The sequence below is a fragment of the Campylobacter massiliensis genome (assembly GCF_014253065.1).
Classification (GTDB): domain Bacteria; phylum Campylobacterota; class Campylobacteria; order Campylobacterales; family Campylobacteraceae; genus Campylobacter_A; species Campylobacter_A massiliensis.
The window spans coordinates 460,492-518,162 of the sequence record NZ_JACLZK010000001.1 but is presented as its reverse complement, the minus strand read 5'-3'; the positions used below and the strand labels follow the sequence as shown (position 1 = coordinate 518,162).

Genomic DNA, 57,671 nt, shown 5'->3' with positions numbered 1-57,671 from the left:
TAAAATTTGCGCATCTTTAAAATTTGCCCTCTCGCACCAGTTTAAAAGCGCGCTAATAGTCGGCACAAAGTAGATATTTGGTATCTTTGAGTATGTATTTTTAGGGCTCAAGGCAAAATCGCCCTGCATATCAAGATACATCGTGTCCAAAAATAGCTCGCCGCCCGCATTTAGCGCGCCTTTTAGCTCTTTTAGCGTACGCACCGGATCGCTTCTGTGATAGAGTACGCCAAGACAAAAGAGCACGTCAAATTTGACGCCGTAGTGCGGCAGATGCTCGACGCCTAGTAGCTCGTACTCTATGCCCGAGCGCGCAAACGCGTCGATAAATTTAAACTGCAAAAAACTCATCACGCCGGGATCAAAACCGATCAGCTTTTTTGGACGCTGCGGCAACATGCGGAAGAGATAGTAGCCGTTGTTGCAGCCGATATCGCCCACGACCTTGTCTGCTAGATCCATGTGCGGCTCGAGCAGGTTAAATTTGACAAAACTCCTCCACTCGCTGTCTATCAAGATATCGTCTATCTTAAACGGCCCCTTGCGCCACGAGCGTAAATTTAGCGCTGTTTGCAGCGTCTCTTCGCGCTGGGCGGGGTTTAAATTTGCATTTATCTCGACTATATCGTCAAATTTAAGCTCAAATTCGCGCCCCTTAAATTTAGCCGCTAGCTCCTCTACCTCGCGTATCAAAGGCGCGTAGGTTTTGCCCGCCAGCTCCCTAGCCTTCGCTGCTCTAGCCGCTTCTAAGCTCATCACTCCGTCCAGTCGATGATGTTTTTAGGGCACTCTTTGTGATAGACACCCGTCGCGTCGTAGTACTCCTTGCACTCGTTGTAGTACTTCGTCGTCACGCCGCGGTCGTTTAAAAACACGCAACCGCCCAGCATCGCCACCAGAGCCGATAAAAGTAAAATTTGCGCTAGAGTTTTCATTTGAAAAATTTAGCGTGATTTTTCTTCATGTATTCGACGACTTCGAGCACCTCGTCCACGCCCTCGGCATCCGAGTTTTCTAGCGCGTCATCGATGCACTCGATATAGGTCTCGGCGGCGTCCTCGAGCTTATCTTTTTTCACGCCGGCATAATACAGCATCGCCTCTAGCATCATCGAAAGCTCGTAGCTTAGCTCATCTACGGTAGGTTCTATTTCTTTCATTTTTCTATCCTTGTAAAATCGTTTTTTTGGTTATTAGGTCGGTTATCTGCGCTTTTACGTTTTCATAGCTAAAGCTATCCTTAAAGCCCGCAAAAAGCCCGCCGCTAGCGTTCACGTGCCCACCGCCGCCGACTAAATTTTTAGCCATCTGGCTGACGTCTACTTTGCCGTTAGCGCGAAAGCTCAGCGTCTTTTTGCTCGTAACGTCGATGAAAAAATCAATATCGGGATTCGCGACTAAAAAATCATTACCGATAACCGAGGTGTTACCGATATTGTAGGTCAAAATGCCGTTAAGGTCGTTATATTTTATGCTAAATTTCTCTTTTTCCTCGCTTAGTTTTTTTACGACGAATGCTGAGATCAGATTGCTTAGCGTATCGTTTTTATCCTCTTTGAAAAAATCCTTTTTAAATCCGAAAATCGCCTCGTCAAGCCCGACGTAGTCGTCTCCCGCGTCAAAAAACTCCCGCGCTCGTTTGATTAGATAAAAAAGATAGCGCGAATTTTCAGCCTCAAACATCGTTTTGTTTATCTCTTTTGCGTTTGCGACGAGTCCGAGTCCGACCTTGCCCATTTCAAAATTTACATCGTCTTTTAGCCAGATATCGACCGCATTTACGACGTCGCTAAAGTGATTTAGGCTCGCATCGACACCGTAAATTTTAGAGAAAAAATCATGCGTAATCTTAGTCGCGCACCTTGAGCTATCTAAAAAATACCAGCTAAATTTGCTCGCGCACTCGGCTCCGCTTTGGTGGTGATCAAGGAGCAAAATTTTAGCGTTTTTATTTGCGAGCGCCTTTTCGTAGGCTTCGCACTGCTCCACGGTCAAATTTAGATCCGTTATCAGGATGAGCGCTTTTTCGTCATTTTTAGCCGCTTCGCCCTCGCCGCGATTTTCGGGCACGTTTTGCGAGTTAACATTTTGCTCGCCGCTTAAATTTGACTGCGTCTGGACTGCGTTTTTATCAGAAATTTGAGCCAAAATTTGATCAAATTTCTCGTCGATCTCCTTGCCGTAGTTTGAGTTATAAAATTTAACGTTTTTAAAATAGTGATTCGTTATTACCTGCGCGCCGTATCCGTCCAGATCGGTGTGCGAAAGGTGGTGGATGGTCATTTTATTCCTTACAAATTTGATATTTCTATCGTGCCTAGCGTCTCAAACGGCGTATTTGCCACGACTTCGGCAAAGCTAAGCACCGTGATATCTATGGCGAAATTTGTACAGATATCAGCGATAAATTTACGCAAGCTAGGCTCCACGCAAAGTATCATCGAGCCGTACTCCGAGATCGGCCGCTTCGCCCTCGCCTCGCGCAGAGCCTGCACGATCGCCGACGTCTGCGAGACGTTTATCATTAGGTGATACGCGCCGTCTTTATACTGCACGGCGTCGATCAGCTTTTGCTGCGCGGCGGGCTCCATCACGTAGAAATTTAAGCGCCCGCCCTCATCGACGTAAAGCGAAGTGATAGCGCGAGCAAGCGCGGTGCGGACGTGTTCGACGATCATATCGAGGTTCTTACTAACCTCGGCGATGTCGCTTAGCGCCTCTAGGATGCTTAGCATATCTTTTATCGGGATGTGGTCTTTTAGCAGCGCTTTTAGCACCTTTTGGATCACTCCGATAGGCGCGATACGCAGCGTATCCTCGACGATGACGGGGTATTCAGATTTTAGCTTGTCGAGCAAATTTTGCGTCTCTTGGCGAGTTAGGAGCTCGGCGGCGTTTTGCTTTATCAGCTCGCTCATGTGCGTGGAGATGACGCTTGCGGGATCTACGATCGTGTAGCCGCTTAGTATCGCGTCCTCCTTCACGCTCGCATCGATCCATAGCGCGTCTAGGCCAAACGCCGGCTCTTTAGTCGGGATGCCTTCGATGTTGTCGCTAACTAGCCCGCTATCCATCGCGAGGAATTTATCCGCGTAAATTTCCCCCTGCCCGATCACGACGCCTTTTAGCTTGAAGCGGTATTCGTTGGGCGGTAGTTGGAGATTATCACGGATACGGATCTTTGGCATCAAAAAACCAAGCTGTGCGGCGATATTTCGGCGCATAGCTCGTATGCGCTCGATGAGATCGGTCTCGGCGATCTTTAGCAGGCCGTAACCTAGATCGAGTTCTAAAATTTCAAGCTTTAAGATGTCGTTTATCTTAGCTTCCTCTTCGCGGGCGATTTCTTCTTCGCTTTTTTTAGGGGGTTTTGGTGCAGTCTGCCCTTCTTCTTCGCCTTGGATAGAGCTTGCGCTTTGGACCTTGGCGGTCAAATTTATCTTGCCCTCTTTTACCTCTTTCATTATAAAGCCCATACTTAAAAACAGAAGCGAGATAAATCCGAGAGATAGCGTCGGAAGCCCTGGAACTAGAGCAAAGATAAATAGTATGAAGCCGACTATTAAAAGCGTTTTATATTCGCCTAGCAGCTGCGTTAGCGAGCCCTCGGCGAAATTTTCATCGTCCTTGCTAGCTCGAGTGATGATGATCGCCGTAGCCGTCGACGTGATGAGGCCCGGGATCTGGCTCACTAGACCGTCGCCGATCGTTAGGATCGTGTAGTTTTGCGCCGAGGTAGCCATATCTAGGCCGTACTGAAACGAACCGATGAGAAAGCCGCCGACGATGTTTATGATCGTGATGATGATGCCCGCGACCGCATCGCCTTTTATAAATTTAGACGAACCATCCATCGCTCCGTAGAAATTCGCCTCGCCGATGATGGCTTCGCGGCGCTCTCTGGCGGTCTTTTCGTCGATTAGACCGGCGTTTAGGTCGGCGTCTATCGCCATTTGTTTACCCGGCATCGCATCGAGCGTAAATCTCGCCTGCACCTCGCTCACGCGCGTCGAGCCTTTGGTAACGACCATGAAATTTATAAGCACTAGGATCGTAAAGACGATCACGCCGATGACGTAGTTGCCGCCTACGACGAACTGCCCGAAGCTTGAGATTATCTCGCTCACGGCATCGGGACCGTTGTGCCCTTCGCTCAAAATCATGCGCGTGGTGGCTATGTTTAGCGAGAGTCTAAAAAGCGTGATGATGAGAATAAGCGTCGGAAACGTGCTAAGGTCGGTAGGCTTTGGCACGTAAACGGCGATAAGGATGATGAGCACCGAGATAGAGATGGAAAGCGCAAGAAAAAAGTCCAAAACCGCGCTAGGAAGCGGCACGATGATGATCGCTAGGATGGCGATTATGACGCCGACGATCGTGAGCCCCTTAAACCTTATGATAGGCTCTAAAAACGGTGCGACCAGGGTTAGGATATTGCGCTTTTGTTTTGCCAAAATTTACTTCTTGATTATATTTGCTAGCGTAATCGTATCTAAAAAATCGTCGATTTTAGACTGAAGCGCGCTAAACATCGGCCAAATTTGACACATTCCGCCCTTGCTGGAAGCACAGCTATCAGCCGAGATCGAGCACTCAAATACCGCCATTTTACGCTTTTCGGCGCTTTCGATTATTCTTTTTATACTGATTTCTTCAGGCTTTTGCGCGAGCATGAATCCGCCGTTTGCGCCCTTAAACGAAACCAAAATGCCCTCTCTGGCCAAATTTTGCAAAATTTTAGCCAAAAAGCTTTTTGATATCTCAAGCTCGCCCGACATCGTATCGACGTCCGAGGGAGCGTCTTTTTGCGCTATGTAAATCAGTGAAAGCAGCGCGTATTCGCTCGCTTTTGTCAAAAGCATAAATTCCCCTTAAATTTTTTGCGGATATTTTATTAAATTTTATCTGCAAATTTGATTAAATCAATATTTTTTAAAACAGGCGCCGCATTTTTTGATTTTTATGATATAATCGCCTTTTTTAATCTCACCAATCAGGAGGTCATTATGGCTTTGGATTCGGCTAAAAAAGCAGAAATTGTTGCGAAATTCGCTAGAAAAGAGAAAGATACGGGCTCTCCGGAAGTTCAGATCGCATTGCTAACCGCAAGAGTCGAGGAGCTAACCGAGCACCTAAAAATCTACAAAAAAGATCACTCGTCTCGCCTCGGACTACTTAAAATAGTCGGCCGCAGAAAACGCTTGATGAAATATCTAAAAGCTAAAGATTACGCAGCTTACACAAAAGTTATCGCTGAGCTAAATCTCAGAGATAAATAATCCTAAGCCCCGAATTTGGGGCTTTTCTTTCAAATTTTACTTCTTATTATTTTTCAAAATTTAACACATCAAATTTTATATTCATAAAATTTCTAGCGATAAAACTAAATTTATTCTACTTTTACATTAAATTTATTCAAATTTCCCAGCACGCAGCCAATCATGCCCAGAATTTACCCTTATAACCTTGAGCTAACTACACTAAAGTTATCTAAATAAATTTTTTTAACTCTACCCCTTGACAATTATCCGCTCAATGTTGTATAATGCGCCTAGCAATTTAAAGGAGAGAGTGCTAATATGATAAAGATGAGTAAGCGAGATCTGATACTTGATTCTATTATTCAAGCTTATCTTAGCGACAACGCTCCGATCGGCTCTAGCGAGCTTGGTTCGCGCATGGCGATGTCGATCCCGGCCTCTACGATAAGAGTTTATTTTAAAAAGCTCTCCGACGAGGGCGCAATCACGCAGTTTCACGTTAGCGGCGGCAGGATACCGACGGCTGCGACGATGAGAGATTATTGGCGAGCTAGGTTAAATTTTAATGAGACGCTAGATATCGCAAATCCTAGCCTATTAAAGTTGCTAAGCGATAAATTTGAAATTTACGCGATGGTTTTTGAAAGCAAAACCCAAACGCTAAACGAGGTCTTAAATTTAAACAATAGATTTTTGATTTTGAGCTTTAGCGAGGACGAGATCGCACTCAAATTTAACTCGAAGGTAGAGAAATTTTTGAGCAATCTCATCGGCATAGACCTCGATAGACTCGAGCTTACCTGTATGCAAGTGGGCCTAAACGAGCTAAGAAACAAGATAGCCGAGCTAAAGCGCACTAAAATTCGCTTTTTAGAAAACGAAAGGGTTGCGCTTGAAATTTTCGGAGAGAGTTTTAAAAACGCGCTAAGCCCTAGCTTTGAAATGGTTTTTGACTCAAATTTAGTCTTTTTCGGCGAGAACTACCTAGGTATGAAGCTGGGCGTAAATTTTGAGGGCAAAGAGGCTAAAATGCTTTGCGCGGGCAGTATTTATAATGATTACGAAAGATTTTTAAACAACCTAAAGGAGGCGGCATGAACGAGAATGAAAACGTGGAACTTGAGCAGCAAATCCCGTCAAATTTCGACGAGAGTATCAGCTTTGAGGGCCTAGACGCGAAGTACGTAGAGCTTCAAAAGCAGCTTGAGGAGCTAACGGACAAGTATTATAGAGCCAACGCGGACTTTGAAAACATCAAAAAGCGTTTCGAAAAGGAAAAAGCGGACATCGCGACGTATGCGAACGAGAAATTCGCGCGAGATCTGCTTCCTGTGATAGACGCGCTTGAGATGGCGGTAAATTTTGAAACCGAAGGCGACGAATATGCGACGAAAATCAAAGAAGGAATTTATATAACGATAGATCAGTTTAAAAAGTGTTTCGAAAAAAACGGTATCACGCCGATCGAAACCGAGGGCGAATTTGATCCGAATTTCCACAATGCCGTACTGCAAATCGATAGCGAGGACGTGGAAAAAGGAAAAATCGTGCAAGTGATACAAAAAGGCTATCTAATCAACGGCAGAGTTTTACGACCTGCGATGGTATCGATAGCAAAGTAAAATTTAAAATAAAAATTTAGTAAAAAGGATCAACAATGGCAAAAGTAATAGGCATAGACCTAGGAACGACGAATTCATGCGTGAGCGTGTATGAGAGAGGCGAAAGCAAGGTAATCCCAAACAAAGAAGGCAAAAACACGACTCCTTCGGTCGTAGCGTTTACCGATAAGGGCGAAATTTTAGTAGGCGATAGCGCAAAACGCCAAGCAGTAACCAACCCTGAAAAAACCATCTACTCTATCAAAAGAATAATGGGTCTAATGAGCAACGAGAAAAACGCACAGGAAGCTAAAGCTAGGTTGCCGTACCACGTCGTGGATAGAAACGGCGCGTGCGCTATAGAGATCGCGGGCAAGGTCTACACTCCGCAAGAAATCTCGGCCAAAGTGCTAATGAAGCTAAAAGAGGATGCGGAAAGCTACCTGGGCGAAACGGTCGTAGATGCCGTCATCACGGTGCCTGCGTACTTTAACGACAGCCAAAGAAAAGCGACTAAAGAAGCGGGAACGATCGCGGGACTAAACGTGCTTCGTATCATAAACGAGCCTACAGCGGCGGCTCTAGCCTACGGCCTAGATAAAAAAGAGTCCGAAAAGATCATGGTTTACGACCTAGGCGGCGGTACGTTTGACGTTACGGTACTAGAAACCGGCGATAATGTGGTCGAGGTTCTAGCTACCGGCGGTAATGCGTTTCTAGGCGGCGATGATTTCGATAACCGCCTAATCGACTGGCTAACGAGCGAATTTAAAAGCGACGCAGGCATCGATCTAAAAACCGATGTAATGGCTATGCAGCGCCTAAAAGAGGCGGCCGAAACGGCTAAAAAAGAGCTAAGCTCGGCTCAAGAAACGACGATAAATTTACCGTTTATCACAGCTGACGCTACGGGTCCTAAACACCTCACAAAGACGCTAACTAGGGCTAAATTTGAGGGCATGATCGAGGATCTGGTCGCTCAAACGATCACCAAGATAAACGAGGTCGTAAAAGATGCCGGACTTGACAAAAAAGATATAAAAGAAATCGTCATGGTGGGCGGCTCGACGCGCGTGCCTTTAGTTCAAGAAGAGGTCAAAAAGGCGTTTGGCAAAGAGCTAAATAAAAGCGTAAATCCGGACGAGGTCGTAGCTATCGGCGCGGCGATCCAAGGCGCCGTCATCAAAGGCGACGTGAAGGACGTATTGCTCCTAGACGTCACTCCACTAAGCCTAGGTATCGAGACTTTAGGCGGCGTGATGACGAAAATCATCGAAAAAGGCACGACTATCCCGGTTAAGAAAAATCAGGTATTTTCAACTGCCGAGGATAACCAAAGCGCCGTCACGATCCACGTACTACAAGGCGAGCGCGAATTTGCCCGCGACAACAAGTCTTTGGGTCAATTTAACCTAGAGGGCATCCCTGCCGCTCCTCGCGGAGTGCCGCAGATCGAGGTCGAGTTTGACATCGACGCCAACGGTATCCTAACGGTCTCTGCTAAAGACAAGGCTACCGACAAAGCCCAAAATATCACGATCTCAGGCTCAAGCGGTCTAAGCGAGGACGAGATCAACAACATGGTAAAAGACGCCGAGCTACACAAAGAGGACGACAAAAAGCGCAAAGACACAGTCGAGGCTCGCAACCAAGCCGACGCACTCGCGCACCAGACGCAAAAGAGCCTTGACGAGCTAGGCGAAAAGATCCCGGCCGAGGACAGAGAGCGCATCCAAAAGGCGCTGGACGAGCTAAAAGAGACTCTAAAAGACGAAAACGCGAGCAAAGAGCAGATCGACGCGAAGGTCAAAACTCTAAGCGAAGCCAGCCATAAGCTAGCTGAAGCGATGTATAAAAAAGACGGCGCTGCGGGCGAGCAAGCAAACGGCGGCAAGAAAAAAGACGACGACGTCATAGACGCCGAAGTCGAGTAAAAATTAGCCCTTGTTTCGGCGAGGGCTTTAAACATAAATTTAAGTTTAGCGTTGTCGCGCCCTTAAATTTGCCCCGCCCGTTAAATTTGACGGGCGGTTTTTTATAAATCTCTAAATTCATTAACTCAATTTTACCCAATCCAAATTTGACTTCATGTAGTTTTTGAACCGCTTGTTTTTGCAAATTTACCGCTTCGCCCGTAGATTAAATTTGACTCTCTTTCGACAATCCTTAATCAAAATCATCCATTTGGACGACTGATTTAAATATAATCAAACAAAAAAGGTCCTAAATGTATCTATTTTTCCTAATCATTCATATTTTGAGCGCCATCGCCTTCGTCGGCTACGTATTTTTCGACGTTTGTATATTTCCGTTTGCCAAAAAACACGTAGACGAGAGTACGCTCGCTCGCGTCAAAAAAGCCTACACCAAAGGCAGCGCGAAGGTGTTTGGCACGGCATTTTTACTCCTGATCATCAGTGGCATTTATATGGCAAAGGATTATTTTGGCGGCGAGAACGGATGGCTCGGTAGCTCGTTTCAAATTTTACTTGCGACCAAGATCGGCGTGCTAGGGCTAATGTGCCTAATCACGGCAATATCGCTCTTTTACGTCTATAAGCTTAAAAAGCCCGACCCCTTTGGCAAATACTCGCACGTTATCGCCCTTGTTTTGTGTGTCATAATGATAATCCTTGCGAAGGTAATGTGGAGGGTTTAGATAAATTTGACCGATTGATTTAAGGCGCGATTAGATCGCAAAAGTCGGAGTAAAAACAAAAGCATTTTAGCCGCCAAGGAGCGTAGCGGCTAAAAGATAAAAGCAGTTAAATTTAGCCCAAAAGCCTGTTAAACTGGCTTTGCAGGCTTGCGGTATTGTGCGCTTGAGCTAGGATTGCGGCGTTTGCTTGTAGGTCGTTTTGTTTAAAAGCGCTTAGATTTTTAGCGATGTCGTTATTTTGTAGCTGCGACTCGCTTTGTCTCAGCGCGACGTTTTTAGTTAGGCTTGCGTTGATGCCCGAGATGATGCCGTTTTGCGCCGCGCCGATCTCGCCTCGCAGAGCGTTTACGCTACCGATAAATTTACTCACGCTATCGCCGTTACTCACGTCTATACCGCTAAAATCGGGCGCGCTTAAATTTACGCTCGCCGTGCCGTTGCCGGTTAGGAAGCTCATCTGCCCGCCAAATACGTTCTTACCGTTAAAGCTCGCTTGCTGCGTGCTCTCTCTCATCGCGCCCACGAGCGCGTCCGCCTCGCTTTTTATCATCTTTTGCTGATCGGCGTTTAGGATGCCGCCGTTATACCTCACCGAGAGTTCGCCGATGCGGTCGGCGCTTTGCGTGATATTTGCTAGCGTAGAGTCGGCGATCTGTAGGATGCCGATAGCGTCGTTTGCGTTTGCGACGCCCTGCTCTAGCGCGGAGCTTTGGGAGCGAAGCGAGTCTGCGATAGCTAGATTTGCGCTGTCTATGCCGCTTAGAGCGCGCTGTGCGGAGATGTTATTTAGGGCTTTTGCGCTGTTATTTTGAGCTTGTTCTAGGTATTGATTGCTTAGGCTTGAGTTTGCGGAAAAATTTCCTAGTTTCATTTGCACTCCTTTTAAATTTGACCCGATTTTAGCGAAAATTTGATTAAAATTTGCTAGCGGCGAGCAAAACGTCAAATTTAAGCATTTAAAAATTCTAGCCGTAAATTTACCGTCTAAATTTTACCTTGCCGCGAGGTTTTGTCGCAGCTTCGTTTTTTACCGCTTTCGCGCGATTTCTATACTCGTAGGCTTTGCCTGCGATCGCCGCAAAGATAGCCACCGCTAAAAATATCCAAAGAACATACCTCTCTTCACCGTCATAGCTAGTAACCGCTTCAAAAACGAGCTCGCCTTGCGCCGGCACGAGCCGCCCCTCTTTTATCATCTTGCGGATCTCCGCGCCGCTTATGTTTTGTCCGCGCGGATCATACGGCCGCGTCAAGATCTCTATGGCGGTAGTGTCCGCGATCTCGTAAACGCTAGCGTCAATCATCTGCCCCGTCCCCATCGCGTCAAAGTAGTAAATTTTGTCGCCGTTTGCATAAACCGCGCCGTATACGCCGTTGCGCACAAGGCCTATTTTTCGCCACTGCTCGCTAGTTTCAAGCCTAAAAAGCTCCGTATGGCGCGAGCCTAACCGCCTGCCGCTTTTATTTCTATGCCACACTTCGCGGCTCTGCACGAAATAAGTCTGTCCGCCGCTGATAAAAACGCTACCCGCAAGCGGCAAAATTTCACCCGCAAACGGATCAGCCGCCGCGCGTTTTAGCTCGCCGCTTTCGCGCTCCCAAAAGTAAATCCCGCCCTTGCCGCGAAAAAGCAGATGATAGGCGTGCGCGCCGGAGACGCCAAACGGTAGCGAATAAGGCGCAAATTCGGGCGCAAACTCATGCTCATCCGCGTAAACTACGCCGCTAGCGGGCTCTAAAAGATAGTGCACGCTGCCAAAATACGCCACCTCGTGCAGTTCAGGGGTAAATTTTACCGCGAGCCGTGAGCCTTTAAAATAGACGTTTCGCCCGTCCGTGACGTAAAAATCGCTAGTTCGTCCGCGCGCGTCTTTTACGTATCTTAGCGCCCTAGCGTATGCGCCTTCTAGCTGCTTGCCCTCAAAATATACCATGGCGTTTCCGCCGCCATTAGCTGCATCTTCCGCCGCAAAGCCGAAATCCAAAACCCTAGTCAAATTTACGCTTGAAACGCGCTTTGTTTTATAAATATAGCTTTGCGGTTTATCAGCGCCCAGTATCGCGTACGCCGCGGTTTGAACCGCCTCGGCAAAAGCTCCTAGCTCGTAGTTTCTCTCGCCTGCGTCGCTGCAAAAATAACTAACCCGGCCGTCCGTTAAATATCCGTTTCCAATCGCCCTAACGCGCGTGGGATCAAGCCCGCTCATGGCTAGATTGCCGCAGTAGACGGCGCTTTCATCGGCGCCGACGTTTCGCCCGCGATAACCGCCTGACGCAAGAACCCTAAATTTATCCGCCCGCACGCCTTTTAGCTCAAATTTGCCTCCGCTTGGGATTAGCGCGTAAATTTTGCCCTGCTGCGTCGCGTAAAATTCGCTGCCGCCTATCTGGGTAAATTCGTTCTCCTCCTCGTAACTAGCGACGTAAACCATGAAAAATACCGTAAAAAGCACGCTAAAAAGCGCAAATAAGCAAAGTAGTATAGGTTTTTTATCTTTCAAAGTGCCGCCTATTTTTAGAAGCTCTGATTTTTAACGCCTCAAGGCAAATTTGAGCTCAAAATTTATACAAATTGTCTCAAAATTTTAAATTTTCCTATCGCATGGTACGCTAGCGACCAAACAAGGAAGCAAATACAAATAAGCCGAACAATATCGGTAAAATCGCGAATCTCAAATCTGCCCGTAATCAAAGAAAAAATCACTCCGCCCGCGATACAAAGAGCAAGAAGCGTCAGCGAGATAAAAACCGTAATGTTCATGATTTTTGCCGTCATGCTCTTTTTTTCGCTATTTTTAGCCAGGGTTTCAAGCAGGGTTATTCTATTTATAAAGCCGTCTCTTTCGTACTTTACGCGCACGAGGTCGCCCTGTTCCAGACTAAAATCCGTAGAAAAAACGCCGCTAAATTTAACCCCGTCCAGCTCAAAACTAGCGCCGATAAGCTCGTCTCGCTTAATCGTGCGTAAATTTAGAGCACTAACCCTGCCCGCTTTAGTTAATTTTTTCAAATTTGCTCCAAATTTTCGGCGATTTCTAAGACTTCAAAGTATTCGTTCTCTAACGTCTCTAGCTCGCTTTTTGCTGCTTCTAGGTCGTTATAAAGCGCGGTTAGGCCGATTTGCTGATAGATTTTAGGATCGCTAAGGCCCGCGTTTAGCTCTTTTATCTTGGCTTCTAGCGCGGCGATTTTCTCTGGGTGCGAGGATAAAATTTGCGTCTGCTTGTAGCTTAGTTTCGCGCTTGTTTTGCTCTTTTGCTTTTGCGCTTGCTCAGCCTCGCTTGCTAGGCTTTCTTCAAATTTACCAAGCTCGGCTAATTCGTCTTCTAGCTCAAGATAGACGCTGTACTCTTGATGCAGCACCTCTATTTGAGTGCCCTCAAAGGCCCAGAGCTTGTGCGCGATCTTATCGACAAAGTATCGGTCGTGGCTCACGATGATTATGGCGCCTTCAAAGCTTTGCAGATAGTCCTCAAGGATGTTAATAGTGGCGATATCAAGGTCGTTTGTGGGCTCATCTAGCACGAGCACATCGTACTCCTTGCTAAAAAGTAGCGCGAGCGCCACGCGGTTTTTCTCGCCGCCGCTTAGCACGCCCACGGGTTTATCGAGAAATTCTTTAGGAAATAGGAAATTTTTAAGGTAGCCGTAGACGTGCATATTTCGCCCGCGCACCATGACGTGATCGCCGCCGTTTGGGCAAAAGGTCTCGATGAGGCTCTTGTCGTCGTCTAGCGCGCTTCGCGACTGATCAAAGTATCCTACGCGCACCTCGCCGCGCCTAACTTCGCCGCTGCTAGGCTTTTCAAACCCGAGTAAAATTTTAATAAGAGTGCTTTTGCCGCTGCCGTTTCGTCCGACTATCGCGATACGCTCGCCTTGCAAAACGCGCGCGTTAAAATCCCTAAAAAGCTGCTTGCCGCCGATATTTTTGCTTAATTGCTTGATCTCAAAGAGCATCTTTTTGCGGTTTACGCTTTGAGTTTGATTAAAATTTTTACTCGCGCGCTCAAGCTCGAGCCTAACGCGGCGTATAACGCCCGGGTTTTTCTTTGCCTCTTCGCGCATGGCTAGCACTCGCTCTTTGCGCCCTTCGTTGCGTTTTAGACGCGCTTTGACGCCTCTGCGCAGCCACTCCTCCTCGGCTTTTAGCTGTTTTAGCAAAGTTTCGTGAGATTTGGCCAGGCTGGCTAGGATTTCCTCTTTTTTAGCTAGATAGTTCGCGTAACCGCCGTCAAACGACGCCAGCGCGCCATCCTCGATCTCGACGCTTCTAGTCGCTAGCGCGTCGATGAAATAGCGATCGTGCGAGATAAAAACTATCGTCTGACGTGAGCCTTTTAGCATATCTTCAAGAAATCTAACCATATAAACGTCAAGGTGGTTCGTAGGCTCGTCAAGTAGCAAAACATCGGGCTTTTTAAGTATCAGTGCGCCCAGAGCCACGCGGCGTATCTCGCCTCCGCTGAGGCTTGCGACAGCTCGGTTTTCGTACTCTTTTAGCTTAAACTCCTCCAGCACGCGCTCGATCTTGCGCTCGATCTGCCAGCCGTCTTTTGCCTCGATAAATTTGATTAGTTCATCTTGCCTCGCGTTTAGTTCTTTGTCGTGCGCATCGCGGCCGAGCGCTTCCAGTACCGCCGCATACTCGTCACGCGCATCAAAAATTTCTTTTAGCTCCAAATTTAGCGCGTCTTTTACGGTGGCCGCATCGTCAAATTTGGGATTTTGTGCGAGCATTTCTACTTTCACGCCGCCTTGCACGATACGCCTGCCGCTATCTGGCTCTAGAGAGCCCGCGACTAGCTTCATCAGCGTACTTTTGCCGCTGCCGTTTTTGCCGATGATAGCGATACGCTCGCGCTCGTTTACGCTAAGGCTTACTTTGTTTAAAATTTCATTGGGGCCGAATTTTTTACTAACGTCGATAAGGTCGATTAGAGCCACGCGCGCCCTTTAAAACGAGATATGCATGCTAAGTGCGATGATACAAAGCGTAAGCGCCATCGGCACGTATATATATCTGCCCGTAAAATACCAAAACGCGCCTTGCTTTTTTGCCGCGCCAGTGTTGATCTCGTCCATGATCTCTTCTTTTTTGATAACCCAAAACCACGACACCGCGCCGATCACCGCGCCGATAGGGATGATATAGATCGACACGAAATCCATCCACGGCCCCCAGCTAGTTATGGCCTCCATATTTACGCCGATACCAAAGCATATTATGCAAAGCGCGATTAGTACGACGCCGCGCTTTAGCTTAGGAAATTTGTGCATTATTGACTCGGCGACTGCTTCGAACATATTTTGCAGAGAGGTCACGCCGCCAAAAATCACCGCCGTAAATAAAATAATCGCGAAAATTTGACCGCCAGGCATGTCTTGTAAAATTTTAGGCAGCGTTACGAAAAGTAACCCAGGCCCCGCCGCAGGATCCATGCCGTAAGCAAATACCGCAGGCAGCATAACAAGCGCCGCCGTCATCGCCGCGATCGTATCAAAGATCGCCGTCTTTTGCGCGCTGTCGACGACGTCTTCGTCCTTTGAAAGATACGCACCGTAGACGATCATACCAGAGCCCGTGATAGATAGCGAGAAAAAGGCCTGTCCCATCGCCGTTACCCACACCATAGGATCGGCTAGCTTGCCCCAGTCGCTGTGAAAGACGAATTTATACCCGCCAAACGCTCCGTCTAAAAACGCCACCCTGATAGCTAGGATAAAAAATAGCACGAAAAAAAGCGGCATCATGATTTTGTTTGTCTTTTCGATACTGTGTGCGCCGAAAAATAGCGTAAATAGCGTGCCCGCAACGACGATAAAGTGAAACGGCACGACCGAATAGGACGAAAGCGCAAAGGACTCGAACCAAGTGTTCGTATCCACCGTCATCAGCGAGCCCGTGATCGCCTGAAATAGCGCCTTTAAAACGTACGCGATGATGACTGCGTAGCCGATAGCGATACACATCGAGCCAGCCAGCGGTATCCAGCCTAAAATTTTACCGAAAGTGCCCCAGTTTCGGCTCTTCCACGCGTATTCGTATGAGCCTAGCGTACCGGTTTTGGCGCGTCTGCCGATAGCGTACTCAGCAGAAAGTCCGACATAGGAAAATATCGCGACAAAAAACAGATAAACGAGCAAAAACGCGCCGCCGCCGTTCGTACCGACCTTATAAGGAAATCCCCAGACGTTGGCCATACCGATAGCCGAACCCACGCAAGCGATGATAAACGCCCAGCGTGACGTGAAATTTGTTTTGTGCATTTGATATCCGTTTAGATTAAATTTTCTCAATTATACTTGATTAAGCTAATAAAAAGATTATGCCCGCTCGCCCGCAAAGCACGCCGCTCCGCCTTAAAACGCTTTAAATTTATATTTGGATATAATCGCGAGTTATCTAAAATCCACGTTACAAAAGAGAATTTATGAATTTATCGCTCAAAAAGCTCACTATCCCGATATTTTTAGATATGTTTTTGCACTTCGTTACGCTCATCATAAACACCTACATGGTGACGAAAGTCAGCGTCCATCTAGTCGGCGCCATGGGTGCTGGCAACCAGATAATGGATCTTTTTATGACCATTTTTAGCTTCCTTAGCGTGGGCTGTTCGGTCGTGGTCGCGCAGGCTCTAGGCGCGCGAAATCACAACCTAGCCAAACGCGTCGTACACGCCAGCATCACGTTTAACACGATCATCGGGCTTGGCAGCGCGGTTTTTATTTACTTTTTCGGATTTGAAATTTTAGAGCTTTTAAACGTCCCGCAGCAACTTAGACAGGAGAGTTTTGGCTACCTGCACATGCTAGGCGTAGCGCTTGCTTTTGACGGTATCGGCATGGTGCTAGCAGCCGTGCTTCGCGTCTACAACTTCGCCACCGCCGTTATGCTAGTTTCCCTACTCATGAACGTCATCACCCTTTGCGGCAACGCCATCGCGCTTTTTGGCTGGCTAGGACTGCCAAACTACGGCCTCTACGGCGTCGCGGTTTCGACCGTCGTGGGGCGTCTAGTGGGCGTTATCGTACTATTTTTGATACTGACTCGCTACGCCAAAGTCAAAATTTTCTTTAAACGTCTATTTAGCCTGCCGTTTGCGATCTTGCGTAAAATTTTATCCGTCGGGCTTCCGAGCGCTGGCGAAAATTTGCTCTGGATGGCGCAGTATATGGTGGCTTTCGGCTTTGTAGCGAGCATGGGCGAGGCTAGCCTAAACGTGCAGACCATTTACTTTCAGATCACGCTTTTAATCCTACTTTGCGGAGCCAGCATCAGCGTGGCAAACGAAGTCATCGTCGGTCACCTAGTCGGCGCGATGAGATTTGACGAGGCCTACTCGCGCACTTTCCGCGCGCTTCGTATCGGCTTTATCGCGACTCTAGCGGTGGTTTTGGCGGCGTATTTTGCCAAATTTGAGATCATGGAGCGGTTAAATTTGACCGAGGAGCTAAAGGCTGTCATGCTGCCGCTTTTTACCCTTTCTATCGCGCTTGAGACAGGACGAACGTTTAACATCGTCATCGTAAACGCCCTGCGCGCGAGTGGGGATGCTAAATTTCCGCTGATGACTGGCGCGGTGTTTATGTGGGGCGTGAGCCTGCCGCTAGGATACTATCTAGGCATCGTGCAGGGCATGGGTATCATCGGCGTTTGGATCGGATTTACCGCCGATGAGTGGCTGCGCGGTCTTGTTAATACGTGGCGCTGGAGAAGCAGAAAATGGCAGTCAAAACGCCTCGTGTAAAAACCGTTAGCGTAAAATGCGGCGAATTTGACGTCGCGCTAAATTTTAAAAAAGACGTAAAAACAACTCGCCTAAAGGTCGCCAAATCAGGCGAAATCTCGGTCTCGCTGCCCTTTTACGCTGAGCAAAAATATGCGCTAGAGTTCGTGCAAAAACACTACGAATGGCTAAAATCGGCTCACAAGAAGACGCTAGCAAATTTGCCGCGCGAGGACGAGTTTAAGCTACTAGGCGAGGTTTACCGCATAAAATTCGAACCGAATTTAAAAGGCGTAAATTTGATACGTTTTACAAGCGACTCAGGAGTTTTTGACGGCTTAAATTTGAGCTCAGAGGGGCTAGACCCGCACCTTTACGGCGCTAAATTTGACGGCAAATTTGACGGGATTAAATTTAACGCGCAGCCTAGCGAGGTTAAATTTGCTAGCGCGGACGGACGTAAATTTGACGGCGAAATTTACGCCGCGAGTTTAGCTGCGCTAGAAAACTACAAAAAAGCTTTTGCGAGGCGTATTTACGGGCATTTTATAGCTAAATTCGCTCCTACCGTAAACCGAAAAATAAACCGCGTCGTCGTGCGCAAAATGACCACTCGCTGGGGTAGCTGCAACTCGCGCAAAGGCTATATAAATTTAAGCCTAAATTTGATCAAAAAAGCCCCCGAGCTAGTCGAATACGTCGTGCTTCACGAGCTTACCCACCTGATCTACCCCCACCATCAAAAAAGCTTTTATGACTTCATCGTAAAGCTCATGCCTGATTTCAAAACGCGGGAACAACGGCTAAACAAAAAATAATTTTAAATATGCTAAAATAGAATATTTTTAATTTAAAGGGAGATAATGAAAAAACTTCTAATGCTAGTCGCCGCGGTTTTTGCTCTGGGCGGCGATTTTGAGGACGGCGTCAAAGCCTATGAGAGCTCTCAATTCGTAACGGCTCGCGAAAAATTTGCGGCCGCCTGCGACGCTAACAATGGCCTAGCCTGCGCAAAACTAGGCGCGCTTTATCAGCTGGGCAAGGACATTTTGCCGGACGGTCAAAAAGCGCTTGAGCTATATGAAAAAGGCTGCGAGCTTGGCTCAAAAGAGGCCTGCTCGGGCGCCGGCGGGATATACGTGTCTAGCGACAAAGAAAAAGCGCGCGCGCTGCTAAATAAAGGCTGCGAGCTTGGCGACGGCTTTTCGTGCGCGACTGCGGGATCGTATCTGCTAGAGGAGAAAAAATTTAAAGAGGCCTACGCTCTTTTTGAAAAAGCGTGCAAGATAGGCGATAGCCTCGGATGCCAATTCGCAAGCGATCTAAAACGCTCAAAAAGACTTTAATTTTCCTTACTCGGGTTAAATTTAGCAATCAAATTTGACCCGATTTTATCTTTCTTTCCCACTACAACGCCAACTTAAATTTACAAAATGCAAAACAAAAAAACTAGGCTAAATTTTAAGAGATAGTAACGGTCGCAGAATAAAAAAGCGCAGGCTTTAAGCGCCTACGCCGACTCTCTTTTCCGCTTTATTTTGTATCCACTGAAACGCAAATAACGCCGCGTAAAGCGACACGCCGATCGCGTAAGAAACGTATTCGTTTGGGATAAACGGGATGTACTTGGCGCACATATTAGGCACCAAAGTTAGCGGCACTACGCACAAAAGTAGCGCGCGCTCGAGCATGCTTACGCGTTTAACGAAATACCCTTGAAGCGCCGAAGAAAAGGCAAACATACCCACTAGCGCCGTACCGAAAATCAGCGCCATCTCGAGCGGATTTGTTATCCACACTATGCCTTTGGCATCGTTCGGGTTGGCCGAGTTTACACTCTCTATCAAAAGCAGCTTGTTGTTAAACACGAACGAAAACGGCAAAATCGTCGTGCGCAGGTCGTAGAAAAAGCCCTGCACGCCCACGGTTACCGGGTTTGCTTTGGCGATACCGGCCGCAGCGTATGCCGCGATGCCGACCGGAGGCGTATCGTCGGCTAGAATACCGAAGTAAAAGACGAAAAGATGCACCGCGATGGCCGGTATGAGAAAGCCGTTTTTGTGCGCCAAAAACAAAATCACCGGCGCGACTAGCGAGCTAACGACGATATAGTTTGCCGTCGTCGGCAAGCCCATGCCTAGTATCAGTGACATTATCGCCGTGAGAAATAAGATCAGCACGATGTTGTTTCCGGCTAAATTTTCCACGACTTCAGATAGCACTTGACCGACGCCCGTTAGCGAGATCGAGCCAACGATGATGCCGGCTAGACCCGTAGCTATCGCGATCGTAGTCATGCTTTTAGCCGCCGTCACCATCGCCCAAAATATATCCGCAAAGCCTATAATAAAGTCCTCTTTGCCGATGTCCTCGCCGTGAGCTATCTTTCTGACCGGCTCTTGGAAAAGGATGATCAAAAATAGCACGCAAATAGCGTTAAAAGCCGCCGAAATCGGCGATTCGTTTGCGATTAACAAGGTATAGAGCAAAACCAAAATCGGGATAAGATAGTGCAGACCGCTCACGAAAATTTTAAGCTTAGATATACCGGCGCCCTGCTCCATGCCTTTTAGCCCGAGCTTACAGCTCTCAAGGTGCACGATGAAAAACAACGACAAATAGCACACGAATGCCGGAATCACGGCCGCGATCATGACGTTTGTGTAGCTAAGCCCCAAAAACTCGGCGATGATAAATGCCGCCGCGCCCATGATAGGCGGCATCAGCTGTCCGTTTACGCCTGCGGCCACCTCGATCGCGCCTGCTTTGGTGCTAGTTAGACCCGCCTTTTTCATCAGCGGGATCGTAAATGTTCCAACCGTTACGACGTTTGCCGTGGAGCTGCCGCTCACCATGCCAGTTAGTCCTGACGCGATAACCGAAGCTTTCGCCGGTCCGCCGCGAAATTTACCAAGCAAAGCAAAGGCTAAATTTATAAAGTACTGCCCCGCTCCCGCGCGCTCCAAAAGCGAACCGAACAAGACGAAAAGATAGATAAAACTCACGCTAACGCCAAGCGGCACGCCAAAAACGCCCTCGGTCGTAAGATACATGTGGCCGGCGAGTTTGTTTAGGCTAGCGCCCTGGTGCGCGATGATGTCCGGCATGTATTGACCGAAATAATCATACGCCAAAAATATCGCTGCGATGATAGGAAGTGCCGGGCCGATGATCCTGCGACCCGCCTCAAACAGCACGACCACGGCGACGCAGGATACGGCTATATCAAAGCTCGTGTAGTCTCCGGGACGCTGCGCTAGAGCGTAAAACTCTATGAGCGGGTAGAGTGCGGCTAGCGTACCCAAAACGCAAAGCGCGATGTCGTAAAACGGCAGGCTGGAGTGGGCTTTTTTGTGAATTTTAAGCGGATAGAGCAAAAACAGCAAACAGATAGCAAAAGCAAGGTGCGCCGAGCGCGACATCGTCGTGTTCATCGGAAAATACGCGATATAAAGCTGAAAAACCGACCACGCAAAGCAGATGATGCTCGTAAAATAAATATAAAAGCTCGAGTTTATCTCGCGCGTCTTTACCTCGACGAATTCCTCCTTTTCCTGCGCCGGCTCAGTGTTTGTTCGTGTATCGTTTAAATTTTTATCCATATTTGCTCTTTTCTTGACCTTCTTAAATTTTCTAAAATTCGGCGATATTACCCGCGTAAACCGGGGCTTTGATTTTTCAAATTTGACCTACTTTTCCAGCGCCTCAAAATTTGCTTACAAATTTAACCTCACGCCGTAAAGATACGGGTTTTGCAAACGGCAAAAAAATCAGCCGAAAATTCGCGCATGAGCCAAATCTAAAATTTGACGCTTGATACGGCTAAAGTAAACTCACTGCCCAAAAACAAGCTAGCAAAGCGTCAAATTTTAAATCCTCAAAAACTAAAAACAAGCCTTTAAATTTAAAAAGCAAGCCGCGCAGGTCAAATTTAACCCACGCGGCTAAGCTGGTTTATTTTATTATGCCGGCTTTTTTAAACTCAGCCTCAGCAGCCGGGTGCAAAGGTGCAGAAAGCCCCTCTACTAGGCTCTCTTTGGTAACCGATGCGAGTGCGGGGTGCAGGCTCTTATACTCGTCGAAGTTATCCAAGATAGCCTTTACGACCGCGGCCACCGCAGTGTCGCTCATGCCCTTGTCGGTTACTAGTACGGCTTTAACGCCGATACTTTTTACGTCGTGATCCACGCCCTCATAGGTGCCTTTTGGTATCGTGCCTTTGGCAAAATACGGCATCGCAGCTATCATCTTATCGACCTGCTCGCCCTCGATGTTCACGATGTCGATAGGTAGCGAGTTTGCCGCGTCGGTGATGTTGGCCGTCGGGTGGCCGACCATGTAGAAGTAGCCGTCGATTTTCTTATCTTTTAGCGCGTGCGGGCATTCGCCAGCAGTTAAAACGCCGTGATGTTTTAGCTTTTTCTCGTCAAAGCCAAATGCCTTAAACACGCCAAGCGCGGTCATTTCATTGCCGCTGCCAGGGTTACCGACGTTGATCGCTTTGCCCTCAAGGTCGTTTATCGAGCCGATGCCGCTTGATTTTGAGACGACGAATGCGAGAAGTTCAGGGTAGATCGAGACGACCGCGCGCAGATTTTGATCGCCGTTTCCGTCAAATTTGCCTACGCCGTTAAATTTATCATAAACCACGTCACTTTGGACGAAGCCGAAATTTAGCTCTTTTTTTAGCACGTTATTTACGTTGTAGACGGAGCCGCCGGTTGATTGCACCGAGCATTTCATTTGCGGGTCTTTATTTACGAGGCGACATATTGCTCCGCCGACCGGATAATACGTGCCAGTCATCGCTCCCGTACCGATAGATACGAACTCCTTTGCGCCCAGCGCAGACGCGAAAAGCAACCCGGCTAATGCCAAAGATGTAGTTTTCATTTAACTTCCTTTCAAAGAATTTTTCTGATTTTACTCTCAAAATCCGCATTTTGCGTATAAATTTCACTCTTTTTGCGAGCTTTTTCAAAAATTTGCGACTATTTTACACACTTTAGCCTTAGAAAAATATTTCTTAAGGTAAAATTTATATATTTTTTACAAGCGAAGTGAAAATCGTATTTTTTATGTGGTTTTATTTTTAAATTTTACCGACCGAGACTTGCGCCTTTACGATGCTAAATTTGGGTTGCAAGTTGGATTTATTTGTGTGGAGTTTTAAATGTTAGCATTTTCAAGGTGAGGGTCTCGGTGACTCAAATTTGTAAATTTGACTACAAGAAGTCAAGGCGAAGTGTCGTGAGATGATTTTTGGGGTTGTGCGGTAAAATTTTGGCGAAGATAGAACGCGTAGTTCATCGAGCCAAAATTTTACAAACTCCGCAAAAAGCGCTCGCGAGACGAGCCATAATAAGACGAAGTATTTTTGTTCTAGACGAGGCGCTTTTAAATTTGGCGATGGGAGTTACCTCGTCGGTAATGACCGAGCCAAATTTCAAAGCCTCTGATTGCAGTTGCGACCACAAGGGAAGCAAAGCGAAGTATAGGGCAAAAAGACAAGCCTCAGTCGATAAATCTTTTTGTTAAATTTGCATACGCATCTATCCTTCTATCTCTCAAAAACGGCCAAATCCTGCGAACTTCTTCGCTTCTGGTCATATCGATCTCTACGATATGGCACTGCTCGCTCTGGCTATCGGCGCGAAAAAGCTCCTCGCCCTGCGCGCCGAAAACAAAACTGTTGCCCCAAAATTTGATCCCGTCCATCACCCCGCTCTCGTCCTTTTCAAAGCCCACGCGGTTTACGGCGATTACGGGTAGGCCGTTTGCGACCGCATGCCCGCGCTGTACGGCGACCCACGCCTCTAGCTGGCGCGATTTTTCCTCTTCCTCGTCGCTCTCGAACCAGCCGATCGCGGTCGGATAGATGAGTAGCTTCGCGCCGCGCAGAGCCATGAGGCGCGCAGCCTCGGGATACCACTGATCCCAGCACACCAAAAGCCCGAGCCTGCCTACGCTCGTATCTATGGGCTCAAAGCCGATGTCGCCCGGAGTAAAGTAAAATTTCTCGTAAAAGCCCGGGTCGTCGGGGATGTGCATTTTGCGGTATTTGCCCGCGACGCTGCCGTCTTTTTCGAAGACGAACGCGGTGTTGTGATACAGCCCGTCAGCGCGCTTTTCAAAGAGCGAAGTAACAAGCACGACGCCGTTTTGCCGCGCTACCTCGCCCCAAAATTTGACGTCGTTTTCCCAGCCCTCGGCAAGATCAAAAAACCTCGTCTCCTCGCTCTGGCAAAAATACTGCGTCTGGTGCAGCTCCTGAAGCACGACTAGCTCCGCCCCGCCGCCGCTAGCTTCGCGTACGAGCTCGAGCGTCCTTTGCACGGTCGCGTCTTTGGTGCCGTGAAATTTTTGTTGGATTAGCGCTACTTTCATATTTTTCCTTACGATTTAAAATTTCAAAATTATATCAAAGCGGGGATAAATTAGGGCTTGAACGGCCGGCCGGCAAGCTAAATTTTGCCGCTCTGCCAGCTTATAAAATTTGCTTCAGCCTCTCAAGCAAGCCCGCGCAAGAGCGCGAAACATCGTCGTAGCACCGCTCAAAATCGCGGGTGTAGTATGGATCGGCGATTATTTTGCCGCTTGAGGCCTCGCTAAATTCGAGCAGGAATTTTACTTTTTCGTCAAATTTAGCCTCAGCACCGAATTTGCGCTTTAGGGTCCTTAAATTTTCATCGTCCATTATCAAGATAAGGTCGCTGTTATCAAAATCTTTTTGCGTTATCAAGGTTGCTTTATGAGGCGTCACGGGCACGCCGTTTTGCTTCAAAACCCGCACCGTCTCGTAATACGGCGGCTCGCCTATCTCGTCCTCGTGCGTGGCGCGCGAGTCGATACTAAGGCGCTCTGCCAAACCCGCCTTTTCGCTCAAATTTTGCATAACCGACTGCGCCATAGTCGAGCGGCAGATATTTCCGTGGCAAACGAATAAAATTTTCATATTTTTCCTTTGATTTAGCATTCGCACGAGCCGTTTTGGTCGTCGCACGGATCAAGATGCGTAGTGATTTGCCACTCAAACTCGCCGTATTTAGCCCTGATAGCGGCCTCTATCTCGTCTGAAATTTTGTGCGCGTCGTAAAGCGAAATTTCGCGGTTAAAGACTAGATGAACCGCGACGTAGCAGATGTTTGCGCTCTTTCTGGTAGCCAGTCCGTGATAGCTTGCTATCTGAGGGCGCGAGCGGATTATCTCTTCGATTTGCGCCGTTATCTCGGGATCTAGCGCTCGGTCTAGCAGTACGCCTACGCTTTCTTTCATCAAATTTATCGCGCTAACGGCGATGTAGCCGCTAATTACTATACCAAAAACGGCGTCTATCGCGGCAAATCCCGTAAATTCGACCAAGATAAGCGAGGCGATAACGGCTAGGTTGCTAAAAAGGTCGCTTTTATAGTGCAGCGCGTCGGCTCTAACGATCAAATTTCTCGTGCGGCGAGCGACGCGGGAAAGGTAGGCGACCAGTAGCCCCGTAACCGCGACCGATAGCGCCATCGCATAGAGCGAAAAAGCCGTATCTACGGGCGCTTGCTCCGTTTGTAGCTTACGCACGCTCTCATAAAATATAAACGCACCAGCACCCACGATCAAAACGCCCTCAAACATCGCCGCAAGCGCTTCTAGCTTGGCGTAGCCGAAGTTAAATTTAGCATTGGGCGCAGCTTGGGATTTACGGATAGCGAAGAAATTTAGCGCGGAAACTAGCAGGTCAAGCATCGAATCGATCGCCGAACTAAGCACCGCCACCGAACCGCCGATCAAACCCGCGGCAAATTTAACCACAGCTAGCGCAAACGCCGTCACGCCCGCGACTATCACGGCTCTACGGCCTAAAATTTCATTTTGCCTTTTTATGCCGGCATCGTTTAGCTGCATTTAGATTTCGCTTTCGCTTCTTGCGCCTACAAATCTATTCTGCGAGGAACAATGCAGCGAGCCGTTTTGACGTACAAAAACAAGCGAATCTACGCCGATTATCTTACGATCAGGCAGCTCCCGTGCCAGTCGCTCAAGCACGATTTTATCGTTATCATCATTGTATGTCGGTACGATCACGGCGCCGTTTATAAAGATAAAATTCGCATACGTGCAGCCAAGCCTCTTGCCGCCGTAAAATTTAGCCTTCGGAAGCGGTAACGGCACGAGCTTAAAACCCGTATTTTCAAGCTCTTTTTTCATCGCGGCGAGTTCCTCAAAATGCTCGTCGTTTGGATCGTCGCAAGAGGCGTATGCGATGGTATCAGCAGCGATAAAGCGCGCCAGCGTATCGACGTGGCTGTCGGTGTCGTCGCCCTTTATAAAGCCGTTTTTAAGCCACACTATGCGCTCAAGGCCGAAAAGCTCCTTAAGCCGCGCTTCGATCTGCTCTTTGTTTAGATGAGAGTTGCGATTGTCGTTTAGCAGGCACTTCTCGGTCGTTAGTAGCGTGCCGTGCCCGTTAAAATCGATACTGCCGCCCTCAAGCACGAGATCGATACTTCGCAAATCGCTTTTAAAACGCTTAGCTAGCTCCAAATTTACGGCATTATCCTTCGAGCTTTTAAATTTACCGCCCCAAGCATTAAATTTGAAATCATAGCTGACGATTTTAGCGCCGTCCTCTACGTCTATCATGCCGTAGTCGCGTATCCACGTATCATCGGTATCGATTTTTACGAACTCTACGTTATCAAATTTAGCAAATCGCTCCGCAAAAATCCTCTCCTCAGGGCAGATCAAAACGACCTTTTGAAACGGCACGATAGCTGCCATAAGCCTCTCGTAAGCGTCTAAAATTTCGCCCAGATACGGCTTCCAATCGGTGTTTTCGTGCGGCAACGATAAAAATATCAGCTCTTGTTTTTCCCACTCTGCAAACGCTCTCAAATTCGTCCTTTATTTAAATAATTTCTATCAAAATTTAGAGGTTATGATACCTTTTGCAAGCTTAAATTTTAAAATAAATCATACAAAATTAGTTTTAAATTTAGTTTGCTTTCGCTACAATCTCGCGAAATTATCAAAAAGAAGCTAAAAAATTTATGGATTTTGAGTTTATAAAAGAATTTGCGCCGATGTTCGTAAAAGCGGGCATTTTCACCGTCAAGCTTTCGCTTTACGGCATCTTGCTATCGCTTGTTATCGGCATATTTTGCACGCTGGTTAAATTTTACAAAATCAAGCTCCTAACGCCAGTCGTAAACGGCTACATCGAGGTTTCTAGAAACACGCCGCTACTTATACAGCTTTTTTTCCTCTACTACGGACTTAGCAAATTTGGGCTAAATTTGAGCGCTTTTACCTGCGCGGTCGCGGGACTTGCGTTTCTTGGCGGTAGCTACATGGCGGAGAGTTTTCGCCTTGGCTTTGAGGCGGTGAAAAAGACGCAGATCGAGGCCGCGCTCAGCGTCGCGCTCACGCAGGGGCAAATTTTACACTACGTTATCTTGCCTCAGGCTTTTAGCGTTTCGATCCCCTCTATCGCGGCTAACGTCATCTTTCTCATCAAAGAAACCTCGGTCATCAGCATCATCGCCCTGCCCGATCTGGTCTATGCGACCAAGGACATCATTGGGCTTTATTATATGACCGACGAGGCGCTTTTTATGCTCGTCGTTAGCTATTTGATTATCATTTTGCCGATATCTTTGGTCTTATTTTGGCTTGAAAAAAGGATGAGAGTTGGACGGAGTTAGTATTTTATTCGACCCGCTGGTCTTAAAGCGGCTGATTTTCGAGGGGCTGTGGATGAGCGTGCAGATTTCAGCCATCTCGATCGTCATCTCTCTCGTTTTAGGCACGTTTTTGGGCGTGGCTATGGGCTCAAAAAACAAATTTATCTTTTTCGTGCTAAAAATTTGCCTCGAGATCGTACGCATAATGCCCCAAATCGTCTGGCTATTTTTGTTTTACTACGGCGCGAGCAAGGCTTTTGGGCTTGATATTTCCAAATTTAACGCCTCGCTTATCGTATTTAGCTTGTGGGGCGTGTTTGAGATGATGGATATCGTGCGCGGCGCGATCGTCTCGATACCGCGACATCAATTTGAGAGCGCGGCGGCTCTGGCGCTTAGCAAGACTCAAATTTATCTTTACGTCGTGATCCCGCTAGCCACGCGCCGCCTAGTGCCTGCCGGCGTAAATTTACTAAGTCGTATCATCAAAACCACCCCGATCGTCGCTCTCATCGGCATGCCAGACCTGCTAAAAGTCGGACAGCAAACGATCGAAGCCGCAAGCCTAACCGCCAACCCGACCGTGCCGTTTTGGATATACGGCTTTATATTTTTATTATATTTTCTCGTCTGCTATCCTATCTCAAAACTATCCAAGATACTTGAAAACAGATGGGCATAAGGAATCAAATGAGCGAAATTTTAAAACTCTCGAATTTAAGCAAATCTTACGGCGACTTGCAGGTGCTAAAAGGCATCGACCTTAGCGTCAAAAACGGCGAAGTAGTCGTGATCCTAGGGCCCTCGGGCTGCGGTAAAAGCACGACTCTGCGCTGCATAAACGGCCTTGAGCCCTTTGACGGCGGACAGATAGAGATAGCCGGCGAAAAGATCGACAAAGACTACAAAGACTGGATCAAAATCCGCCAAAAAGTTGGCATGGTTTTTCAAAACTACGAGCTATTTGACCATATGAACGTCATCGAAAATATCGTGCTAGGCCCCGTAAAAGCGCAAAAAAGAAGCCGCGAAGAGGTCGAAAAAGAGGCCGAGGCATGGCTGGAAAAAGTTGGCCTAAAACATAAAAAATACGCCTATCCAAAGGAGCTTAGCGGCGGGCAAAAGCAACGCATCGCTATCGTGCGCGCGCTTTGCATGAGGCCCGAGATCATGCTATTTGACGAGATAACGGCCTCGCTGGATCCAGAGATAGTGCGCGAGGTGCTAGACGTCGTCATAAACCTCGCAAAAGACGGCATGACGATGCTAATCGTAACTCATGAGATGGGCTTTGCTCGCTCGGTGGCGAATCGCATCGTCTTCATGGATGAGGGCAAAATCGTCGAGGAAAGCGAGCCCGAGGCCTTTTTCACGCATCCAAAAAGCGAACGCGCGAAGAAATTTTTAAATTTATTTTCGTTTTAAGAGGTTTTAAATTTGATCTTTTTAGGCTAAATTTGAGAGCTTTTCGTCAAATTTAGCTTTTAAAATCTTGCGTATTTATGATTTAAACAACTCAAATTTACTCAAAATAACCCGCGCAAATTTAATCCTCTAGCCGTTTCTTAAATCTAAAATTAAATTTATAAATTTATTTTGAGTAAATTTTACACTCCATTTTAAATTTAGCGTTACGTTTTTAAACAAAATTTGATTTTTCTCTGGGCTCGCCGTCTGAAAAACTACAAATTTAGTCGCATTTTAGTCAAGCTTTTGTATATTTTGCGCACTTTATTTTAAAGGAGAAAGAATGAGAAAACTTCTGTTTTCATTTTTGGCAACATTCGCCGCCGTCTTTCTAACGGGTCAGGCTAATTTGCAGGCTGCCGAAGCTGACGCTTTGGCTAAAATCAAAGAGCGCGGATACGTGCGCGTGGGCGTCTTTAGCGACAAACCGCCGTTTGGCTACGTCGATAAAGAGGGCAAAAACCAAGGCTACGACATATACTTCGCCAAACGTATCGCAAAGGATCTGCTGGGCGACGAGAGCAAGGTTAAATTTGAGCTCGTAGAAGCAGCAGGCCGCGTAGAAGTGCTAGTAGCCGACAAGGTCGACATCACTTTGGCAAATTTCACCAAAACCCCTGAGCGTGCTAGAGTAGTTGATTTCGGGCTTCCGTATATGAAGGTGTCGCTTGGCGTAGTTAGCCCGGACGGCGCGGTCATAAAAAGCGTGGACGAGCTAAAAGGCAAAAAACTAATCGTCAATAAAGGCACGACCGCAGACGCGTATTTCACAAAAAATCACCCTGATATCGAGCTTATAAAATACGACCAAAACACCGAAACCTTCGCCGCCCTGGTCGACAAAAGAGGCGTGGCACTAGCGCACGATAACGCGCTGCTTTTTGCATGGGCTAAAGAAAATCCTGGCTTTACCGTCGGTATCGAGGCCTTAGGCGAGGTCGACGTCATCGCACCTGCGGTTAAAAAGGGCAACAAAGCGCTGCTTGAGTGGCTAAATAACGAGATCGTAGAGCTTGGCAAGGAAAATTTCTTCCACAAAAACTATGACGCTACGCTAAAACCGATCTACGGCGATAGCGTAAATCCAGAATCTCTCGTCGTTGAAGGCGGGAAGCTATAAAACCCAGAGTCGGAAGAAATTCCGACTTTTTTTTCTTCAAATTTTTACTACCGCCTATCAATTTGAGCCAAAATATCTTTCCAAATTTAAAGCAGTCATCACATCTAAATGTGTTTCTGTTAACCATAAATCATCTCAGCTGTTTGAGTGGCAATCCGTAGTCTAGCTTGCACCCTTGCGCATCAAAACCACCTTAAAGGTCTTTATAATTATCACTATATCATTCCAGATGCACCAGTTTTTCATATACCACGCATCCATCTGGGCACGCATACCAAAATCCACATCGCTTCTGCCGCTAACTTGCCAAACCCCCGTGATACCAGGCATCACGCCCAAGATCAGATCGGCATATTTGCCCATATCTTTTTTTTCATACTGCGCGCATGGACGAGGGCCGACGATACTCATTTCACCCTTTAAAACATTGATAAGCTGAGGAAGTTCGTCAAGCGAAGTTTTTCTCATGAAATCTCCAAATTTCGTTATCCTAGGGTCGTTTTTATATTTATGATACTTTTTAAAATACTCCACTTCTTGCGGATTTTTTTCGAGATATTTTTTTAAAATTTCATCTCCGTTTTCTCTCATTGAGCGAAATTTTAGACAGCCAAAAAGCTTACCGTTTAATCCCATTCTCTGATGCGAGAAAAGTATCCTACCATTTGGTTCGTTTATTTTCATAATAAGCACAACTGCACCAAAAATAATAATTAAAAAAGGAGAAGCCAGAAGTATCAGCAATATATCTAGCGCTCTTTTTAGTGCTATATTAAATTTATTTTGTAGCGAATTTTGCAAAGCAAAAAGGCTCGTGCGAGAGTTAAAGATACTATAAATATGCACGCGCGTAAAATCATAGCCCCTAAGAACCGGGGTAAATAAAATCTCTTTGTTTTCTTTTATGTTTTGCTCGATCAGTTCGTTTAAATCCTGCGCGTCAAGCCCGCTACCGCCTATAAAAAGCGATTCGTAGTCCACCTCTTCGGCACGCACGTACCCTAGATACCGATCCGTAAAAATTTCCAACTCAAATTCGTTATTTTCGCCTAAAATTTTAGCTCTTTTTTTCCAAATCCCAAGTCTAAACAAAAATAGCTTTGCTGTAAATTTAAAAATGGGCACCAAAAATACCATAAAAGCAAACCCTAAAATCAAGCTAGCTCGCGAAAATTCATAATTTATTTTTATGAGCGCAAGCGTAGCCAAAGTAAGCAAAAGCCCCAAAAAACAACTTTTTACGACTATGCCCGTCTCATGCCAAAAGTCATACCGCCTGGCATAAATGCCTTGATATAAAAACAAAAAAATCATTACCGCGTAAGCGATAGCAAAGCCCTGATATCTAGAAATATCCCACAAAATATGATTGCCGTAAAATAAATTTTTAAGCTCGACAGCTACGCCAAAAGATACCCAAATAGCGAAAATGTCAACCACAAGAAGGATGATGTTGCAAAGCTGCTTTTTCATTTTATTTCCTGATTAATAGGAGCAATTTTTCTCGCAAGCTATCATAAACCAGCATCAAATTTATCATTTTAATCCTACTTTAAATTTATTATATTTTTCCTCGACGTAGCTTTTGATCTCGGCTTCAAAGCGCGCGCGCGAAAATTTTAAGGAATTTTCTCTGATTTTTACAGGCTCAAATTTATCATAATTTTGCTCAAATTTAGCTACGGCGGCGAGCAGCTCCTTTGTGTTTTGCTCCATAAAATACAGCCCGCTCTCGCCATCAAGCACCGTCTCGCGAGCGCCACCGCGCCCAAAGCAGATCACCGGCGTGCCGCATGCTTGCGCCTCTACGGGCATAATGCCGAAGTCCTCTTCGGCGGCAAAAACAAACGCCTTGGCTCGCCCCATAAGATCCGCCATCGTTCCATCATCGGCAAAGCCCAAAAGCTCGACGTTTTTGCCTGCTTTTGATTTTATTTTTGCCATATCGGGGCCATCGCCGATAACGAGCAGTCTTTTATCCGTCTGCGAAAACGCCTCGACGATGAGATCGATCTTTTTGTACGGAACCATACGCGAGGCAGTGAGGTAGAAGTCCTCTTTGGCTTCGCGCAGCGTAAATTTATCCACATCCACGGGCGGATAGATGACGTCGCTAGGCTTGTCATAAGTTTTTTTGATACGGCGCGCGATGTAGCGGCTGTTTGCGACATAGTGATCCACGCGGTTTGCAGTGCTCGCGTCCAAAAGCCTAATTTTATGTAAAAAATACTTCGCCAACATGCCCTTGAGGCCGCGATCCAGCCCGCTTTCTCGCAAATACTGATGATGCAGATCCCATGCGTAGCGGATCGGCGTGTGTACATAAGCGATGTGGAGTTGATTTGAGTGTGTGAGAACCCCCTTTGCGACGGCATGCGAGCTAGACAGCACGACGTCATAGCCACTTAGATCAAACTGCTCGATCGCAAGCGAAAATAGCGGCAGATAGTTGCGGTATTTGCCCTTTGCAAAGGGTAGCTTCTGGATAAAGCTCGTATGGGCGCGCTTGCCTTTTAAAATTTTATCTCGGTCGGCATCGCTTAAAAAGTCGATGAGGCTGTAAATTTCAAAATCATCCCAGATATCGGTAAAACTCTCGACGCATTTCTCCGCGCCCGCATAGGTGCTAAACCAGTCGTGAATAAGGGCTTTTTTCATTGCAACTCCCTAGTTGATCTATTTATTTTCAAATATCTGCTCGTAAATTTTTTCCACTTTACGAACCGCGATGCCGATATCAAATTTATCTTTAAAATTTAGCAATGCTCCGCTTCGCATCTTACCGTATATTTTCTCATCATTTAATAAATTTTCTATATCCCGGCACGCCCGCTGCGCGCTCTCAAACAAAAATCCGCTTTTTCCGTTTTCTACGATTTCGTTATTTCCCACTACGTTCGTCGCCACTATAGGGATGCCGAGCGACTGCGCCTCGATGAGCGCGTAAGGTAGCCCCTCCCACCTAGACGTAGACAGATAGATGTCCGTAGCAGATAGATACGCTGGTATTTCATCAGTAAAGCCGGTAAAGATTATATTTGCGCCGTCTTTTTGCGCCATAGATTCAAATTTTGCCCTATCGTCGCCGTCTCCGAGCCACAAAAAAACGATGTCTGGGTTGTCTTTAAAATTTTGAGCTATCTCGTAAGCTAAGTGCATATTTTTTACGTACTCAAACCTTGAAATAATAGCAACTACCCTTTTCCCCGATAGATTAAATTTTATCTTGGCATTATCGTCTTTCAAAAGAGCTTTTATGCCGTTATATACGACCTCGCACTTACTTTTTTTAAATAGTCTAAGCTTTAAACAAGCCTCATTTTCGCTCTTTGAGACATTTATAAATTTATCGGTAAATAACGTTAAAAATCGCTCCAAAAAAATATATGCGATCTTTTTTAAAAAGCCGTATTCTCCGACATGAACACCGTGCAAAGTATGGACTATTTTTAGCCTTGGATTTAAAATTTTAAGTATCCGCGAATAGATACCCGCGCCCTTACCGTGGGAATGGATTATTTTTATATCGTTATCTTTTATAAATTTATTCAGCCCGAGGAGCTTTTTTGCGCTAAATTTTCTATGCGGTAAGATGAATATGTCTTTAACCTTTTTTGACTCGCTCCACAGATCATAATAGGGTCTATCTTGCGGACAAGCAAGATATATCTTTATCTCGCCGGATAAATTATTTATAAGCAGATCGACGTGTTTTGGGCCGCCGCCGTGATCGGCCCTAAGCGTAATAAATAAAATTTTCATTTTTCTTTCTTTGATGACGAACCGGCAAGCAATTCCTTAAGTCTGCCCAGCCACGTCATTTTTTCCAAATCAAGAGGTTGCCTCTCTTCTTCGCTTGAAATAGAGTTCAAAAACTCCTCTTTATCTTCCGCAAAATGCACATGATCAGCCATATCTTTAATCTGCTCCCACTCTACAGTGACGACTTTTAATCCGCAAGCTAGATACTCATACATTTTTAAAGGATTTATACTATTTACGAGATCAGGATAATCTTTAACATTAAAAGGAATAATACCCACCTGCGAATTATATAAAAACGCAGGAATTTTAGCGTATGGAATAGAGCCCAAAATATGGATGTTTTTTAGCTTTTTAAGTAAAGATAGATCTTTTTGCTCCGGACCTATTATAATAAAACTATAATTTGTCAAATTTTTAGCACAGTAATATACTAAATCCACATCAAACCAATCATGCGTAGCCCCGACATAAATTACCCTAGGTTCAGGAATATCTTCAAGCTCCCGCGGCAAAGACCTATCTGCAGCTTCAAAAAACTCCAGATCAATACCATTTGGCAAATAGTACATTTTAGATTTATCTTTTATCTCGGCGTATTTTTCTTTTAAATTTTTTGCCGTATATACCACCGTATCCACGCTATTTGCGATCTTTATCTCGGCGTCAAACTGCGCGTCTGAAACCGCATTAAAGCCTTTTGAATAATCAGCTATCCTTAAAATCGATTTTTTATAAGTTATGGTATCCAGCAAAAAGCCGAACAACGGGCTATCAAACCACAATATATCAACCTCGCCAAAACCCCGCTTCTTTATAAAATTTAGCAAATTCAGGCACGTAAAATTCTGCCAATTATTTAAAACGAAATTTGATGATAAAAACGGCTTGTTTTGAGGAGTAAAAAGAGAGCACGGAACATAATAAAAAATACCGGCTGCGCTCTCACCCCCTTTTTTATAAATTCTTTCCCGCTCTTTTAGTTCGTTGCTATTTGCAAAAATTTTATGTATCGGGGAGATGGGATTTGAGATAAAAAGCACCTCATATCCTAGCTTTTCAAACGCCCTGGCATAGTGATGACTGCCGACCTGAAACGGTGAAGTATAGTGATTTGCAACAGCCATTAAAACTTTTTTAGACATTTTTCATCAACTTCCCATATCCATTCGAATATAACTCAAATTTACTATAATAAAATTCCCTATTTGCCATATCGACAATCTCCAGTCCGCCCTCTTTTATCTCAAATTTTCTAATAATTTTTGCGCCTTTGTATTCTGCGGTGAGACTTATAAAATTTTCTCCAAAATCCGCCACTTCGCACCTGCATTCCGCAAACATTCCAAATAGTCCTATCGCTCCCTCGCCCCAACTATTTTGTTCCAAATCACCGACGATCGGCGCGTTGTGAGCCTTGACGCTTCTAAATTCATTTCTTCTGCCTGGGATCGGCGTATAAAGATAGGTGCCGGGATCTCTTGCTATATCCAGCCCGTCTATCCACAGCTCGTAGCCCAGCTTATCGTTGTGTGTGTGTCCGCCGTGACCCCTTTGCCCAAGCGGCGTAGCACAGATGGCAAGGTAAAATTTATCTGATTTGAAAATAAAAATTCCGCTGTCAGGATAAAATATATTTTTGATCTCTTGCGAATTTGAAATTTTAAATTCCATACTTTTTCGGTGCGGCAGTTCGCTAAATTTTACGCCCGAAGCGACCTGGCTTTTGTATGTTTTATCTCCTGCTTGTAGCGTGCGTCCTGCGAGCGAGCAAACAAAACTCCGCTCAAAGCGCATATCGTTTTTAAATATCTCATCGTCAAAAATTCCGCCCATGCAGCTAATTAGCGTGGAGTGATTTAAGATATTTTCGTCCCAAAACGGCTCGTCTCCACCCTCAAAGCCGCTTAAATTTAGATATTTTTGCGCGGCCTGTTCGTTGCTCAAAAACTCGCCGTTCGGGCTAAATTTAAAGAACCTGCCGCTGTCGTTATCTCCAACTTGCGGCACTTCGCCGTTTGGCTTTGTAATGTCTGCGGTAAATCTGCCGATTTTATATAGCCTATCCACAAACCACTGAGGCAGCGATATTTGACCGTTTAGAATTTTAAATTCCTGCTCCTTCAGCGGCAAAAGTTTCGGCTTTTTGCGCCAAAGCTTTGCGTCGTAATTTTTTAGCGATAAAATTTTTTCGCTTTTCAGACCCAGTATCAGAGCCGTAGCATACGCCATTAGCTCGCCGCTTAGGCGGTGATAGCTCGTAGAACTCTCGAAATTTCCGCCATCCTCGTAAAATTCCTTTTTCATTTCGCAGATTATCTCTTGCACGGCAAACGCTAGCCACGCGTCCGTCTCGCAGCCGCCGTCCAAATATGCGCACGCATACAGAAGACTAACGATGTCACTTAGATAGTGATTTGACGTAAAATGCGGCGAATATTCTAGATTATTTACGATATGAAGAGCGTGTTCGTAGACGCTATTTGACAAGGTCTGCTTGAAATTTTGATCTAAAATTCCGCCCTCATCCATCTGGCAAAACATATCGTAAGCCGCCAGCATGTTGGCAACCCTGATACCCACGTCCATCGTGCAGGTCCAGTTTACGCCCATTCTAGGCGGATTGTTGCTGATAAAATCTAAAATTTGGTTTTTAAATTCTTTTAAATTTTGCTCTTTTAAACTCGGGTCCGCTATCGCAAAAATAGCAAGCTGCGGCAAGTACTGAAACCTCGCAAGCTCCCACGGCACCTTTATATCGCTACCGAGCTTATGGGCTATGCGCTGATCTTTGTACCATTTTTTTTCGCTCCACCGAAAGCCGCTTTTGAAATCCTTTTGCCAATCAATCGGCTCGTAGCCTTCGGGCGCGCTCGCGGGCGCCGCGACATTCATATCGTATTTGTAGCCCTCAAGCCCGAGCGTCACGCTATCATAGCTATTTTTTACCCAGCCGCTACCGAGCAGATCAAATTTATGCTCGATGTACATTTTAGATAGATATTTTGCAACATCCAAATTGATATTTGATACATCTAATTTTTTTATATTTATATAGCTAGTTTTTATGATCGGAATGTTAAAATTTATGTGAGTATTTTTGTTTATAAAATCAATGCGACGATTGATAAAGTTATTTAAAAAAAAAGTTATTTTATTAAATAACTTTATCAAAACTATGAGAAATGGAGTAGAATATAGTCGCTTTAGATAATATAACATTATGCTTCCCCGATACGCGGACAGCTTTTATATTCTTTGATTGACCTAATGGCCAACCAGCTATAAAAAATCAGAGTTAATAGAAATAATAAAACTTCCGATAGCATGTCAAATATTTTAAAGATATAAATTATACTAGGAAAGAATAAAAATAATAAATAATAAAAATACCCTAAAAATAATTTTGGATATATTTTTTTGGAAACTATCATATATACAACGAATCTAAAAAATGAAATAACTGCTACACAATATATAAAGAAGTAAAAATCAAAATAATATGCACAAAATAAAAGAGAAGATACGCTTAACACTCCTACGAATATCTCTAAATAAGAAAAATAATGACTTTTCCCGGAAATCTGGATATTTAATTCAAGAATTCTCGAAATCAATGTGCAATATCCGCTGAATAAAAATATGAACAAGAAGTGTTGATACTCTATATATTTCTCTCCAGCAAACATATATACAACATAATATGAGCCTAAAATAAAAATGCACGTCATAAATCCATATCCGTTAAAAATTATATTAAGCATCATCTTGTAGATTCCTATAAAATTCTTTTCCTTATAAAATTTAAGGACTCTCTGGGAAAAAACTATATAAAGCGGATCGAACATAATATAAATAGTTGATGCTATTTTTTGGTAAACCGAAAAAATTCCATTAAATTCTCTATTTAAAAAAACTTTATCGATAATAAATTGCGGGCTTAATGATGATAAATATGACCCGACAATACCGGGCGCAATTTTTATGGAAAATAAAAAGGAATTCCTTGTAATATGATAATTTACGCCAAACAGCCAACCTTTAATAAAAAAGCTAAAATAACTAACCAGGGAGACAATTGTACTAGAAAACAACATAGCATATACTATATTGATCGCACTACCCCCTATATCGTAATTTTTTATAATAAAATAAAATATAATTGTTAAGAGTATCTTACTAATTATAATTACTCCATATTGCATATCCTTTTCTTCCAACCTTTTTTGATACTGTATAAGATATATCAGGCTATCAGAAAATGACAAAATAGACAAAGCAATAAAAATTTTCCAACTCAATAAATTAAAATAATTTATAATACACAATAACAATATACCCATAATTACATGAGAAAGAAATGTAACATTGACGATGCCGCAAAATAATTTATATCTGGATTCTTCTGTAGAATATTCGTAGTAATATCTTGCGTATCCGGATTTAAATTCTAGCGATAGTAAAAAAGATAAAAATATATATATAGTCATGTACAGTCCATATGCACCCATATCATTCATACTTAAAGTGTGAGCAATATATGAAAAAAATAGTACAGATAAAATTTTTTCAATCATCAAAAAAACAGTATATAAAGATATCGTCTTAAGAAACCTTTTAAGCATTCTCTACTTTCTTAAAAACATAGAAATACCCCAAGGAATTATTTTTATATTTGTTTCTAAATATCTTTAATCTACCTATTAGATCTAAAAGTCTAAAAATTACGTTTATCGGCAAGTAAAATATAGGACCCAAAAAGGGTTCTATCCTGAGACTACTTAGTGTATTTCGTATAATTGATATAAAGCAAAAGCCTACGTTTGCAAAATCTCCGCCATACGTATCATATCTTATAAGTTCTAAATTCACTTCTTTTGCTAGCTTAATCATGGCATTTGGAGCAAATCTAAAAAAATCAAAGGGGGGATTATGTATGCTTGCATTTTGCGCTTCAAGAGCAAAATAATACCCACCATCTTTAAGCACTCTTGAAATTTCATAAAAAGTCTTCTTAATATAAAAAGAATCATCTAAAACAAAAACCGTCATAATCGCATCAAAACTATCATTCTCGCAAGGGATATTTTCAGAGCTACATATTATGTCCGGATTTGCATATTCGCATTCACACACATCAAGACCTATGTAATCAGATTTTTTTAGTAATTTCTTATATGGTTTTTTTCCGCAACCTATATCTAAAATTTTATACTTAGAATCAAAAAAAGAATCTATTGTCGCTACATATTTTATAACGTCTTTTAACAAGAATCTATATCCGGTAATCAAAGAAAAATGTCTGTCAAAATACATCTTGATGTCCCCTATATATTCCTTCGACCAAATCATTAAAAAGCCACCTATTGTTTTTCATAAAGCCTTCGTAAATTTCTTTAGTCTGTATATTTTCTAGGTATCTATGTTCCGAGATAAATGTTAGAAATATTTTCCAACTGCCTTTGTATTTTATTTCAAACACCCCATCTCCCATATCCGAAATATCGGTATTTTTATAGCTTTCATAATAATTCGCGCATTCACTAAAAGTAGCATACCAAACATCTTTGTTTCTTAGATATCCAAAAAGAAAATCTAAAGAGTTTATGTCATTATAAATATTCGGCATTTGTATCTTACCATCAAATCTCGTTCTAAAAAAATGCTCCGCTATACTTACAGCCTGACCACCCTTAATCATATGCTCTAGTCTATATAAATTTAAAAAATATTTTGCTGCGCTTTTTACGGGGTTTTTACTATGATTAAACATATCTCCCGACAAATTTGACGGCATCTCTATTATATTATGACCATTGTACTTCAGGTTGATATTATTTATAAACGGCTTATAGTCAAAAGACCACCATTTAAATCCGCACTCGCACAATCCATCTATCAAATCATCTTTAAATTTATAACCAGGGCTTCTTCCGCCATGCACCTCATATCCAAATCTATCTTTAAATTTAGCTAAATCGCTTTTTATGATATCAAAATACTCTTCTTTGCTATATTGATCAAACTCGCAACACCAAGTGCTCGGATCTAGCGTAGAATTTATTAGTCCATGATCGTGTCCGTGATAAGCTATTTCATAGCCGCAATCTAATATAAAATTTAAAAAATTTTCGAATTTAGCCCTTTCAAAAATATCGTTGATTATAGATTTATCTTTGTCCCAGTAAGCTCCTTTGCCAAAAGGTAAAAAAAATGTGATTTTTATTTCGGGATATTTTTGAAGTAAGTTTTTATTAAGGTAGCTAAAAATAGATCCGTCGTTTGTTGTGCCATAGCCCGCATCGAAAAATGGGAAAATTTTTTGATGTTCTTTTTTAAAATATCCGTCGCACAAATCATCTATTCCCAATAAAATCGGCGATAAGCAATCGTCTTTCCACTTGGCTTTTTTAAGCATCTATATCCTTTGTTTTTTGATAGTATAAATACATATGATCAAATATAGGTATTTGATTTATTGGAGTATAAAAATCGATAAAATTCATAAATTTACCAAATACTCTTGAGACGATAGGTATCTTTTTAAATGGATTAAACATACCGCCTGAAGTGTATTTTGTTTTTCGCAACACAAATCCTTTCTCGGATATAAATTTATCTAAGAATACCTTGGAATAAAAATTTAAATGCTCCGGCTGACTAAACATATGCCATCTGAAATTTATTTTATATAGCAATTGAGCCTTAAAACTATGCAGATAAGGAACCATAATCACTAAAACTCCATTTTCTTCTACAAGTTGCGTTAATCTATCCAATATAGGAACAGGATCTTTTAAATGCTCCAAAATGGCATAGCAAGTCACCGCGTCAAATTTTTTATCTTTAAAGTCTATATTTTCGATAAACTCTTCGTAAATATTTAGTCCTCGTTTTATTGCCACTTCGACGCTTGATTTTGATAGTTCGATACCGTATTTTTCTATGCCCGCATCAAAGTGCATCAAAAAATCTCCGGTCCTGCAACCAAGATCCAATATGCTATTTATATTCGGTTGTATAGAATATATAATCCTTTTTTCATTATCCCAATATCTATCTTTTTTAAAAGTTACGTTATACGAGCTTATGTTTTTATCTCCTAGACTATCATATAACAGCCTAAGATCATAATCGTGCTCGTTTATATCAAAAAAATAGCACTTACAACTATCGCAAAAATACAACGTATAGTCTAAACTATTGTATATACTTCGCATTTTTTTTAGCGGGGTTACATCGTTTGCTTTGCAAAATTTACATTGCATCTAAAAACCTTTTTGTTTTATCACATAAATCATCTAAATTTCTATTCTTAAACAAAATCGTTCCTGTCGGTCTATCGCATACATCGCTTGCTATCGCAGGACATTTAAAATATAAAGCCTCTCTAATGCTAAGGGCGTCGCCATCGGTATTCGTAGGTCTTATCATTAGACTAGCTTTTTTAAATATAGGCCAAAGCTCTTTTTGCCCAGTCAGAAAATAAAAATTTTCCTCTAAATTTAACTCTTTTATCCGCAGACGCATTTTATCTATATACTCCGTATTAACCTTTTCGTTTGCTAGCGCAAAAATAAATCCCAAATTTGGATAGGTATTTTTTAGCTTAGCCGTGAGTTCTATACATATGTCAAGTCCGTATAGATCAGTATTTTTATAAAAAGATATTTGAAATGCATTTGCCGTTATTATCTGCGTTTTACTTTTTATAAAATCGTAAAAAGAGCTAGGGTAGGTAGCTAAAATTTTATCTTCCTCCTCTAATGGCGGCGGCAGGAAAGCGTGCTCGATTATAATGCTTTTTGGAATATGCAAATTTCTACTTTTGTAATCGTCTAAAATATGCTTATTAACTACCACCAAAACATCTATGCAATGAAAAAAGACTCTATAAATCAACGCCTTAAATTTAGAAGACTCTTCAAACAACCTTGGATTATGGCTAGTAGCAATTAAATCAAAATTTTTAAAAAGTCTAGTAATCATAAGCATAAAAGCTATCGTCATACTAAACGAATGAATATTTACCGCTCGAAATTTTGTCCTGCACAATACCGCAAATAAATCGATATATTTTTTAAAACCATTTTTGGATACATCAAATACTTGCGAATTATCTAGCGACTTACTAAGTCTATAAATATAAACCGACACCCCGCCAAGAGGAGGCGGATACGGTCCGATTATTAAAATTTTATCGTATTTTTTAAGCCTATCTTGCACTAACGAACTCATATCAAAAACGAAATCTCCGTCGTCTGCACCATATCCCAAAGCTCTATCGGCCAGCCTTTTTTGCTTCCTTTTAGAGCCTCAAATAGTGCCTCAAGCTCTTCAAGCTGCCCCTTTTGGCTCACGTTTGTTGAAATTTCTTTTACTCCTACTCCGTATCCTTTAAGGCTTTTGTAATCGTCCAAAACGATGCTCTTGCCGTCGAAGTGGATCTCCATAAATTCCTTACTCAGCTCCTTACTACCGTTTGCAAAATATTCGATATTTGCCACCGAACCGTCTTTGTATTTTAAGACGATGGATTTGTTATCCTCGGCGCTATATTTTTCATTGCTCGGCGTGATAGCCTGCGAAAATACGCTCTGTATCTCGCTGCCCGTTAGCGCCGTCATCAGATCTATTATATGGCATGCTTCGCCCACCATTCTGCCGCCGTTTTCGTGCACCCAGTGATCCATCGGTATGTAACCCGCGTTCATCCTATATCTGATTATCATCGGATTTATTCTAGCGCTCGTGTGCTTTTTTATCTCCTGCGTGTAAGCGCTAAATCGCCTGTTAAATCCCACGAATAAAAGGGGCTTGTCGCCTCCCCCTTCGTAAAATTTCTTTATCTTTTCAAGCTCATCTTTGTTTGTTGCAAGCGGCTTTTCTACAAATACGTTTTTGCCTGCCTCAAGCGCCTTTAAAGTAAGCTCTGCGTGGCTATCGTGCCTTGTGGAGATGATCACCAGATCAACGTTTTTGTCATTTAAAATATCGTCTAAATTTGAAGTAGCGTAGTTCGCTCCATATTGCTGCGCCACCGCCTTTGCTTTATGTCCGCTCCGGTTCATGATCGCGTAAATTTTATACTTGTCCGTAAGCTTTGAGATATTAGGCAGGTGCATCCCGGTAGCAAATCCGCCGACGCCGACGAATGCGACGTTTATCACATCTCTGTTTACTGGCGTAGAGCTTATAATGATTTTTTTATCATGATTTAGATAGCTATCAAGCTCAGTTAAATTTGCCTCGCCGTAGTCAAGCAAAACCATAAGCGGCTTATTCTGCGAAGTCTGCAGCGACTCAAACGCCTGCGTTACCTGCTCGATAGGGTATTTTGCGTCTATGAGCTTATCCAGCTTGATCAAATTTTCATTTACCAGCCTTAGATACTCGCTCATATTTCGATTTTCAGTCCATCTGACGTAGCTAAACGGATAATCAAGCCCCCCCTCTTCGTAGCTCTTGTCGTAGCGACCGGGGCCATAGGATGTGGAGATGAGAAAATCAAGCTCCTTTTTATACATATCCTCTCTATTGATCTGCATGCCGGCAACGCCTACGAGCACCACTCTGCCCTTTTTCTTGCACATCTGAAAACTTTGCGATAGTGGCTCGCTACTGTTCGTAGCGGCGGTAAATAGTACTCCATCGGCGCCGTGCCCACCGCTCCAAGATGAAACGACGTCCAGTAAATCGTCTCTTGACGGGTTTATGACGAGCTCAGCGCCGTACTGCTTAGCTATCTGCAAGCGTCTATCGTCAAAATCGCTGACCGCAACCCTCACGCCTGAAATTTTAAGCATCTGCACCGCAAGAAGCCCCAAAATCCCAGCTCCCACGACTACGCAGGTCTCGCCCAGCCTTAGATCGATCCGCCTAACACCCTGCATCGCTATACCGCCGAGCGTCACGGTGCAAGCTCGCTCAAAGTCCATATCCTGCGACATTTTCATAACTAAATTTTTAGGCACGTCTACGTATTCTGCGTGGTTTGCAAGCCCTGCACCGGCTGCGGCGACGCGCTCACCGATCTCAAAATTTGAAACGCCATCTCCGACCGCTATGACGACGCCGCTAAGCGAATAGCCGGTCGGGTTTCCACTATCAAGCTTGCCCTTTACCTTCGCATAGACGCTGGCTATGCCGTCTGATTTCACCATATTGATGACTTTTTTTACGTTCTCAGGCTGCTCTAAAGCCCTTTTGATCAGGCTTTTGCCGCTATTTGATACGCCGCTTATCTCGGTGCCCGCCGATATGCAGCTATTTACTACTTTTATAAGAACGCATCCCTTTGAAACGCTTGGGGCAGGGATCTGCTCCGCTAAAACCTTGCCTTTTTTAACTATTGCTTGTATCATTTTACAACCTTTATTTGTTTTAATTTCAATGCCGGCTTTTCTATAAAATTCCAAGAAACGCAAGCCACCGCGAGCGTCGCGGCTACCACTACGAGATATAGCCATAAAGAGCCGCCAAAGCCCAGACTAATTAAAATTTGAACTATTAGCATATGATAAAGATATGTACTATAAGAGAGATCTGTGCTTCTAGCTATCTTTAAATTTGTGTAGGAAAAAGCCATGCTAAAGATTACTAGCGCCAAAAGGACAATTTGAAATACGGTAGAAATTTCCAAGCCTCTCTTATAATCTCCAAGCCCGCTTCCAAATTTTATAGCCACAAAACAAAATATCAAATAGAACGCAATATAAAATAAGCCATAGCCTACGAGATATTTTTTTATATCCAGCCAATAAAGCCGCATAACCATACCGATGATAAATATCCACAAAAACGGCAAGCATATGAGCTCGAGAAGCTTATTTAAATTTGAAGCAGAATAAAAATTTTCATCGGCGATTGCGGGAATTATCATTGATGTAAAAAATAGGAAAACCAACAACAAATTTCTTATGATTACTTTTCTAATACACAAAATAAACGGAAGGAGGATATAAAACGATAGCTCGACGCTAAGCGTCCATAAAACGCCGCTCGGATAGGAGCTAAAAAAGCCGTCGTAATTATATAAAGCATCGTTTTTTATACCGATTATAAAGCCCGCTATGCCTGAAGCGGCGGTAATAACATATAACACGAAGTATTCTATATATTTTAATACCGAGATATCATTAAAATTTTTGCCCACGTACATAGCTAGCTCAAGTACTAAAATATTTGCAAATAGAGCCGGATATATTCTAAGCGCTCTTTTTATAAAATACTCTTTCAAATTCCCGCTATTTAAATAACTATCGGTAATTAAAAATTCCGAAACCAGAAAAAATAATGGAACTCCGGGAAATAACCTAAGAAATTTATCCACGTAGCCCCCCCATAAAAGCGGTATTTTTAGCCATTCTGTCGAGTGCATATATACCACTTGCAAAGCAAAAAGTAATCTAAAAAAATTCAGATGGTTATCTCTATCTATTACTTTTTGAAGACTCATTTACAAATTCCGCAAAAATCCAAAACTTCTTTTTCTATTTTTAGCCCTTTAAATTCCTTATGCCCGACTAAAAATACGATAATGTCCGAAATTCCAATAGCCTTTTTATAATCCGCTATCTCAAAATCTTTGTGAGCCTTGATATTGGGCTCTACCGCGACCACATCGACGCCATCTGCGATCAAGCATTTGGTTATATTTAGCGCAGGCGACTCCCGCAAATCGTCGATATCGGGCTTAAAAGCAAGTCCCATGCACGCGACTTTGGGCTTTCTACCATTTTGCAGCTCAAATTTCAAAGCGGCGTTTTTGATCTTTTCTATGCTCCACTCGGCTTTGTGATCATTAACCTCTCTTGCGGATTTGATCAGCCTTGCTTCGTAGCCGCCCGCGTGCACTATAAACCACGGATCGACCGCTATACAGTGCCCGCCTACGCCGCAGCCCGGGTTTAAAATATTAACTCGCGGATGGCGATTTGCTAGCGAGATAAGCTCCCAGACGTTAATGCCGAATTTATCACACAAAATGCTAAGCTCGTTTGCAAAGGCTATGTTTACGTCGCGGAAAGAATTCTCGGTAAGCTTCGCCATTTCGGCGGTTCTTGCGTCCGTTTTTAAAATTTCGCCCTTGACGAAAGTCTTATAAAATTCCGCTGTTTTTTCTGCAGACTCCCTGCTTAGGCCGCCCACGATCCTATCGTTTTGCGTAAGCTCTTTTAAAATTTTACCGGGCAAAACCCTCTCCGGACAGTGAGCAATGTAAATTTTGGAGATATCGACGCCACTATCTTTTAAAATTTGACCTATTTTCTCAGTCGTGCCGACCGGCGAGGTAGATTCTAAGATCACGATATTTCCCTCTTTGATATAGGGCGCTACCGCCCTGCTCGCACTTATGACGTAATCGATATTTGGCACGTATCCGTCGCGAAAAGGGGTCGGAACGGCTATGATAAAAACGTCTGCGAAATCGGGCTTAACGTCTGCTTTTAAATTTCCGCTTTCTATGGATTTTTTTACAAGCTCCCCGAGTTCGGGTTCTACGATATGAATTTTTCCCTGATTGATCGTATCTACGACACTTTGGAGTAGATCGACTCCATGGACACGGTAGTCGCTGCTAGCCAAAAGTGCGGCCGTCGGCAGGCCGATGTATCCAAGTCCGATCACGCAAACTTTTTGCCTCATTATCGCTCCAATCTTAAATTTTTAACAAATTCTACTATTTTAGCGCAGGCGTTTCCATCTCCATAGAGACTATGCGCTTGGGCCATTTTTTTATAAATTTTACTATCATTAAGCAGTTTTTGCGCCTCCAAGACGATCTTTTCTTTATCAACACCCACAAGCTTAACCGAGCCCGACTCGACAGCCTCTGGTCTTTCGGTAGTATTTCTCATTACAAGCACAGGCTTGCCTAGACTAGGTGCCTCCTCTTGTATGCCACCGCTATCGGTAATGATAAAATATGATTTGCTCATCAAATAGACAAACTCATCGTACTCAAGCGGAGAAACTAGATGGACATTTTTTATATTTGATAAAATATTTTTTACAGGCTCTTGCACGTTTGGATTAAGGTGCACGGGATAAACTATATCAACGTCCGGATTTTTAGCGGCTATACATTTTAAGGCCTCACAGATATTTATAAAGCTAGCGCCAAAATTTTCTCTCCTATGCCCGGTTACGAGTACGATTTTTCTATCAAAATCTAAGTTAAATTTTGAGTTAAGAGGGGCTAAAATTTTATCTTTTAGATTTACGTTTTGCTCGATAGTTTTAAGCAGTAAAAACAAAGCATCGATGACGGTGTTTCCTGTTACTACGATATTTTTTGGGCTCTTATTTTCTTTTATAAGATTTTCTTTTGATAAATTTGTAGGAGCAAAGTGATAGTTTGCGATGATGCCGACCAGTTGCCTATTTATCTCCTCTGGAAATGGCGAATAAATATCTCCGGTCCTTAACCCCGCCTCAACGTGAGCTACCTTAATCTGCTTATAAAAAGCGGCCAAAGACGTAATGCTAGCAGTCGTAGTGTCTCCGTGAACAAAGACCATGTCGGGCTTAAAATCATCTAAAACATCCCGCATTTTTAGTAAGATCCTAGATGTCAGATCATACAGATCCTGCCCCGCTTGCATGATATCCAAATCATAATCAGGCACTATCTCAAATATCTCTAACACCTGATCAAGCATTTGTCTATGCTGAGCCGTAACACAGACCTTAATGTCAAATTCCTGACATTTTTTAAACTCTTTTACCAAAGGAGCCATTTTGATAGCTTCAGGACGAGTACCGAAAACGATAAGTATTCTTTTCATGGGTATAAAGCTTTGTTATTTTTATATAATCTTTTGTCAAATTTAAAAACAATGCTTAAATTATTTTTATGCAGGCTAACTTTATATTGTTTATTAAATTTGGATCATTTTATATAAATTTTAATTAAATACGAATTAGTCTCAAATAACTTTTGATTTATGAATTTTATGCGAGATTTGGCTAGAAAGCAAGAAATTTAGAAAAAAGACCTGCGGAAAGCCAAGGCCTTCCGCAGATAAAGGCGTATTACATCATTCCGCCCATGCCGCCCATTCCGCCCATATCAGGCATCGCAGGCATCGGTTTATCCTCTTTTAGCTCGCTTATGGTAGCTTCCGTAGTTAGGAGTAGGCTCGCCACGCTAACCGCGTTTTGAAGAGCCACGCGCTCGACCTTGACCGGGTCGATGATACCGGCTTTAAACATATCCACATACTCACCCGTAGCTGCGTTAAAGCCGTAGTTGTCGTCTTTGCTAACGCTTACGGAGTTTGCTACTACGCCCGCGTCAAATCCCGCGTTTTCAGCGATCTGGCGTAGCGGAGCGGTTAGAGCGCGTCTTACGATATCTGCGCCGATAGCTTCGTCGCCGCTTAGTTGTAGATCCACTTTTGCGCTCGCTTTGATAAACGCAGCGCCGCCGCCGATCACGATGCCTTCTTCTACAGCCGCTTTAGTCGCGCTTAGAGCGTCGTCTACGCGGTCTTTTTTCTCTTTCATCTCGGTCTCGGTAGCAGCGCCGACCTTGATAACCGCTACACCGCCGCTTAGCTTAGCTAGGCGCTCTTGTAGTTTTTCTTTGTCGTAGTCGCTCGTTGTTTCTGCGATTTGAGCTTTTATCTGGATGATTCTAGCGTCGATTGCCGATTTCTCGCCTGCGCCGTTTACGATAGTCGTGTTATCTTTATCGATGATGACGCTTGAGGCTTGACCTAGGTCGCTTAGAGTCGCGCTTTCTAGCGTTCTGCCCAGCTCTTCGCTCACTACTTCGCCGCCTGTTAGTATCGCGATATCCTCAAGCATTGCCTTTCTGCGATCGCCAAAGCCCGGAGCCTTAACCGCAGAGATATTTAGTACGCCGCGAAGCTTGTTTACTACTAGCGTTGCAAGCGCCTCGCCCTCGATATCTTCAGCGATGATTAGTAGCGGTTTGCCCGTTTTTTGGATCTGCTCGAGCACAGGCAGTAGGTCTTTTAAATTTGTAATCTTCTTGTCAAATAGCAAGATAAACGGATTGCTTAGTTCAACCTGCATCTTTTCGGCGTTTGTGATGAAGTACGGGCTTAGATATCCGCGGTCAAACTGCATACCCTCGACCACGTTTAGCTCGTCGTGGATGGATTTTGCTTCCTCGACTGTTATGACGCCGTCTTTGCCGACTTTTTCCATCGCGTCAGCGATCAGTCCGCCGATAGCAGAGTCTGAATTTGCCGAGATAGTGGCTACTTGCGCGATCTCTTTTTTATCGGTTACTTTGCGCGATAGGCTTTTTAGCTCGGCGATTATAGCTGCGGCTTGCTTATCCATACCGCGTTTTACCTCGACCGGATTTGCGCCTGCGGTGATATTTCTTAAGCCCTCTTTAAAGATAGAGTGCGCCAAAACCGTAGCCGTAGTCGTACCGTCGCCCGCTTCGTCGTTTGTTTTGCTAGCGACCTCTTTTACTAAACCTGCGCCCATGTTTTCTAGAGCGTCTTTTAGCTCGACCTCTTTAGCTACGCTCACGCCGTCTTTGGTGATCGCTGGAGCGCCGAAGCTCTTTTGCACTAGCACGTTTCTGCCGCGAGGCCCCATCGTTACTTTTACAGCGTCGTTTAGTTTTCTAACGCCTTCGTATAGTTTGTTTCTAGCCTCGTCTGAAAAAAATATCTCTTTTGCCATTTTTATTCCTTTAAATTTAGATTATTTTAAAACGCCTAAAACATCTTCGATTTTTAGAACCAAATACGTCTTGCCGTCAAGCACGACCTCGGTGCCGCCGTATTTTGCGAAAACTACGCTATCGCCCACGCTCACGCCTTCTACCTCGCTTGATACCGCCAAAACCTTGCCGCTTAAAGGTTTTTCTTTTGCATTATCGGGTATAATGATGCCAGAAGCGGTCGTTTTGACGTCTTCAAGACGCTCGACTAAGACTCGTTTGCCTAACGGTTGAAAATTCATGATTCATCCTTTATGGTTTGATTTTACTTTTTTAGCACTCTTTTGTTTTGAGTGATGAAATTATAGTCAAATTTTTAGAATTTGTCAATGAATTAGCTAAAATTCTTAACAAGTCTTAGTATAATCGGCTCAAGTTTCATAATAAAATTAAACTAAATCTAAAGGATAGACGATGAAAATATTAGGCGCCCTGCTCGGACTGGTTTTTGCCTTGCTTATCGCGGCTTACGTCGCGGCCTTTACGGATTTTGGCAACGGCTTGGTTAAGCCGTATGCCCAAAATTTGATTAAAGAAAAAAGCGGATTTGACGTTAAATTCGATAAATTTCAGATCCGTCCGACGAGCGTAGATATCGTAGCTAACGTAAATGGCGAGATCGTAGCTAACGTAAACGGCGGGCTTTCTATTTTCTCCCAAAGCCTCGATCTAAAATACGACGTCGCCGTTAGCGATCTAAAAAGCCTGGGCGTCAAACTAAACGAAGCCATGAAAATCTCAGGCATCGCAAAAGGCAAATTTAGCGATTTCACCGCTAGCGGAGTAGGCCAAATGCTAGGCTCAAACGTCAGCTTCGACGCAAATTTAAAAGACTACAAGCCGCTTTCTCTAAAGCTCGACGCCAAAAATTTACAAGTAGAAAAGGCCCTAGCGCTAGCCGGCCAGCCTATCTACGCGCGCGGTAAAATCTCTGCCGTCGCAAACATCGTAGAAAGCGGCGGCAAGCCAAACGGCACCGCAAACGTCGATATCTTGGACGTAAAAACCGATAACGCGCTAATCGCAAAAGATTTTAACGTCACTCTGCCGTCAAATTTCGCCGCAAACGGCAAAATCGTAGCCGACGTCAAAGACGGCATCGTAAACGCCAAAAGCGCGGTGATCACGCTGCTAGCGACGATCGGCAGCGACAAGACGATCTACGATCCAAACTCAAAAACCCTAAGCAGCGACGTCAAACTCATCGTGGACGATCTGGCTAAATTTGAGCCTGTCATAAAGCAAAAGCTTAGCGGCGCGTTTAAAGCAAACGGCAACGTCATCGCCACCGCCGGCGAGCTAAAAAACTTCGACGTCAAGATCGAGGGATTTGGCGGTAACGTCGATGCGGTGCTAAACGGCGGTAAACTCATAGCCAAAATCAGCTCGCTAAAGCTTGACGAACTAGTTAAAATCGCCGCTTTCCCGGCATTTGTCGGCGGAACGATCAGCGGCGAAGCGGTGCTAAACGACGTGCACAACACGCAAAATATCTCCGGTTCTGTTAAACTCGCCACCAAAAACGCACGACTAAATCCGGCCGAGCTAAAACAGGTCGCAAAGGAGATAAATTTAAGCAAACCTCTAGCTTTTGAACTAAACGCAAACGCCGACGTGGCAAGCTCAAAAGCCAAATTTAACGCCGCTCTAAACTCCGAGCTTTTAAAACTAAAGAGCCTAAGCGGCATTTACGGACTGGACGACGAAAACGCGGACGTCAAATTTGACGCGGGCATCGATGATCTGGGCAAATTTGAAGAGCTAATCGGCAAAAAACTATCTGGCAAAGTGGACGTCAAAGGCACGGCAAAACTCGCAAAGGGCGCGCTTAGCGAGCTAGATCTAAACGCAAACGCGCTAGGCGGCAAGATAGATGCGATCCTCAAAAACGAAAAACTCACGGCAAATTTAAGCGCGCTTTCGCTCAAAGACGCATTTACGCTGGCTGCGCTGCCAAACTACGCCGACGCCGTGATCGACGGATCCGTAAATCTAAGCGGACTGGATCCGAAAAATCTCAGCGGTACGGCTAAATTTAACGTCAAAAACGGTATCGTAAACAGCGCCGTCGTAGCAAAAGAGCTGGATAAACGCTTCCCAAGCGGCACCAAATTTGACGCAAATGCGGATGTCGCTATAAACGGCGGCAAGGCTAAATTTGACGCAGCAGCAAACCTCGTCTCAAACGCAAACAAGAACCTAATAGCGCTAAAAAATCTAAAAGGCGACTACGAGCTTGAAAGCGGCTCGGCGAAGGCGGATTTTGAGCTTAGCATAAGGGAGCTAAAAGAGATCGAGTTTTTGGTCGGAAGGCCGCTTTACGGGCCTTTGCTAGTTATCGGCGACGCGACTAAAACGGGCGAAAAGCTAGGTGCGAACGTAAATTCGCGGCTCTTTAACGGCGATCTTAAAGCAGTCTTAAAAGACGACATCCTAAACGCAAATTTAAAAAGCTTCACCGCCAAAGGCCTCACCGACTTTTTGGGTCTCTCGCACGTCTACGACGGCACCGGCGATATGACGATGGATTATAATCTCGCCTCGCAAAAAGGTAAATTTGACGTCGCCGTAAATGACGGCAAGCTTGCAAAGACCGATTTTACCGAGCAGGTAAGGACCTTCACGGGACGCGACATCACGAGCGAAATCTATAAAAATAGCAAAATAAAAGGCACGATAAACAAAAACCTCATCGACTTTAACGCCGATATGAACGCAACTAGAAGCCGAGTCTGGGTAACTAGCGGCAAATACGACATGGCGACCAAGGCCGTAAACGTGCCGATAAAGATGAACTACGAAAAAACCGACATCGACATCACGGTCACTGGCGCTAGCGACAACCCGAAATACACGATCGGCTCGGACTATCTAAAGGGTAAGGCAGTCAAAGAGCTGGATAGATTTTTGGATAAGAAATTCGGCAAGGACGACGAAAACGGCACCACGGGCGATGCGAAAAAAGATGCGATAAAAGGGCTTCTCAAGGGGCTGTTTTAGGTAAATTTGAGCTGGGCAGACGGCGAATTTGGTGCCGAATTTGAGTAAAATAAGTTCGGTAAGTGCGGCAAATTTAAGCAGGAGCTCGTTTGCTCGGCGCGTCAAATTTGAGCTGCTGCTCGGCTCGGCGGTCAAATTGAGCTGCTGCTCGGCTCGGCGGTCAAATTTACGATTTGCCGGGCGGTAAATTTGAAAGCTGATTTGCGGTCGCCAAATTTGACAACATCGTTGCCTGATTTGATTTTGGACTTTGTTGCTTAAATTTACGGCTTGGTTTTAGAGGCTGAAAAATTTAGCTTATCGTCAAATTTGACACGCTATTTCGCCGTTAAATTTAAACTGCAGAGCGTTAAATTTGGTCAAATTTGATTTTACCGAGCGAGACGGCGACAAATTTAACCAAAAAAGATTCAAGTGAGCAGATACGCAGCACGTTTAAAAAGACGCTCAAACAAAACCAAAATAGTAAATTTTAAATGATAGAAGTTTTAGAGGCGGGCGCTGCGCAAAGCTCAAAGCCAAATCAAGTCCGCCCATAAATCAAAAACAACGGCGAGCAGAGTTCGCTCGCCGCATTTACGCCCCGCCAGACAATCAAAATCTAGCGAGGCGCGAAATCTTACTTCGCCTTTTTAACGAGTTCTCTAAATTTGACGCAGCCTTCCGTATATCCGTAGTCGCAAGCGGTCCCGTAGATATCCATCGCTTTTTTCATATCATTTTCGCTCTTTTCGTATCCTTGCGCGAGCATATAGCAGCCTTGCGAGTCTTTGTGATCGCAGGCTAGCGAGTAGTATTTGCGGACTTTTTGCGGATCTTTTTCGCCGCCGTATTCGCCGCTGTGATGAGCGGCCGCCCTATAGCATGCCTCGCCGACTCCGCCCTCGCAGGCTTTTTCATAAAGTGCCACCGCCTTTTCGTAGTCTATCTGAGAGGTTTGCCACAGTATGGTACCCTCGTACACCGCGGCTACGGCCGTGCAGCCGTCCATGTCGCCCATATCGCAGGCTTTTTTATATAGCGCAAAGGTCTTTTCGCTGCCGCCATCGTCGTCATGCGAGAGCCCCTGCTCGCCTAAAAACGCCGCCATATAGCAACCCGCGGCATTTTTATCGTCGTTACAAGATTTTTCAAACAGTCGCGCGCCGTTTTCGAAGTCCGATTTTTTTAGATAAATTTTCGTAGCTTGTTCAAAGTTCCCGCCAAAAGCCGTCGCCGCCAAGATCGCGGCTAAAATAATCTTTCTCAACGCATCCTCCTATTTGCTAAATTTTTTAGATTTGGCGCAGCCGCGACCAAGGCCGTTTTCGCAAGCAAGGCCGTAATATTTCGCCGCCTCGGCGCTATTTTTAGGCGTTCCGTCGCCTGACTCATAGATGTCCGCCGCGTTGTAGCAGCCCTCGGCCTCTCTTGCTTCGCAGGCTAGTTTATAGTATTTTAGCGCATCGGCGAATTTTGAGGCATTGTCGTGCTGTTTAGCTATCTTTAGGCAAGCTTCCCCGTCTTTGCTCTCGCATGCTTTTTCGTAAAATTCGGCTGATTTTTCCGTATCGTCCTGCTCTACGACAAAATTATCGTTTGACGGCGTAGAGTCGTAAAAATCGCCCGCCGCCGAGCAAGCTTTAGCGTAGCCAAGATCGCAAGCACTTTTATAAAGCTCAAAAACTTCGCCGTTTATTTGCGCATACTCGTCATCGTCTTTTAGGTCGTATGTTTGATATGCTTTTAGCTGCGCGGCTATGTAGCAACCTACGGCGTTTTTATCCTCGCGGCAAGACTTTTCGTAGAGTTTGGGCACGTTTTTATCGCCCATATCTTGTAGGTATTTTTTAGTAGCGATTTCAAAATTCGTCTGCGCGACCGCCAATCCGGCTAAAATCAAAACAAGATAAATTTTCTTAAACATAGCGGCTCCTTATTTTTTGTTTTTATAAAGTTTTCTAAAATCGGCGCAAGCTCCCCTAGAGCCGTAGTCGCAAGCTAACCCGTAAAAATCCATCGCCTTTGTTGCGTCTTTTTTCACGCCCTCGCCCCTTTCGTACATATCGGCTAGCGCGTGGCAGCTGCTCGCGTCCTCGTACTTGCACGCGGTTTCGTAAAATTTAGACGCTTTGGCCAAATTTTGCTCCACACCCCTGCCCTCGTCGTAGTATCCGGCCACTCTCGCGCATGCGGCGCCCACTTTGCCCTCGCAAGCTTTTTCGTGAAATTTCATCGCCTTTTTATAGTCGGTTTCTTGTCCGGCCTGTCCGTTTTCATAGATGTCGCCCAGAGATTTGCAACCGTCCATATCGCCCGCGTCGCAAGCCTTTGAAAACTGCTCAAAGCCTTTTGCCTCGCTAGAGTTTTGCGAATAGGCGTTAATGTTTATAAAACCCGCGGCATAGCAGCCTACGATATTTTTCTCCTCGTAGCAAGACTTCTCAAAGAGCTTTAAGGCGTTGTCGTAGTTGTTTTGAGCTAGCTCCGCGCTCGCCTCCTCGAAAGCAGGCACGGCGGCAAAAGCCGCGGACGCCAAAAAAGCGGCACAAACGATTTTCTTTAGCATTTGTTTTCCTTAAATTTGATTATTTTTCGTGCAATTTGAAATTTGACACGAACTAACGGTTAAATTTGGCAAAAAACCACATAAAAGCAAACATTAGCCCCGTAGCCTTGGTTTTGGTTTCGTCGAACATAAACTCGCGCGCCCGCTCAAGCGGCACGTAAACCGGCTCGATATTTTCGCCGTCTATGCCGCCGCCCTTGCCGATTTTCATCGCGTCGTTTATCACGGCAAAAAACATCGTCTGCTTCGCCCCGCCAAACCCCAGCGCGCCACGAGTGGATGTTATGCGCTCGACCCTACTCACGGCAAATCCCGTTTCCTCGGCGATCTCCTCGATGACGGTCTGCTCCTCGCTCTTGCCTTTATCCATCAGACCCGCGCAAAGCTCGTAAGTATAGCCCTCGTCGCCCTTTTGCGTTAAATTTAGCTCGCGCCCGTCTTGTAGGTTAAACCAAACGGCGGGGCGAAACTGCTTAACTAGCAAAAACGCGTCTTTATCCTCGTGATAAAGCAGCACCGAGACGCTGTCGTGAGCCTTGATACACTCCCATCTGACGGACTTTTCGCACAGATCAAACGAAATTTGATACGGCTTTACGTAGCGCGGGGAGGTTAAATTTTCTATTTTGATATTTTTTACAGAAGTATCCATTTTGCCAGTCCTAAAAAGCTAAAAAAGCCGACCGTGTCGGTAACGGTGGTAAGCAGCACGGCCGAGCCGACGGCGGGGTCGATGTCAAATTTCTTTAAGGTTAGCGGTATCAAAGTACCGAAAAATCCGGCGAAAAACAAATTTATCAACATCGAAGCGCCGATAACGACGCCAAGCATCGGGCGGTTAAACCACAAAGAAGCGATAACGCCCATCAAAAACGCAAATGTCAGTCCGTTTATAAGCGCGATACCGACCTCGCGTTTTAGTGCATTTGCGGCGTTTTTAAACTCGATCTCTCCCAAAGTTAGTCGGCGCACGGTAACCGTAAGCGCCTGCGTGCCGGTGTTTCCGCCCATGGATGCGACGATAGGCATCAGTACCGCAAGCGCTACATAGCTAGCTATCGTCTCGTCAAAAAGCCCGATGATAGATGAGCTGATCAGCGCCGTAAATAAATTTATAAGTAGCCAAACGGCGCGCGCGCGAGTGGCCTTAACCAGGCTCGTATCCTCTTCCTCCGCCTCGTCGTCGACGCCGGCTAGGTTGTAAATTTGCTCCGTGGCGCTTTCTTTTATAAAGTCGTGGATGTCGTCGGTGGTGATACGTCCGAGCAAATAGCCCTTGCTATCTACGACCGCGATCGAGTTCATATCGTAGTTTTCGACTGTTTCTACGACCGTTTCGATAGGCTCGTTATCTACGGCTACGTTGGGTTTGTATTTGTCCTCTTCGCTCTTTGAGATGATCTCTTTTAAGGTTTGGTTAAAGTCAAATAGTATCAGATCCTCAAGCGGCACCGCATGGAGCAAAACACCCTTTTTATCGGTGATAAAAAGCTGCGAGACGTTTTCTAGCTTGCCCTCTTCTTTCTCGCGTCTTAGCCGCTCGACCGCTGTTTTTAGCTGCTCGTCGATATGCGCGCTAAAAAGCTCCGTCTGCATAAACGCACCCGCCTCGCCCTCGTCATAGCTGCGGATACGTAAAATCTCCTCCTGATCGTCCTTATCTAGGCCGTCAAAGAGCTCCTTAGCTTTTTGTTCGTCGATCTCCTCGATATACTCTAAAAGCTCGGCGGCGTCGTCGCTCTCTAGCTCTTCGATCGCCTCGATGATCTTGTCGCTGGGTATCTGCTCGATCACGTCCTTTAGCATGTGATCGGGCATCTCGATCGCTACGTCGCCCAGGATCTCGGGGTCGAGCTTTTCTAGGTATTCGCCAAAAAGCTCCTCATCATGCTTTTTTAGCGTTTTTAGGTGTTGGGCGAGGTCGGCGGGACTTAGTTCCTTATCGATCGTCTCGTTTAGGTGCGAGTCTAGCAGTTCTTTGGCTTCGTTTAATTGCTCGTTTTCTTCCATCATTTACTCTTTTTGTCGCTTGACTCGGCGGTTTTATCTTTTGATTTAGCCTTTTTATCGGCGGTCTCTTTTTGTTTTTTAGATTTATCTTTGCTGGCGTTTACGTCCTTTTTCTTTTTGGACTCGCTTTTTGCTTCTTGGCTTGGTTTGTCCTTTTTCTTGTCCGTCTGCTTTGGTTTGTCTTTGTTATTTTTAGCGGACGAATTTGACTCGGATTTTTTCGCCTCTTTGCTTGATTTTTTTGGCTCGGCTTTGCTTGTCGCCTTGCTTGCGGCTTTTGCGGAGGTCAAATTTGACTCTGGTTTCGCAGATTTTGCCGCGGCTAAATTTGCCGTTTCGTTCGCGTCCGTTTTTGCTCCAGAGGAGTTATTTTCGGCTTTAGGCTGCGCGGTCAAATTTGACTCGGGTGTAGTGAAATTTGAGTCCGTCAAATTTGCATCGTTGTTGCCGCTTACAGGCTCGCTAGTTAAATTTACGTCCGCGGCATTTGGCTGCGCCGTTAAATTTAAATCATCGCTCTGCAGGGTTAAATTTACGTCGCTTTTCGGTTCTGCGATCGGGTGTTCCCAGTCCATCGCCGCGTCAAATCTATACTCTTTTTCAGGGATTATATCCTTGCCAAGAGCCTTTTTTATCTCGGGTTCTAGCCGCTCTACGCGGTTTTTAAACTCTCTTTCTTCTTTTGAGAAAAATACGCTTTTAGCCACCTTTATCTCGGTTTCAGGATTTACCGCGGTGCCATTTTTATAGACGCCAAAATGCAGGTGCGAACCCGTACTCATGCCCGTATTTCCCACATAGGCGATGAGCTGGCCTTGCTTGACCTTGACGCCGGTTTTTATACCTTTAGCAAAGCCGTTCGTGTGCGCATACAGCGTCTCGTAGGCGCCGGCATGCTTTAGGATCACGACCTTGCCGTAGCCGCTTTTGGTACCGACGAATTTGACCGTTCCCTCGCCCGCAGCCTTTATCGGAGTTCCTTTAGGAGCGCCGTAGTCAACGCCCAAGTGCGCCTTATAGCGCTTTAGTATCGGATGAAAGCGCTTGGGCGTAAACGGCGACGTGATACGGGCGTTTGAGATAGGTCTAGTGAGCAAAAATTTATCGCTTTTCTTGCCGCTTTTGTCGTAG

At 44.7% G+C, this 57,671-nt stretch carries 51 protein-coding genes (2 of these 51 only partly in view); 13 read left to right on the top strand and 38 right to left on the bottom strand.

Annotated features, from left to right (window positions below):
- The 6 genes in view from cmoB to H7R39_RS02405 are tightly spaced (at most 8 nt apart) and all read right to left on the bottom strand, a layout consistent with a single transcriptional unit that may run on beyond the window.
- Nucleotides 1-756, bottom strand: the 5' portion of a protein-coding gene (gene cmoB / locus H7R39_RS02430) for a tRNA 5-methoxyuridine(34)/uridine 5-oxyacetic acid(34) synthase CmoB (protein WP_185897821.1). It extends 150 nt beyond the left edge of the window; the window shows 756 of its 906 coding nt (coding positions 1-756); its start codon is at nt 754-756; its stop codon lies off the left edge, out of view.
- Nucleotides 756-935, bottom strand: coding sequence for a hypothetical protein (locus H7R39_RS02425; protein ID WP_185897820.1), 180 nt, complete (start codon nt 933-935; stop codon nt 756-758). The genes cmoB and H7R39_RS02425 overlap by 1 nt, the downstream gene beginning before the upstream one ends.
- A complete protein-coding gene (locus tag H7R39_RS02420; protein WP_185897819.1) occupies nt 932-1,159 on the bottom strand; it encodes a hypothetical protein in 228 nt (75 codons plus the stop codon). Before H7R39_RS02420 ends, H7R39_RS02425 begins: the two co-directional genes overlap by 4 nt.
- 4 nt (nt 1,160-1,163) lie before the next feature.
- Nucleotides 1,164-2,282: a DHH family phosphoesterase gene (locus H7R39_RS02415; protein WP_185897818.1), complete on the bottom strand. Its 1,119-nt coding sequence runs from the start codon at nt 2,280-2,282 to the stop codon at nt 1,164-1,166.
- Nucleotides 2,283-2,290: 8 nt separating this feature from the next.
- Nucleotides 2,291-4,453, bottom strand: coding sequence for a flagellar biosynthesis protein FlhA (flhA, locus tag H7R39_RS02410; protein WP_185897817.1), 2,163 nt, complete (start codon nt 4,451-4,453; stop codon nt 2,291-2,293).
- A gap of 3 nt (nt 4,454-4,456) precedes the next feature.
- Nucleotides 4,457-4,861 (bottom strand): RrF2 family transcriptional regulator, encoded by a 405-nt coding sequence (locus H7R39_RS02405; RefSeq protein ID WP_002946513.1) that lies wholly within the window; start codon nt 4,859-4,861, stop codon nt 4,457-4,459.
- 144 nt (nt 4,862-5,005) lie between these two features.
- Between H7R39_RS02405 and rpsO the strand changes: the two genes are divergently transcribed.
- From rpsO to H7R39_RS02380, 5 genes are all read left to right on the top strand, one after another.
- Entirely contained in the window at nt 5,006-5,278 is a 273-nt protein-coding gene (rpsO, locus tag H7R39_RS02400; RefSeq protein ID WP_002952011.1) for a 30S ribosomal protein S15, read from the top strand.
- Between the two features lie 300 nt (nt 5,279-5,578).
- Complete coding sequence (locus tag H7R39_RS02395) at nt 5,579-6,358, top strand: HrcA family transcriptional regulator (RefSeq protein ID WP_185897816.1); 780 nt, start codon at nt 5,579-5,581, stop codon at nt 6,356-6,358.
- Nucleotides 6,355-6,882, top strand: a complete 528-nt coding sequence (gene grpE / locus H7R39_RS02390; RefSeq protein WP_185897815.1) for a nucleotide exchange factor GrpE — start codon at nt 6,355-6,357, stop codon at nt 6,880-6,882. Before H7R39_RS02395 ends, grpE begins: the two co-directional genes overlap by 4 nt.
- 35 nt (nt 6,883-6,917) lie before the next feature.
- On the top strand, nt 6,918-8,795 hold the full coding sequence (gene dnaK, locus H7R39_RS02385; protein WP_185897814.1) for a molecular chaperone DnaK: 1,878 nt from the start codon (nt 6,918-6,920) through the stop codon (nt 8,793-8,795).
- Nucleotides 8,796-9,088: 293 nt separating this feature from the next.
- Complete coding sequence (locus H7R39_RS02380; RefSeq protein WP_185897813.1) at nt 9,089-9,520, top strand: trehalose-6-phosphate synthase; 432 nt, start codon at nt 9,089-9,091, stop codon at nt 9,518-9,520.
- Nucleotides 9,521-9,632: 112 nt separating this feature from the next.
- On the opposite strand, the gene H7R39_RS02375 is transcribed toward H7R39_RS02380, so the two are convergent.
- The 5 genes from H7R39_RS02375 to H7R39_RS02355 form a co-directional block, all read right to left on the bottom strand.
- The gene (locus H7R39_RS02375; RefSeq protein ID WP_185897812.1) at nt 9,633-10,391 is read right to left on the bottom strand and encodes a flagellin; all 759 of its coding nucleotides are present in this window, start codon (nt 10,389-10,391) and stop codon (nt 9,633-9,635) included.
- Between the two features lie 106 nt (nt 10,392-10,497).
- A complete protein-coding gene (locus H7R39_RS02370; RefSeq protein WP_185897811.1) occupies nt 10,498-12,021 on the bottom strand; it encodes a DKNYY domain-containing protein in 1,524 nt (507 codons plus the stop codon).
- 62 nt (nt 12,022-12,083) lie between these two features.
- Nucleotides 12,084-12,530 (bottom strand): hypothetical protein, encoded by a 447-nt coding sequence (locus tag H7R39_RS02365; protein ID WP_185897810.1) that lies wholly within the window; start codon nt 12,528-12,530, stop codon nt 12,084-12,086.
- Nucleotides 12,527-14,467 carry a ribosomal protection-like ABC-F family protein gene (abc-f, locus tag H7R39_RS02360; protein WP_185897809.1) on the bottom strand — a complete coding sequence of 647 codons (1,941 nt, stop codon included), beginning with the start codon at nt 14,465-14,467 and terminating at the stop codon, nt 12,527-12,529. Before abc-f ends, H7R39_RS02365 begins: the two co-directional genes overlap by 4 nt.
- A gap of 9 nt (nt 14,468-14,476) precedes the next feature.
- Nucleotides 14,477-15,790: a sodium-dependent transporter gene (locus H7R39_RS02355; protein ID WP_185897808.1), complete on the bottom strand. Its 1,314-nt coding sequence runs from the start codon at nt 15,788-15,790 to the stop codon at nt 14,477-14,479.
- A gap of 164 nt (nt 15,791-15,954) precedes the next feature.
- Here H7R39_RS02355 and H7R39_RS02350 point away from each other — a divergent pair, with 164 nt between their 5' ends.
- The 3 genes from H7R39_RS02350 to H7R39_RS02340 are packed head-to-tail and all read left to right on the top strand — an operon-like array spanning nt 15,955 to nt 18,599.
- Nucleotides 15,955-17,274 (top strand): MATE family efflux transporter, encoded by a 1,320-nt coding sequence (locus H7R39_RS02350; protein WP_185897807.1) that lies wholly within the window; start codon nt 15,955-15,957, stop codon nt 17,272-17,274.
- Entirely contained in the window at nt 17,250-18,071 is an 822-nt protein-coding gene (locus tag H7R39_RS02345; protein WP_185897806.1) for a M48 family metallopeptidase, read from the top strand. Before H7R39_RS02350 ends, H7R39_RS02345 begins: the two co-directional genes overlap by 25 nt.
- A 45-nt stretch (nt 18,072-18,116) precedes the next feature.
- Nucleotides 18,117-18,599 (top strand): tetratricopeptide repeat protein, encoded by a 483-nt coding sequence (locus H7R39_RS02340; RefSeq protein ID WP_185897805.1) that lies wholly within the window; start codon nt 18,117-18,119, stop codon nt 18,597-18,599.
- A 156-nt stretch (nt 18,600-18,755) separates the two neighbouring features.
- Here H7R39_RS02340 and H7R39_RS02335 read toward each other — a convergent pair whose 3' ends face one another.
- The 6 genes from H7R39_RS02335 to H7R39_RS02310 all read right to left on the bottom strand — a co-directional run bounded on the left by H7R39_RS02335 (nt 18,756) and on the right by H7R39_RS02310 (nt 26,133).
- A complete protein-coding gene (locus H7R39_RS02335) occupies nt 18,756-20,855 on the bottom strand; it encodes a TRAP transporter permease (protein WP_185897804.1) in 2,100 nt (699 codons plus the stop codon).
- Between the two features lie 352 nt (nt 20,856-21,207).
- Nucleotides 21,208-22,146 carry a TAXI family TRAP transporter solute-binding subunit gene (locus tag H7R39_RS02330; protein ID WP_185897803.1) on the bottom strand — a complete coding sequence of 313 codons (939 nt, stop codon included), beginning with the start codon at nt 22,144-22,146 and terminating at the stop codon, nt 21,208-21,210.
- Nucleotides 22,147-22,767: 621 nt separating this feature from the next.
- Nucleotides 22,768-23,640, bottom strand: a complete 873-nt coding sequence (locus tag H7R39_RS02325; RefSeq protein ID WP_185897802.1) for a carbon-nitrogen hydrolase — start codon at nt 23,638-23,640, stop codon at nt 22,768-22,770.
- A 100-nt stretch (nt 23,641-23,740) separates the two neighbouring features.
- Nucleotides 23,741-24,208, bottom strand: coding sequence for a low molecular weight protein-tyrosine-phosphatase (locus H7R39_RS02320; RefSeq protein ID WP_185897801.1), 468 nt, complete (start codon nt 24,206-24,208; stop codon nt 23,741-23,743).
- A gap of 14 nt (nt 24,209-24,222) precedes the next feature.
- Nucleotides 24,223-25,143 carry a cation diffusion facilitator family transporter gene (locus H7R39_RS02315; protein WP_185897800.1) on the bottom strand — a complete coding sequence of 307 codons (921 nt, stop codon included), beginning with the start codon at nt 25,141-25,143 and terminating at the stop codon, nt 24,223-24,225.
- Nucleotides 25,144-26,133, bottom strand: coding sequence for an agmatine deiminase family protein (locus H7R39_RS02310; RefSeq protein ID WP_185897799.1), 990 nt, complete (start codon nt 26,131-26,133; stop codon nt 25,144-25,146).
- Between the two features lie 155 nt (nt 26,134-26,288).
- On the opposite strand from H7R39_RS02310, the gene H7R39_RS02305 reads away from it, so the two are divergent.
- The 4 genes from H7R39_RS02305 (at nt 26,289) to H7R39_RS02290 (ending at nt 29,508) form a co-directional block, all read left to right on the top strand.
- Nucleotides 26,289-26,942, top strand: coding sequence for an amino acid ABC transporter permease (locus H7R39_RS02305; RefSeq protein ID WP_185897798.1), 654 nt, complete (start codon nt 26,289-26,291; stop codon nt 26,940-26,942).
- A complete protein-coding gene (locus H7R39_RS02300) occupies nt 26,929-27,603 on the top strand; it encodes an amino acid ABC transporter permease (RefSeq protein ID WP_185897797.1) in 675 nt (224 codons plus the stop codon). Before H7R39_RS02305 ends, H7R39_RS02300 begins: the two co-directional genes overlap by 14 nt.
- An 8-nt stretch (nt 27,604-27,611) precedes the next feature.
- Nucleotides 27,612-28,346 (top strand): amino acid ABC transporter ATP-binding protein, encoded by a 735-nt coding sequence (locus H7R39_RS02295; RefSeq protein ID WP_004318888.1) that lies wholly within the window; start codon nt 27,612-27,614, stop codon nt 28,344-28,346.
- 325 nt (nt 28,347-28,671) lie between these two features.
- Entirely contained in the window at nt 28,672-29,508 is an 837-nt protein-coding gene (locus H7R39_RS02290; protein WP_185897796.1) for a cysteine ABC transporter substrate-binding protein, read from the top strand.
- Between the two features lie 162 nt (nt 29,509-29,670).
- Here the strand turns inward: H7R39_RS02290 and H7R39_RS02285 are convergent, their stop codons facing one another.
- The 15 genes from H7R39_RS02285 to groES form a co-directional block, all read right to left on the bottom strand.
- Entirely contained in the window at nt 29,671-30,981 is a 1,311-nt protein-coding gene (locus tag H7R39_RS02285; RefSeq protein ID WP_185897795.1) for a sugar transferase, read from the bottom strand.
- Nucleotides 30,982-31,044: 63 nt separating this feature from the next.
- Nucleotides 31,045-32,166, bottom strand: coding sequence for a glycosyltransferase family 4 protein (locus tag H7R39_RS02280; RefSeq protein WP_185897794.1), 1,122 nt, complete (start codon nt 32,164-32,166; stop codon nt 31,045-31,047).
- A gap of 18 nt (nt 32,167-32,184) precedes the next feature.
- Nucleotides 32,185-33,270: a glycosyltransferase gene (locus H7R39_RS02275; RefSeq protein ID WP_185897793.1), complete on the bottom strand. Its 1,086-nt coding sequence runs from the start codon at nt 33,268-33,270 to the stop codon at nt 32,185-32,187.
- On the bottom strand, nt 33,267-34,397 hold the full coding sequence (locus H7R39_RS02270; protein ID WP_407644562.1) for a GumK N-terminal domain-containing glycosyltransferase: 1,131 nt from the start codon (nt 34,395-34,397) through the stop codon (nt 33,267-33,269). Before H7R39_RS02270 ends, H7R39_RS02275 begins: the two co-directional genes overlap by 4 nt.
- Nucleotides 34,398-34,407: 10 nt before the next feature.
- The gene (locus tag H7R39_RS02265; RefSeq protein WP_221892058.1) at nt 34,408-36,288 is read right to left on the bottom strand and encodes an alginate lyase family protein; all 1,881 of its coding nucleotides are present in this window, start codon (nt 36,286-36,288) and stop codon (nt 34,408-34,410) included.
- A gap of 1,599 nt (nt 36,289-37,887) precedes the next feature.
- On the bottom strand, nt 37,888-38,586 hold the full coding sequence (locus H7R39_RS02260; RefSeq protein ID WP_185897790.1) for a class I SAM-dependent methyltransferase: 699 nt from the start codon (nt 38,584-38,586) through the stop codon (nt 37,888-37,890).
- The gene (locus tag H7R39_RS02255; protein ID WP_185897789.1) at nt 38,576-39,688 is read right to left on the bottom strand and encodes a polysaccharide deacetylase family protein; all 1,113 of its coding nucleotides are present in this window, start codon (nt 39,686-39,688) and stop codon (nt 38,576-38,578) included. Before H7R39_RS02255 ends, H7R39_RS02260 begins: the two co-directional genes overlap by 11 nt.
- Nucleotides 39,681-40,490, bottom strand: coding sequence for a class I SAM-dependent methyltransferase (locus tag H7R39_RS02250; RefSeq protein ID WP_228724746.1), 810 nt, complete (start codon nt 40,488-40,490; stop codon nt 39,681-39,683). Before H7R39_RS02250 ends, H7R39_RS02255 begins: the two co-directional genes overlap by 8 nt.
- Before the next feature lie 37 nt (nt 40,491-40,527).
- Complete coding sequence (locus H7R39_RS02245; protein ID WP_185897787.1) at nt 40,528-41,547, bottom strand: glycosyltransferase; 1,020 nt, start codon at nt 41,545-41,547, stop codon at nt 40,528-40,530.
- Nucleotides 41,505-43,634 carry a bi-domain-containing oxidoreductase gene (locus H7R39_RS02240; protein WP_185897786.1) on the bottom strand — a complete coding sequence of 710 codons (2,130 nt, stop codon included), beginning with the start codon at nt 43,632-43,634 and terminating at the stop codon, nt 41,505-41,507. Before H7R39_RS02240 ends, H7R39_RS02245 begins: the two co-directional genes overlap by 43 nt.
- Nucleotides 43,631-44,728: an acyltransferase family protein gene (locus H7R39_RS02235; RefSeq protein ID WP_185897785.1), complete on the bottom strand. Its 1,098-nt coding sequence runs from the start codon at nt 44,726-44,728 to the stop codon at nt 43,631-43,633. Before H7R39_RS02235 ends, H7R39_RS02240 begins: the two co-directional genes overlap by 4 nt.
- The gene (wecC, locus tag H7R39_RS02230; protein WP_185897784.1) at nt 44,725-45,918 is read right to left on the bottom strand and encodes a UDP-N-acetyl-D-mannosamine dehydrogenase; all 1,194 of its coding nucleotides are present in this window, start codon (nt 45,916-45,918) and stop codon (nt 44,725-44,727) included. Before wecC ends, H7R39_RS02235 begins: the two co-directional genes overlap by 4 nt.
- Entirely contained in the window at nt 45,918-47,060 is a 1,143-nt protein-coding gene (gene wecB / locus H7R39_RS02225) for a non-hydrolyzing UDP-N-acetylglucosamine 2-epimerase (RefSeq protein ID WP_185897783.1), read from the bottom strand. Before wecB ends, wecC begins: the two co-directional genes overlap by 1 nt.
- A 247-nt stretch (nt 47,061-47,307) precedes the next feature.
- A complete protein-coding gene (gene groL / locus H7R39_RS02220; RefSeq protein WP_185897782.1) occupies nt 47,308-48,942 on the bottom strand; it encodes a chaperonin GroEL in 1,635 nt (544 codons plus the stop codon).
- Between the two features lie 21 nt (nt 48,943-48,963).
- On the bottom strand, nt 48,964-49,224 hold the full coding sequence (gene groES, locus H7R39_RS02215; RefSeq protein WP_002946739.1) for a co-chaperone GroES: 261 nt from the start codon (nt 49,222-49,224) through the stop codon (nt 48,964-48,966).
- 172 nt (nt 49,225-49,396) lie between these two features.
- On the opposite strand from groES, the gene H7R39_RS02210 reads away from it, so the two are divergent.
- Nucleotides 49,397-51,982, top strand: a complete 2,586-nt coding sequence (locus H7R39_RS02210) for a hypothetical protein (protein WP_185897781.1) — start codon at nt 49,397-49,399, stop codon at nt 51,980-51,982.
- Between the two features lie 619 nt (nt 51,983-52,601).
- Here the strand turns inward: H7R39_RS02210 and H7R39_RS02205 are convergent.
- The 6 genes in view from H7R39_RS02205 to H7R39_RS11535 are tightly spaced (at most 52 nt apart) and all read right to left on the bottom strand, a layout consistent with a single transcriptional unit that may run on beyond the window.
- Nucleotides 52,602-53,231, bottom strand: a complete 630-nt coding sequence (locus tag H7R39_RS02205; RefSeq protein WP_185897780.1) for a tetratricopeptide repeat protein — start codon at nt 53,229-53,231, stop codon at nt 52,602-52,604.
- A gap of 9 nt (nt 53,232-53,240) precedes the next feature.
- Nucleotides 53,241-53,888 (bottom strand): tetratricopeptide repeat protein, encoded by a 648-nt coding sequence (locus H7R39_RS02200; protein ID WP_185897779.1) that lies wholly within the window; start codon nt 53,886-53,888, stop codon nt 53,241-53,243.
- Nucleotides 53,889-53,897: 9 nt separating this feature from the next.
- A complete protein-coding gene (locus H7R39_RS02195) occupies nt 53,898-54,530 on the bottom strand; it encodes a tetratricopeptide repeat protein (protein WP_185897778.1) in 633 nt (210 codons plus the stop codon).
- Between the two features lie 52 nt (nt 54,531-54,582).
- Complete coding sequence (locus H7R39_RS02190) at nt 54,583-55,182, bottom strand: NUDIX domain-containing protein (protein WP_185897777.1); 600 nt, start codon at nt 55,180-55,182, stop codon at nt 54,583-54,585.
- Nucleotides 55,167-56,540: a magnesium transporter gene (mgtE, locus tag H7R39_RS02185; protein WP_185897776.1), complete on the bottom strand. Its 1,374-nt coding sequence runs from the start codon at nt 56,538-56,540 to the stop codon at nt 55,167-55,169. Before mgtE ends, H7R39_RS02190 begins: the two co-directional genes overlap by 16 nt.
- Nucleotides 56,540-57,671: the 3' portion of a peptidoglycan DD-metalloendopeptidase family protein gene (locus H7R39_RS11535; protein ID WP_185897775.1), read on the bottom strand. 614 nt of this gene lie beyond the right edge of the window; only the last 1,132 of its 1,746 coding nucleotides appear in the window; its start codon lies beyond the right edge, outside the window; it ends in the stop codon at nt 56,540-56,542. The genes mgtE and H7R39_RS11535 overlap by 1 nt, the downstream gene beginning before the upstream one ends.

Bases quoted from the DNA above. Each gene is read 5' to 3' on its own strand.
- groL (WP_185897782.1), bottom strand. From the start codon at position 48,942: ATGGCAAAAGAGATATTTTTTTCAGACGAGGCTAGAAACAAACTATAC.
- H7R39_RS02240 (WP_185897786.1), bottom strand. From the start codon at position 43,634: ATGATACAAGCAATAGTTAAAAAAGGCAAGGTTTTAGCGGAGCAGATC.
- H7R39_RS02355 (WP_185897808.1), bottom strand. From the start codon at position 15,790: ATGCACAAAACAAATTTCACGTCACGCTGGGCGTTTATCATCGCTTGC.
- wecC (WP_185897784.1), bottom strand. From the start codon at position 45,918: ATGAGGCAAAAAGTTTGCGTGATCGGACTTGGATACATCGGCCTGCCG.
- grpE (WP_185897815.1), top strand. From the start codon at position 6,355: ATGAACGAGAATGAAAACGTGGAACTTGAGCAGCAAATCCCGTCAAAT.
- H7R39_RS02305 (WP_185897798.1), top strand. From the start codon at position 26,289: ATGGATTTTGAGTTTATAAAAGAATTTGCGCCGATGTTCGTAAAAGCG.
- H7R39_RS02420 (WP_185897819.1), bottom strand. From the start codon at position 1,159: ATGAAAGAAATAGAACCTACCGTAGATGAGCTAAGCTACGAGCTTTCG.
- H7R39_RS02425 (WP_185897820.1), bottom strand. From the start codon at position 935: ATGAAAACTCTAGCGCAAATTTTACTTTTATCGGCTCTGGTGGCGATG.
- H7R39_RS02255 (WP_185897789.1), bottom strand. From the start codon at position 39,688: ATGCTTAAAAAAGCCAAGTGGAAAGACGATTGCTTATCGCCGATTTTA.
- H7R39_RS02405 (WP_002946513.1), bottom strand. From the start codon at position 4,861: ATGCTTTTGACAAAAGCGAGCGAATACGCGCTGCTTTCACTGATTTAC.
- H7R39_RS02380 (WP_185897813.1), top strand. From the start codon at position 9,089: ATGTATCTATTTTTCCTAATCATTCATATTTTGAGCGCCATCGCCTTC.
- H7R39_RS02275 (WP_185897793.1), bottom strand. From the start codon at position 33,270: ATGAAAATTTTATTTATTACGCTTAGGGCCGATCACGGCGGCGGCCCA.
- H7R39_RS02375 (WP_185897812.1), bottom strand. From the start codon at position 10,391: ATGAAACTAGGAAATTTTTCCGCAAACTCAAGCCTAAGCAATCAATAC.
- H7R39_RS02210 (WP_185897781.1), top strand. From the start codon at position 49,397: ATGAAAATATTAGGCGCCCTGCTCGGACTGGTTTTTGCCTTGCTTATC.
- wecB (WP_185897783.1), bottom strand. From the start codon at position 47,060: ATGAAAAGAATACTTATCGTTTTCGGTACTCGTCCTGAAGCTATCAAA.
- H7R39_RS02345 (WP_185897806.1), top strand. From the start codon at position 17,250: ATGGCAGTCAAAACGCCTCGTGTAAAAACCGTTAGCGTAAAATGCGGC.
- H7R39_RS02270 (WP_407644562.1), bottom strand. From the start codon at position 34,397: ATGGCTGTTGCAAATCACTATACTTCACCGTTTCAGGTCGGCAGTCAT.
- H7R39_RS02315 (WP_185897800.1), bottom strand. From the start codon at position 25,143: ATGCAGCTAAACGATGCCGGCATAAAAAGGCAAAATGAAATTTTAGGC.
- H7R39_RS02350 (WP_185897807.1), top strand. From the start codon at position 15,955: ATGAATTTATCGCTCAAAAAGCTCACTATCCCGATATTTTTAGATATG.
- dnaK (WP_185897814.1), top strand. From the start codon at position 6,918: ATGGCAAAAGTAATAGGCATAGACCTAGGAACGACGAATTCATGCGTG.
- H7R39_RS02325 (WP_185897802.1), bottom strand. From the start codon at position 23,640: ATGAAAGTAGCGCTAATCCAACAAAAATTTCACGGCACCAAAGACGCG.
- H7R39_RS02280 (WP_185897794.1), bottom strand. From the start codon at position 32,166: ATGAAAAAAGCCCTTATTCACGACTGGTTTAGCACCTATGCGGGCGCG.
- H7R39_RS02335 (WP_185897804.1), bottom strand. From the start codon at position 20,855: ATGGATAAAAATTTAAACGATACACGAACAAACACTGAGCCGGCGCAG.
- H7R39_RS02330 (WP_185897803.1), bottom strand. From the start codon at position 22,146: ATGAAAACTACATCTTTGGCATTAGCCGGGTTGCTTTTCGCGTCTGCG.
- H7R39_RS02200 (WP_185897779.1), bottom strand. From the start codon at position 53,888: ATGTTTAAGAAAATTTATCTTGTTTTGATTTTAGCCGGATTGGCGGTC.
- groES (WP_002946739.1), bottom strand. From the start codon at position 49,224: ATGAATTTTCAACCGTTAGGCAAACGAGTCTTAGTCGAGCGTCTTGAA.
- H7R39_RS02190 (WP_185897777.1), bottom strand. From the start codon at position 55,182: ATGGATACTTCTGTAAAAAATATCAAAATAGAAAATTTAACCTCCCCG.
- H7R39_RS02415 (WP_185897818.1), bottom strand. From the start codon at position 2,282: ATGACCATCCACCACCTTTCGCACACCGATCTGGACGGATACGGCGCG.
- H7R39_RS02290 (WP_185897796.1), top strand. From the start codon at position 28,672: ATGAGAAAACTTCTGTTTTCATTTTTGGCAACATTCGCCGCCGTCTTT.
- H7R39_RS02295 (WP_004318888.1), top strand. From the start codon at position 27,612: ATGAGCGAAATTTTAAAACTCTCGAATTTAAGCAAATCTTACGGCGAC.
- H7R39_RS02320 (WP_185897801.1), bottom strand. From the start codon at position 24,208: ATGAAAATTTTATTCGTTTGCCACGGAAATATCTGCCGCTCGACTATG.
- H7R39_RS02195 (WP_185897778.1), bottom strand. From the start codon at position 54,530: ATGCTAAAGAAAATCGTTTGTGCCGCTTTTTTGGCGTCCGCGGCTTTT.
- H7R39_RS02285 (WP_185897795.1), bottom strand. From the start codon at position 30,981: ATGAAAAAGCAGCTTTGCAACATCATCCTTCTTGTGGTTGACATTTTC.
- H7R39_RS02260 (WP_185897790.1), bottom strand. From the start codon at position 38,586: ATGTATTTTGACAGACATTTTTCTTTGATTACCGGATATAGATTCTTG.
- H7R39_RS02250 (WP_228724746.1), bottom strand. From the start codon at position 40,490: ATGCGAAGTATATACAATAGTTTAGACTATACGTTGTATTTTTGCGAT.
- mgtE (WP_185897776.1), bottom strand. From the start codon at position 56,540: ATGGAAGAAAACGAGCAATTAAACGAAGCCAAAGAACTGCTAGACTCG.
- rpsO (WP_002952011.1), top strand. From the start codon at position 5,006: ATGGCTTTGGATTCGGCTAAAAAAGCAGAAATTGTTGCGAAATTCGCT.
- H7R39_RS02340 (WP_185897805.1), top strand. From the start codon at position 18,117: ATGAAAAAACTTCTAATGCTAGTCGCCGCGGTTTTTGCTCTGGGCGGC.
- H7R39_RS02235 (WP_185897785.1), bottom strand. From the start codon at position 44,728: ATGAGTCTTCAAAAAGTAATAGATAGAGATAACCATCTGAATTTTTTT.
- H7R39_RS02395 (WP_185897816.1), top strand. From the start codon at position 5,579: ATGATAAAGATGAGTAAGCGAGATCTGATACTTGATTCTATTATTCAA.